The organism is Kosakonia sp. N21, assembly GCF_050587465.1.
In the GTDB taxonomy this organism is placed as follows: domain Bacteria; phylum Pseudomonadota; class Gammaproteobacteria; order Enterobacterales; family Enterobacteriaceae.
Map to the genome: position 1 here is coordinate 172,510 of NZ_JBOBHR010000001.1, position 55,523 is coordinate 228,032.

Annotated in this window: 55 protein-coding genes, 4 tRNA genes and 1 other RNA gene (2 of these 60 only partly in view); 31 read left to right on the top strand and 29 right to left on the bottom strand. The window is 55.5% G+C overall.

Annotated elements, in window-relative coordinates; genetic code table 11:
• The 4 genes from ptsI to cysZ form a co-directional block, all read right to left on the bottom strand.
• Positions 1-916, bottom strand: partial view of a phosphoenolpyruvate-protein phosphotransferase PtsI gene (gene ptsI / locus ACQ3G7_RS00765; RefSeq protein ID WP_061493793.1) — the 5' portion only. Its footprint begins 812 nt before the window's first position; only the first 916 of its 1,728 coding nucleotides appear in the window; it begins with the start codon at positions 914-916; its stop codon lies beyond the left edge, outside the window.
• Positions 917-963: 47 nt separating this feature from the next.
• Positions 964-1,221: a phosphocarrier protein Hpr gene (gene ptsH / locus ACQ3G7_RS00770; RefSeq protein WP_007370907.1), complete on the bottom strand. Its 258-nt coding sequence runs from the start codon at positions 1,219-1,221 to the stop codon at positions 964-966.
• 382 nt (positions 1,222-1,603) lie between these two features.
• Positions 1,604-2,575: a cysteine synthase A gene (cysK, locus tag ACQ3G7_RS00775; RefSeq protein WP_430888496.1), complete on the bottom strand. Its 972-nt coding sequence runs from the start codon at positions 2,573-2,575 to the stop codon at positions 1,604-1,606.
• A gap of 140 nt (positions 2,576-2,715) precedes the next feature.
• On the bottom strand, positions 2,716-3,477 hold the full coding sequence (gene cysZ, locus ACQ3G7_RS00780; RefSeq protein ID WP_430888497.1) for a sulfate transporter CysZ: 762 nt from the start codon (positions 3,475-3,477) through the stop codon (positions 2,716-2,718).
• A gap of 228 nt (positions 3,478-3,705) precedes the next feature.
• Between cysZ and zipA the strand changes: the two genes are divergently transcribed.
• From zipA to ACQ3G7_RS00795, 3 genes are all read left to right on the top strand, one after another.
• Complete coding sequence (zipA, locus tag ACQ3G7_RS00785) at positions 3,706-4,707, top strand: cell division protein ZipA (RefSeq protein WP_430888498.1); 1,002 nt, start codon at positions 3,706-3,708, stop codon at positions 4,705-4,707.
• Positions 4,708-4,777: 70 nt separating this feature from the next.
• Positions 4,778-6,796: an NAD-dependent DNA ligase LigA gene (gene ligA / locus ACQ3G7_RS00790; RefSeq protein ID WP_430888499.1), complete on the top strand. Its 2,019-nt coding sequence runs from the start codon at positions 4,778-4,780 to the stop codon at positions 6,794-6,796.
• A complete protein-coding gene (locus ACQ3G7_RS00795) occupies positions 6,797-7,012 on the top strand; it encodes a DUF3820 family protein (RefSeq protein ID WP_061493798.1) in 216 nt (71 codons plus the stop codon).
• Here the strand turns inward: ACQ3G7_RS00795 and ACQ3G7_RS00800 are convergent.
• A complete protein-coding gene (locus tag ACQ3G7_RS00800; protein WP_263099877.1) occupies positions 7,009-7,998 on the bottom strand; it encodes a bile acid:sodium symporter family protein in 990 nt (329 codons plus the stop codon). The two genes, ACQ3G7_RS00795 and ACQ3G7_RS00800, sit on opposite strands and share 4 nt — an antisense overlap.
• Positions 7,999-8,087: 89 nt before the next feature.
• On the opposite strand from ACQ3G7_RS00800, the gene ACQ3G7_RS00805 reads away from it, so the two are divergent.
• Positions 8,088-9,017 carry a LysR family transcriptional regulator gene (locus tag ACQ3G7_RS00805; RefSeq protein WP_430888500.1) on the top strand — a complete coding sequence of 310 codons (930 nt, stop codon included), beginning with the start codon at positions 8,088-8,090 and terminating at the stop codon, positions 9,015-9,017.
• On the opposite strand, the gene ACQ3G7_RS00810 is transcribed toward ACQ3G7_RS00805, so the two are convergent.
• The 6 genes from ACQ3G7_RS00810 to ACQ3G7_RS00835 all read right to left on the bottom strand — a co-directional run bounded on the left by ACQ3G7_RS00810 (position 9,008) and on the right by ACQ3G7_RS00835 (position 10,414).
• Positions 9,008-9,361, bottom strand: coding sequence for a FlxA-like family protein (locus tag ACQ3G7_RS00810; RefSeq protein WP_263099879.1), 354 nt, complete (start codon positions 9,359-9,361; stop codon positions 9,008-9,010). The two genes, ACQ3G7_RS00805 and ACQ3G7_RS00810, sit on opposite strands and share 10 nt — an antisense overlap.
• A gap of 432 nt (positions 9,362-9,793) precedes the next feature.
• Positions 9,794-9,931: non-coding RNA, RtT sRNA (locus ACQ3G7_RS00815), on the bottom strand.
• Positions 9,932-10,025: 94 nt separating this feature from the next.
• A tRNA-Lys gene (locus tag ACQ3G7_RS00820) sits at positions 10,026-10,101 on the bottom strand.
• Positions 10,102-10,105: 4 nt separating this feature from the next.
• A tRNA-Val gene (locus ACQ3G7_RS00825) sits at positions 10,106-10,181 on the bottom strand.
• 40 nt (positions 10,182-10,221) lie between these two features.
• Positions 10,222-10,297, bottom strand: a tRNA-Val gene (locus tag ACQ3G7_RS00830).
• A 41-nt stretch (positions 10,298-10,338) separates the two neighbouring features.
• Positions 10,339-10,414: transfer RNA gene (locus ACQ3G7_RS00835), tRNA-Val, on the bottom strand.
• A gap of 256 nt (positions 10,415-10,670) precedes the next feature.
• On the opposite strand from ACQ3G7_RS00835, the gene gltX reads away from it, so the two are divergent.
• Complete coding sequence (gene gltX / locus ACQ3G7_RS00840; RefSeq protein WP_430888501.1) at positions 10,671-12,086, top strand: glutamate--tRNA ligase; 1,416 nt, start codon at positions 10,671-10,673, stop codon at positions 12,084-12,086.
• A 51-nt stretch (positions 12,087-12,137) separates the two neighbouring features.
• Here the strand turns inward: gltX and ACQ3G7_RS00845 are convergent, their stop codons facing one another.
• Entirely contained in the window at positions 12,138-14,294 is a 2,157-nt protein-coding gene (locus ACQ3G7_RS00845; RefSeq protein WP_430888502.1) for a TonB-dependent siderophore receptor, read from the bottom strand.
• Between the two features lie 158 nt (positions 14,295-14,452).
• On the opposite strand from ACQ3G7_RS00845, the gene ACQ3G7_RS00850 reads away from it, so the two are divergent.
• Complete coding sequence (locus ACQ3G7_RS00850) at positions 14,453-16,015, top strand: alpha/beta hydrolase-fold protein (protein WP_430888503.1); 1,563 nt, start codon at positions 14,453-14,455, stop codon at positions 16,013-16,015.
• Between the two features lie 68 nt (positions 16,016-16,083).
• On the opposite strand, the gene ACQ3G7_RS00855 is transcribed toward ACQ3G7_RS00850, so the two are convergent.
• From ACQ3G7_RS00855 to pdxR, 6 genes are all read right to left on the bottom strand, one after another.
• Positions 16,084-16,683, bottom strand: coding sequence for a nitroreductase family protein (locus tag ACQ3G7_RS00855; RefSeq protein ID WP_430888504.1), 600 nt, complete (start codon positions 16,681-16,683; stop codon positions 16,084-16,086).
• 132 nt (positions 16,684-16,815) lie between these two features.
• A complete protein-coding gene (locus ACQ3G7_RS00860) occupies positions 16,816-17,025 on the bottom strand; it encodes a YdgH/BhsA/McbA-like domain containing protein (protein WP_088238171.1) in 210 nt (69 codons plus the stop codon).
• 201 nt (positions 17,026-17,226) lie between these two features.
• Complete coding sequence (locus ACQ3G7_RS00865) at positions 17,227-17,469, bottom strand: DUF1158 domain-containing protein (RefSeq protein ID WP_088238170.1); 243 nt, start codon at positions 17,467-17,469, stop codon at positions 17,227-17,229.
• 73 nt (positions 17,470-17,542) lie between these two features.
• The gene (locus tag ACQ3G7_RS00870; RefSeq protein WP_430888505.1) at positions 17,543-19,450 is read right to left on the bottom strand and encodes a methyl-accepting chemotaxis protein; all 1,908 of its coding nucleotides are present in this window, start codon (positions 19,448-19,450) and stop codon (positions 17,543-17,545) included.
• A gap of 222 nt (positions 19,451-19,672) precedes the next feature.
• On the bottom strand, positions 19,673-20,791 hold the full coding sequence (locus ACQ3G7_RS00875; RefSeq protein ID WP_430888506.1) for a YbdK family carboxylate-amine ligase: 1,119 nt from the start codon (positions 20,789-20,791) through the stop codon (positions 19,673-19,675).
• Between the two features lie 276 nt (positions 20,792-21,067).
• Complete coding sequence (gene pdxR / locus ACQ3G7_RS00880) at positions 21,068-22,531, bottom strand: MocR-like pyridoxine biosynthesis transcription factor PdxR (protein ID WP_061493807.1); 1,464 nt, start codon at positions 22,529-22,531, stop codon at positions 21,068-21,070.
• Between the two features lie 232 nt (positions 22,532-22,763).
• On the opposite strand from pdxR, the gene ACQ3G7_RS00885 reads away from it, so the two are divergent.
• The 5 genes from ACQ3G7_RS00885 (at position 22,764) to ACQ3G7_RS00905 (ending at position 27,140) form a co-directional block, all read left to right on the top strand.
• Positions 22,764-23,612 (top strand): transporter substrate-binding domain-containing protein, encoded by an 849-nt coding sequence (locus ACQ3G7_RS00885; protein ID WP_263099887.1) that lies wholly within the window; start codon positions 22,764-22,766, stop codon positions 23,610-23,612.
• Positions 23,613-23,658: 46 nt separating this feature from the next.
• The gene (locus ACQ3G7_RS00890) at positions 23,659-24,300 is read left to right on the top strand and encodes an amino acid ABC transporter permease (RefSeq protein ID WP_061493809.1); all 642 of its coding nucleotides are present in this window, start codon (positions 23,659-23,661) and stop codon (positions 24,298-24,300) included.
• 14 nt (positions 24,301-24,314) lie between these two features.
• Complete coding sequence (locus tag ACQ3G7_RS00895) at positions 24,315-24,980, top strand: amino acid ABC transporter permease (RefSeq protein ID WP_061493810.1); 666 nt, start codon at positions 24,315-24,317, stop codon at positions 24,978-24,980.
• Positions 24,973-25,734, top strand: coding sequence for an amino acid ABC transporter ATP-binding protein (locus tag ACQ3G7_RS00900; protein WP_263099889.1), 762 nt, complete (start codon positions 24,973-24,975; stop codon positions 25,732-25,734). Before ACQ3G7_RS00895 ends, ACQ3G7_RS00900 begins: the two co-directional genes overlap by 8 nt.
• Positions 25,735-25,868: 134 nt before the next feature.
• Complete coding sequence (locus ACQ3G7_RS00905) at positions 25,869-27,140, top strand: Glu/Leu/Phe/Val family dehydrogenase (protein WP_430888507.1); 1,272 nt, start codon at positions 25,869-25,871, stop codon at positions 27,138-27,140.
• A 460-nt stretch (positions 27,141-27,600) separates the two neighbouring features.
• On the opposite strand, the gene ACQ3G7_RS00910 is transcribed toward ACQ3G7_RS00905, so the two are convergent.
• Positions 27,601-28,518: a DMT family transporter gene (locus ACQ3G7_RS00910; protein ID WP_263099904.1), complete on the bottom strand. Its 918-nt coding sequence runs from the start codon at positions 28,516-28,518 to the stop codon at positions 27,601-27,603.
• Positions 28,519-28,794: 276 nt separating this feature from the next.
• Here ACQ3G7_RS00910 and ACQ3G7_RS00915 point away from each other — a divergent pair, with 276 nt between their 5' ends.
• Genes ACQ3G7_RS00915 through ACQ3G7_RS00930 form a run of 4 tightly spaced genes read left to right on the top strand, consistent with a single transcriptional unit; the run spans position 28,795 to position 32,098 of the window.
• The gene (locus tag ACQ3G7_RS00915; RefSeq protein WP_430888508.1) at positions 28,795-29,634 is read left to right on the top strand and encodes a transporter substrate-binding domain-containing protein; all 840 of its coding nucleotides are present in this window, start codon (positions 28,795-28,797) and stop codon (positions 29,632-29,634) included.
• 3 nt (positions 29,635-29,637) lie between these two features.
• Positions 29,638-30,339 carry a 5-oxoprolinase subunit PxpB gene (pxpB, locus tag ACQ3G7_RS00920; RefSeq protein WP_430888509.1) on the top strand — a complete coding sequence of 234 codons (702 nt, stop codon included), beginning with the start codon at positions 29,638-29,640 and terminating at the stop codon, positions 30,337-30,339.
• Entirely contained in the window at positions 30,336-31,319 is a 984-nt protein-coding gene (locus tag ACQ3G7_RS00925) for a 5-oxoprolinase subunit C family protein (protein ID WP_430888510.1), read from the top strand. The genes pxpB and ACQ3G7_RS00925 overlap by 4 nt, the downstream gene beginning before the upstream one ends.
• Before the next feature lie 2 nt (positions 31,320-31,321).
• Complete coding sequence (locus ACQ3G7_RS00930; protein WP_263100852.1) at positions 31,322-32,098, top strand: 5-oxoprolinase subunit PxpA; 777 nt, start codon at positions 31,322-31,324, stop codon at positions 32,096-32,098.
• A 512-nt stretch (positions 32,099-32,610) separates the two neighbouring features.
• On the opposite strand, the gene ACQ3G7_RS00935 is transcribed toward ACQ3G7_RS00930, so the two are convergent.
• Together ACQ3G7_RS00935 and ACQ3G7_RS00940 are read right to left on the bottom strand one after the other, a co-directional pair.
• Complete coding sequence (locus ACQ3G7_RS00935) at positions 32,611-33,057, bottom strand: hypothetical protein (RefSeq protein ID WP_430888511.1); 447 nt, start codon at positions 33,055-33,057, stop codon at positions 32,611-32,613.
• 712 nt (positions 33,058-33,769) lie between these two features.
• Positions 33,770-34,972 (bottom strand): pyridoxal phosphate-dependent aminotransferase, encoded by a 1,203-nt coding sequence (locus ACQ3G7_RS00940; RefSeq protein WP_430888512.1) that lies wholly within the window; start codon positions 34,970-34,972, stop codon positions 33,770-33,772.
• A gap of 367 nt (positions 34,973-35,339) precedes the next feature.
• On the opposite strand from ACQ3G7_RS00940, the gene nac reads away from it, so the two are divergent.
• The 6 genes from nac (at position 35,340) to ACQ3G7_RS00970 (ending at position 39,887) form a co-directional block, all read left to right on the top strand.
• On the top strand, positions 35,340-36,263 hold the full coding sequence (nac, locus tag ACQ3G7_RS00945; RefSeq protein WP_430888513.1) for a nitrogen assimilation transcriptional regulator NAC: 924 nt from the start codon (positions 35,340-35,342) through the stop codon (positions 36,261-36,263).
• Between the two features lie 100 nt (positions 36,264-36,363).
• The gene (locus ACQ3G7_RS00950) at positions 36,364-36,783 is read left to right on the top strand and encodes an acetyl-CoA carboxylase biotin carboxyl carrier protein (RefSeq protein ID WP_430888514.1); all 420 of its coding nucleotides are present in this window, start codon (positions 36,364-36,366) and stop codon (positions 36,781-36,783) included.
• A 134-nt stretch (positions 36,784-36,917) separates the two neighbouring features.
• On the top strand, positions 36,918-37,670 hold the full coding sequence (locus ACQ3G7_RS00955; RefSeq protein WP_430888515.1) for an SDR family oxidoreductase: 753 nt from the start codon (positions 36,918-36,920) through the stop codon (positions 37,668-37,670).
• 11 nt (positions 37,671-37,681) lie between these two features.
• The gene (locus ACQ3G7_RS00960) at positions 37,682-38,377 is read left to right on the top strand and encodes an amino acid ABC transporter permease (RefSeq protein WP_430888516.1); all 696 of its coding nucleotides are present in this window, start codon (positions 37,682-37,684) and stop codon (positions 38,375-38,377) included.
• A 5-nt stretch (positions 38,378-38,382) separates the two neighbouring features.
• Positions 38,383-39,156 carry an amino acid ABC transporter permease gene (locus tag ACQ3G7_RS00965; RefSeq protein WP_430888517.1) on the top strand — a complete coding sequence of 258 codons (774 nt, stop codon included), beginning with the start codon at positions 38,383-38,385 and terminating at the stop codon, positions 39,154-39,156.
• Positions 39,153-39,887 (top strand): amino acid ABC transporter ATP-binding protein, encoded by a 735-nt coding sequence (locus ACQ3G7_RS00970; protein ID WP_317633850.1) that lies wholly within the window; start codon positions 39,153-39,155, stop codon positions 39,885-39,887. The genes ACQ3G7_RS00965 and ACQ3G7_RS00970 overlap by 4 nt, the downstream gene beginning before the upstream one ends.
• 26 nt (positions 39,888-39,913) lie before the next feature.
• Here ACQ3G7_RS00970 and ACQ3G7_RS00975 read toward each other — a convergent pair whose 3' ends face one another.
• From ACQ3G7_RS00975 to ACQ3G7_RS00990, 4 genes are read right to left on the bottom strand one after another with little or no spacing between them, the layout of a single operon-like run.
• On the bottom strand, positions 39,914-40,657 hold the full coding sequence (locus ACQ3G7_RS00975; RefSeq protein WP_430888518.1) for a GGDEF domain-containing protein: 744 nt from the start codon (positions 40,655-40,657) through the stop codon (positions 39,914-39,916).
• Positions 40,651-41,067: a DUF1987 domain-containing protein gene (locus ACQ3G7_RS00980; RefSeq protein WP_263099916.1), complete on the bottom strand. Its 417-nt coding sequence runs from the start codon at positions 41,065-41,067 to the stop codon at positions 40,651-40,653. Before ACQ3G7_RS00980 ends, ACQ3G7_RS00975 begins: the two co-directional genes overlap by 7 nt.
• On the bottom strand, positions 41,060-41,641 hold the full coding sequence (locus ACQ3G7_RS00985) for a SiaB family protein kinase (protein ID WP_430888519.1): 582 nt from the start codon (positions 41,639-41,641) through the stop codon (positions 41,060-41,062). The genes ACQ3G7_RS00980 and ACQ3G7_RS00985 overlap by 8 nt, the downstream gene beginning before the upstream one ends.
• Before the next feature lie 8 nt (positions 41,642-41,649).
• Entirely contained in the window at positions 41,650-42,858 is a 1,209-nt protein-coding gene (locus tag ACQ3G7_RS00990; protein WP_430888520.1) for a SpoIIE family protein phosphatase, read from the bottom strand.
• Between the two features lie 307 nt (positions 42,859-43,165).
• On the opposite strand from ACQ3G7_RS00990, the gene ACQ3G7_RS00995 reads away from it, so the two are divergent.
• Together ACQ3G7_RS00995 and ACQ3G7_RS01000 are read left to right on the top strand one after the other, a co-directional pair.
• Positions 43,166-43,492 carry a type II toxin-antitoxin system RelE/ParE family toxin gene (locus tag ACQ3G7_RS00995; RefSeq protein ID WP_430888521.1) on the top strand — a complete coding sequence of 109 codons (327 nt, stop codon included), beginning with the start codon at positions 43,166-43,168 and terminating at the stop codon, positions 43,490-43,492.
• 34 nt (positions 43,493-43,526) lie between these two features.
• Positions 43,527-43,766, top strand: coding sequence for a helix-turn-helix domain-containing protein (locus ACQ3G7_RS01000; RefSeq protein WP_263100854.1), 240 nt, complete (start codon positions 43,527-43,529; stop codon positions 43,764-43,766).
• A gap of 175 nt (positions 43,767-43,941) precedes the next feature.
• On the opposite strand, the gene ACQ3G7_RS01005 is transcribed toward ACQ3G7_RS01000, so the two are convergent.
• Positions 43,942-44,964, bottom strand: a complete 1,023-nt coding sequence (locus tag ACQ3G7_RS01005) for a malate/lactate/ureidoglycolate dehydrogenase (protein WP_430888522.1) — start codon at positions 44,962-44,964, stop codon at positions 43,942-43,944.
• A gap of 227 nt (positions 44,965-45,191) precedes the next feature.
• On the opposite strand from ACQ3G7_RS01005, the gene ACQ3G7_RS01010 reads away from it, so the two are divergent.
• The 4 genes from ACQ3G7_RS01010 to ACQ3G7_RS01025 all read left to right on the top strand — a co-directional run bounded on the left by ACQ3G7_RS01010 (position 45,192) and on the right by ACQ3G7_RS01025 (position 48,476).
• Positions 45,192-46,199 (top strand): ABC transporter substrate-binding protein, encoded by a 1,008-nt coding sequence (locus tag ACQ3G7_RS01010; RefSeq protein WP_263099921.1) that lies wholly within the window; start codon positions 45,192-45,194, stop codon positions 46,197-46,199.
• Positions 46,200-46,220: 21 nt separating this feature from the next.
• Entirely contained in the window at positions 46,221-47,063 is an 843-nt protein-coding gene (locus tag ACQ3G7_RS01015) for an ABC transporter ATP-binding protein (RefSeq protein ID WP_430888523.1), read from the top strand.
• Complete coding sequence (locus tag ACQ3G7_RS01020; RefSeq protein ID WP_430888524.1) at positions 47,035-47,901, top strand: ABC transporter permease; 867 nt, start codon at positions 47,035-47,037, stop codon at positions 47,899-47,901. Before ACQ3G7_RS01015 ends, ACQ3G7_RS01020 begins: the two co-directional genes overlap by 29 nt.
• Before the next feature lie 188 nt (positions 47,902-48,089).
• A complete protein-coding gene (locus ACQ3G7_RS01025) occupies positions 48,090-48,476 on the top strand; it encodes a hypothetical protein (RefSeq protein ID WP_263099924.1) in 387 nt (128 codons plus the stop codon).
• On the opposite strand, the gene ACQ3G7_RS01030 is transcribed toward ACQ3G7_RS01025, so the two are convergent.
• From ACQ3G7_RS01030 to ACQ3G7_RS01040, 3 genes are all read right to left on the bottom strand, one after another.
• Positions 48,470-49,303, bottom strand: a complete 834-nt coding sequence (locus tag ACQ3G7_RS01030) for an ABC transporter permease (protein WP_430888525.1) — start codon at positions 49,301-49,303, stop codon at positions 48,470-48,472. The genes ACQ3G7_RS01025 and ACQ3G7_RS01030 overlap by 7 nt on opposite strands.
• Before the next feature lie 8 nt (positions 49,304-49,311).
• Positions 49,312-50,148 carry an ATP-binding cassette domain-containing protein gene (locus tag ACQ3G7_RS01035; protein WP_430888526.1) on the bottom strand — a complete coding sequence of 279 codons (837 nt, stop codon included), beginning with the start codon at positions 50,146-50,148 and terminating at the stop codon, positions 49,312-49,314.
• Positions 50,149-50,251: 103 nt separating this feature from the next.
• A complete protein-coding gene (locus tag ACQ3G7_RS01040; protein ID WP_430888527.1) occupies positions 50,252-51,181 on the bottom strand; it encodes a LysR substrate-binding domain-containing protein in 930 nt (309 codons plus the stop codon).
• Positions 51,182-51,286: 105 nt separating this feature from the next.
• Between ACQ3G7_RS01040 and betC the strand changes: the two genes are divergently transcribed.
• The 4 genes from betC to ACQ3G7_RS01060 form a co-directional block, all read left to right on the top strand.
• A complete protein-coding gene (gene betC / locus ACQ3G7_RS01045; protein ID WP_430888528.1) occupies positions 51,287-52,828 on the top strand; it encodes a choline-sulfatase in 1,542 nt (513 codons plus the stop codon).
• A gap of 2 nt (positions 52,829-52,830) precedes the next feature.
• Entirely contained in the window at positions 52,831-53,775 is a 945-nt protein-coding gene (gene choX / locus ACQ3G7_RS01050) for a choline ABC transporter substrate-binding protein (protein WP_430888529.1), read from the top strand.
• Positions 53,776-54,093: 318 nt separating this feature from the next.
• On the top strand, positions 54,094-55,179 hold the full coding sequence (locus ACQ3G7_RS01055; protein WP_430888530.1) for a YncE family protein: 1,086 nt from the start codon (positions 54,094-54,096) through the stop codon (positions 55,177-55,179).
• Positions 55,180-55,229: 50 nt separating this feature from the next.
• Positions 55,230-55,523, top strand: the start of a protein-coding gene (locus ACQ3G7_RS01060) for a TonB-dependent receptor (RefSeq protein ID WP_430888531.1). It continues 1,917 nt past the right edge of the window; only the first 294 of its 2,211 coding nucleotides appear in the window; the start codon lies at positions 55,230-55,232; the stop codon falls past the right edge of the window.

Below are 55,523 nucleotides of genomic sequence, written 5' to 3' on the forward strand. Positions count from 1 at the left end.
CGTCGCGATCCATAAACAGGAATTCGGTACGGTACAGGCCTACACCTTCAGCACCATTGCGCTCTGCGCCCGCGATGTCGCGAACGGTGCCGATGTTGGCGCAGACTTCTACCTGGTGACCATCAAGGGTGATCGCCGGCAGGTCTTTCAGTTTCGCCAGTTCCGCTTTCTCTTCCGCAACCTGAGCCTGCGCAGCACGCAGAGTTTCGATCTCGTCGTCGCTCGGGTTAACGTAAACTTTGTTGTTCACCGCGTCGAGGATCAGGTAGTCGCCGTTTTTCACTTGCGTCGTGACGCTGCCGGTACCCACAATCGCTGGCAGTTCCAGAGAACGGGCCATGATGGACGTGTGAGATGTGCGGCCACCGATATCAGTGATAAAACCGAGCACCTTTTTCAGGTTCAACTGTGCGGTTTCTGACGGGGTCAGATCCGCCGCAACCAGGATAACTTCTTCCTGGATTGCGCTCAGGTCGATAATCGGCATACCCAGAATGTTGCGCAGCAGACGTTTACCGATGTCACGCACGTCAGCCGCGCGCTCTTTCAGGTATTCGTCGTCCAGCTCTTCCAGGGCCGTAGCCTGGCCTTCGATAACTTCATGCGCCGCAGCATCGGCAGTCATGCTCTTATCTTTAATCAGGGCTATGATTTCCTGCTCCAGCTCCTCATCTTCAAGCAGCATAATGTGCCCTTCGAAGATGGCTTCTTTTTCTTCACCGAAAGTTTCACCCGCTTTCGTTTTGATCGCTTCCAGCTGTGCCGATGCTTTGGCACGACCGCTCAGGAAACGCTCAACTTCCTGGTCAACCTTGTCGGCAGAAATTTTCTTCCGGTCGATGACGATCTCGTCTTCTTTCAGCAGCAGTGCTTTGCCGAAAGCGATACCCGGGGATGCTAAAATGCCTGAAATCATAACCCTACCTTTACTTGTGACTGATCTTGAAAAGAACCCGAAAAAACTTACTCGAGTTCAGCCATCAGTTTAACCAGATGTTCAACTGCTTTTTGCTCGTCTTCGCCTTCTGCGGTCAGAGTCACAACAGTACCTTGAGTCAGGCCCAGAGTTTGCAGTTTGAACAGGCTTTTCGCGCTGGCGCTTTTGCCGTTGGAAGTCACAGTGATCTCAGAAGAGAAGCCTTTCGCTTCTTTAACAAACTGAGCAGCAGGGCGGGTGTGCAGACCGTTCGGAGCGGTAATGGTAACTTCTTGCTGGAACATTGTATTTCCCCAACTTATAGGTTTAGTGTTGTGGAACTAAAGTCTAGCCTGGCGGTTAGACTTTAGCCTGTATAGTTAGCGCCGGCGTAACGGAACAAGAGACAGAGGTCGTGCCGATAAAATCCGCTACAGACGCATCCGATCGCTGACGTTTCGTCCGTCATTAAACATTATGCCGCGAAAGCCAGAATTGAACCAAATCATAAAATCGATTCAGCAAGATGAAATCTGACTTCGATTAATTTCGCGCTTCAAAATAAATGTGATGGTTAAATACCAGACCCGGAGGATCCAGGCAATGCCAGGAGGGGTAAAAATTTGATGTACGCCACAAAAAAGCACCTCGATGGGTGCTTTTTTGCGCTAATTTAACAATCTGGCATCACTGTTGCAGTTCTTTCTCAGTGAACAGATCCGCAAACAAAGCGGTGCTCAAATAACGCTCGCCGGAAGACGGAAGGATAACCACAATGTTCTTATTGGTAAAGGCTTCATCTTCCTGAAGCTTCAATGCAGCTGCCACAGCCGCACCGGAAGAAATACCCGCCAGGATACCTTCTTCTTCCATCAGACGACGTGCAGTGCTGATGGCTTCTTCGTTGGTGATTTTGACAACTTTGTCGATCAGTTTCAAATCCAGGTTGCCCGGAATAAAACCTGCGCCGATGCCCTGTATTTTATGCGGGCCTGGTTTCAGTTCTTCACCCGCCAGCGCCTGAGAAATGACCGGCGAATCGGTCGGCTCTACCGCCACGGTGATCAGATCGTTTTTGCCTTTGGTGTTCTTGATATAGCGCGTCACGCCGGTCAGCGTACCGCCGGTACCCACGCCAGAGATAAACACGTCCACCTGACCATCGGTATCTTCCCAGATCTCCGGACCGGTAGTTTTTTCGTGGATTTCCGGGTTCGCCGGGTTGCTGAACTGCTGCAGCAGCAGATACTTAGCCGGATCGCTGGCCACAATCTCTTCTGCTTTTTGAATCGCGCCTTTCATGCCTTTCGCGCCTTCGGTCAACACCAGGTTGGCACCCAGGGCTTTCAGCAGCTTACGGCGTTCGATGCTCATGGTTTCTGGCATCGTCAGCGTCAGTTTGTAACCGCGCGCTGCCGCCACATAGGCCAGAGCAATACCGGTGTTGCCGCTGGTTGGCTCGACCAACTCGACGCCCGGCTTCAGTACACCGCGTTTTTCGGCATCCCAAATCATATTGGCACCGATACGGCATTTCACGCTGAAGCTTGGGTTGCGGGACTCGACCTTCGCCAGGATACGTCCGTTACCGATGCGGTTCAGTCGAACCAGCGGCGTATGACCAATAGTCAACGAGTTGTCTTCAAAAATCTTACTCATAGCCCGTCCTTAACTGTATGAAATTTGGGAACCCCATCAGCATACGCACTTACTGTTGATGCGGAAGTAAGGAATTCGCATATCTATATGCTGCGTCGAAATAATGCTAAGCAGTATGGAATAAGAAACGGAATAATTCCTTAACGCCAGGCTGCATGTTTATCACGGTAGCAATCGACCCACATCGCCGTCGCGCCGCATACCGCCACCGGCATCACCACCAGGTTCAGCACCGGAATCAGCGTAAACAAGCTGGTCAGCGCGCCAAACTGCATATTCATGGACTTACGTGAACGCAGCGCGAGGCGCATCTCTTTGAACGGGACTTTATGGTTGTCGAAGGGATAATCGCAATACTGGATCGCCAGCATCCACGCGCTGAACAGAAACCACAGCACTGGCGCGACGGTTTGCCCGATCCCCGGAATAAAATAGAGGATCAGCAAAAGCGCGGCGCGTGGGAGATACCAGGCCAGTTTCTGCCATTCACGCTTCATAATGCGCGGCACATCTTTCATCACGCCCATGATACCGGCATCGGGTGGCGTGGCGCCGGTCAGCCGCGCTTCCAGTTGCTCAGCCAGCAGGCCGTTAAACGGCGCGGCGATCCAGTTGGCGATAGTTGAAAAGAAATAACCAAACACCAGCAGAACTGAGATAACCACAATTGGCCATAACAGATAGCTCAGCCACTGTAACCAGTCCGGAACGTGGCTCATCAACGACGGGATCCAGCTATCAAGGCGGGTAAACAGCCACCAGAATGCGCCGCCCATCAGGATAATGTTCACCAGCAAAGGCAAAATCACGAAACGACGAATGCCTGGCAGCGTGACCAGTTTCCAGCCCTGGGAAAAGTAAAAGACGCCACTGCGTACCGTACCTGGGGACGATGAAATCATAATCTGCCTGTACTCCTTTTATGACAGCAGGAAAAATTGAAGCTTATAATATTCACCTGACGGGGGAAACCCGTTCAGAAATGTTCGAAAAAACAGCAAAAAGCACAATTTAGCGTATCTTTCTGCGGCGAAAGCCCCCCGCACACTTGCACTTGAGGTAAGGGGCAAATACTCTTAGTGAGTAAAGGTTTGCCGTGGTGGCAAGGTGTTAGAACAACAGAGAATATAATGATGCAGGATTTGCGTCTGATATTAATCATTGTTGGCGCGATCGCCATAATTGCTTTACTGGTTCACGGGTTCTGGACCAGCCGCAAAGAACGTTCTTCAATGTTCCGCGATCGCCCATTAAAACGCATGAAGTCGCGACGTGACGACGAAGAGTTGTATGACGAGGATGTCGAAGACGACGACGAAGGCGTGGGTGAAGTTCGTGTTCATAAAGTGAACACTGCGCCAAAAGCTACAAATGAGCAGGACGCACCGCGTCAGCATCCGCAGCATCAATATCAGCCGCCTTACGCGTCGGCCCAACCGCGCCCGTCTGCACCTGTGCAGCAACCGCCGGAAGAACCCGCGCACCACGCACCGCAGCCTTCTGTTCAGCCGTCGCAACCGGAACGCCGTCCTGTTCAGGCGCCCGTGTTTGAACCCCAACCGGTTCAGCACCAGCACGCTCCGCAGCCTGCTGCTCCGCAATATCAACAACCTGCTGCACCGCAACATCAGCCGCAGCAACAGGTTCACACACCTGCGCCGCAGCCTGAGCCTGAGCCGGTTGTGGAAGCGCCGGTGGAAAAACCGCAGCGCAAAGAAACGGTCATTATTATGAACGTTGCCGCGCATCACGGCAGCACCCTCAACGGCGATGTGCTGTTGAACAGCATCCTGCAGGCGGGCTTTAAATTTGGCGATATGAGCATTTTCCATCGTCATCTTAGCCCGGACGGCAGCGGCCCGGCGCTTTTCAGTCTGGCGAATATGGTCAATCCGGGGACGTTTGACGTCGAGATGATGGGTGAAATGACCACACCGGGTGTGACTATCTTTATGCAGGTGCCTTCTTACGGCGATGAGCTGCAAAACTTTAAACTGATGCTGCAATCCGCACAGCATATCGCCGATGAAGTGGGTGGTGTGGTGCTGGACGATCAGCGTCGGATGATGACGCCGCAAAAACTGCGTGAATATCAGGACCGTATTCGCGAGGTCAAAGACGCCAACGCGTAACGGGTCTGCTCAGATACTTTCCTTCCAGAACCCCCGCCAGTCGGGGGTTTTTTATCATTGATGGTGCGATATGGAATCAATAGAACAACAACTGACAGAACTGCGAACCACTCTTCGCCATCATGAATACCTGTACCATGTTATGGATGCGCCGGAGATCCCGGATGCGGAATACGATCGCCTGATGCGTGAGCTGCGTGAGCTGGAAGCGCAACATCCTGATCTGATCACGCCAGACTCGCCCACACAGCGTGTTGGCGCCGCGCCGTTGACCGCGTTCAGCCAGGTGCGTCACGAAGTCCCGATGTTGTCGCTCGACAACGTTTTTGACGAAGAGAGCTTTCTGGCATTTAACAAGCGCGTGCAGGACCGGTTGAAAAGCACCGACGCGTTGACTTACTGCTGCGAGCTGAAACTCGATGGCCTGGCGGTCAGCATTCTGTACGAAAATGGCGTGCTGGTGCGCGCTGCAACGCGTGGCGATGGTACGACCGGGGAAGATATCACGACGAACGTCCGCACCATCCGCGCGATCCCATTAAAGCTGCATGGCGACAACATTCCTGCACGCCTTGAAGTCCGTGGCGAGGTGTTCCTGCCGCAGACCGGTTTTGAAAAAATCAATGACGATGCGCGTCGCACCGGGGCAAAAGTGTTTGCCAACCCGCGTAACGCGGCGGCAGGGTCGTTGCGCCAGCTCGATCCACGTATTACCGCAAAACGCCCGCTTACCTTCTTCTGCTATGGCGTCGGCATTCTTGAAGGCGGAGAACTGCCGCGCAGCCATCTGGCGCGTCTGCAACAGTTTAAAGCCTGGGGTCTGCCGGTGAGTGAGCGCATACGTCTGTGCGACAGCCCGGACGCGGTGCTGGCTTTCTACCATAAAGTTGAAGACGATCGCCCGACGCTGGGCTTTGATATCGATGGCGTGGTGATCAAGGTCGATTCCCTCGATTTGCAGGAGCAACTTGGCTTTGTTGCCCGTGCGCCGCGTTGGGCGGTGGCTTTTAAATTCCCGGCGCAGGAGCAAATGACCTTTGTGCGCGATGTGGAGTTCCAGGTTGGGCGTACGGGGGCCATTACGCCTGTTGCGCGCCTTGAGCCAGTGCATGTTGCCGGTGTGCTGGTGAGTAACGCCACACTGCACAATGCCGATGAGATTGATCGGCTGGGGTTACGGATTGGCGATAAGGTGGTGATTCGCCGTGCTGGCGATGTTATCCCGCAGGTGGTGAATGTGGTGCTCTCCGAACGCCCGGCAGAGACGCAAGAAGTGGTGTTCCCGGCGCACTGCCCGGTGTGCGGCTCTGATGTGGAGCGTGTGGAAGGCGAAGCGGTTGCCCGCTGTACGGGCGGGCTCATTTGCGGTGCGCAACGGAAAGAAGCCCTGAAGCATTTTGTCTCCCGCCGCGCAATGGACGTGGACGGCATGGGCGATAAGATAATCGACCAGTTGGTGGAAAAAGAGTATGTGCTCACTCCCGCTGACTTATTCCGCCTGACGGCCGGAAAATTGACCGGTCTCGATCGCATGGGGCCAAAATCGGCGCAAAACGTGGTCAACGCGCTGGAAAAAGCCAAAGAGACGACGTTTGCCCGTTTCCTCTATGCGCTGGGAATTCGTGAAGTCGGCGAAGCCACGGCAGCCGGTCTGGCGGCCTATTTCGGTACGCTGGAGGCGCTTATGGCCGCCTCCGTCGATGAACTGCAAAAAGTCCCGGATGTGGGCGTGGTGGTGGCGAAGCACGTCGATAACTTCTTCAACGAAGAGAGCAACCGTGAGGTTATCCGCCAGCTTGTCGGCGAGGTGGGGATCCACTGGCCTGCACCTGTGGTGGTCAATGCCGAAGAGATCGACAGCCCGTTCGCCGGGAAAACGGTTGTGCTGACCGGCAGTCTGAGCCAGCTCTCCCGCGATGATGCCAAAGCACGTTTAACGGCCCTTGGCGCGAAAGTGGCGGGGAGCGTGTCGAAGAAAACCGATCTGGTGATTGCGGGCGAAGCGGCGGGTTCAAAATTAGCAAAGGCGCAGGAGCTGAGCATCCCGGTGATTGACGAGGCGGAGATGATCCGGCTACTGGGAGAGTAAATGGAAAAAGAGCAGCTCGTTGAGATCGCCAATACCGTGATGCCTTTCGGAAAATACCAGGGGCGACGGTTAATTGATCTGCCGGAAGAGTACCTGCTGTGGTTCGCCCGCAAAGAGGCGTTTCCCGCCGGGCGACTGGGTGAGTTACTGCAGATTACGTTGCTGATTAAAACGGAAGGGCTGAGCCATCTGGTTCAGCCCCTGAAACGCCGCTAAGCTTTCGCCGCTTCCTGCGCCTGGTTTTTCTCCGCCTGACGTTTGTAGCGGCGCGCCAGCACGGCGCAGACCATCAACTGGATCTGGTGGAAAATCATCAACGGCAGCACCATCATGCCAATGGCCGATGTCGGGAACAGGATGTTGGCCATCGGGATACCATTGGCAAGGCTTTTCTTCGAGCCGCAGAAGACAATGGTAATCTCATCCGCTTTGTTAAAGCCGCATTTGCGCGCGACCACTACATTCACCACGATCACGATAGCCAGTAATACCAGGCTCGCTACCACGATAAACAGCAGTGAACCGACGCCGACTTTATGCCAGATGCCGTTAACCACCGCTTCACTGAATGCGGAGTACACCACCAGCAAAATCGACGTCTGGTCGGTTTTGGAAATCCACTTTTTATGTTTTGCCACCCATGCGCCGGTCCACGGGCGGGAGAGGTGCCCCAACACAAAAGGCAGCAGCAGTTGCAGCATGATTTTTCCAACCTGTTCGAGACTGCCTTCCGCGCCGTGCAGGTTCATCAGCAGGCCGACCAGCAGCGGCGAGAGGAAAATCCCAAGCAGGCTAGATGCCGATGCAGAACAGACGGCAGCCGCAACGTTGCCGCCCGCCAGTGACGTAAAGGCGATCGCCGACTGTACGGTGGCGGGCAAAATGCACAGGTAGAGGAACCCGGTATACAGCTCCTGGCTGACATTGACCGGTGACCACCAGACAAACAGCACACCGAGCACCGGGAAGAGAACAAAGGTGCTGCACATAACCCACAGGTGTAAGCGCCAGTGGCTGCCGCCAGCGATGATGGCCTCGCGGGAGAGTTTTGCACCGTGCATAAAAAACAGCAGCGCAATGGCGGCGGTCGTCAGCCATTCAAAAAAGGGCACAAAGCTGCCGCGGGCGGGGAAAAACGAGGCCAGCAGAACCGTACAGACCAGCGTGAGGGTGAAAGGATCAAGAACACGAAACAGTTTCATAGGCACTCCTGAAAAACGGTGTTGCTATTGTGCTTTTTCTGCTTTGAGAAATAAAATTGATTTATTGCATCCATTCATGAATTTAACAGATGAATTATTCACTCCGTCAGTTGCGCGTCTTCGTCACCGTTGCCCAGGCCAGAAGTTTTAGCCGGGCAGGGGACATCATTGGACTCAGTCAGTCCGCCGTCAGTCACAGCGTTAAAGAGCTGGAGCGTCAGACCGGAGTTCGCTTGCTGGATCGCACTACCCGTGAAGTGGTGTTAACGGAAGCCGGGCAACAACTGGCGATCCGTCTCGAACGGTTGTTAGATGAGCTTAGCAGCACGCTGCGCGAGGCCGGGCGGGTAGGGCAGCAATTAACCGGTACGGTACGTGTTGCCGCCAGCCAGACCATTTCTGCCCATCTGATCCCGCAATGCATAGCCAGCAGTAATCATCGCTATCCGGAAATCGATTTTGTGCTGCACGATCGACCACAACAGTGGGTACTGGAGAGTATTCGCCAGGGCGAGGTGGATTTTGGCATCGTTATCGATCCGGGGCCGGTCAGCGATCTGCAATGTGAAGAGATCCTTGAGGAGCCATTTTTTCTGCTGTGCCGTCACGATCATCCATGGGCGCAACGTGCTGCTGTGCCGTGGTCAGCGTTAGAGGGAGCGCGGCTGGTGGTGCAGGATTATGCATCGGGGAGCCGTCCGCTGATTGATTCCGCACTGCTTCACTTTGGGATACAGGCAATGATTGTGCAGGAGATTGGTCACCCGGCGACGCTTTTCCCAATGGTGGAAGCGGGGATTGGTATCAGTGTGCTGCCTGCGTTGGCGCTGCCATTGCCACAGGGGAGCCAACTGGTGGTAAAACGTCTCGTGCCGGATGTGCAACGGAAAATTATGCTGGTTCGCCGTAAAAACCGTTCGTTGTCGGGGGCTGCGCAGGCGTTATGGGAAGTGGTAAAAGAACAGGCCCGGTGTTTAAACCAGGCCCGTGAGGACGATCCGTTATTTACTCAGACGTAGATATCAATCTGATGATCGTCGGAAGGGTTGTTGACGCCTTCCACTTTTGCTTGCGGTTGTTGCTGAACTTGTTTCTGCTCAGCCTCTTCCGCTTGCTTGCGCTGCAACTGCGCCAGTTGTGCCTGCAGTTGCTGGATTTGAGCCTGAATCAGCTCTTGTTGTTTCTTTTTCTCTTCGGCGCTACCGCTGCCGTTGGACACATCTTTCAGCTGCTGAGTCAGCTTGGTGATCTGCTGAGTGATGCGGCTGATCTGCGCAGCGGTATCGCTGCTGGCAGACGATGAACTACCGGTGCTGCTGCTACTGCCTTGTACTGACGGAGTTGTTGCTGAGATAGTTGTCATTGAGCTCCCCTTCTTTGCCATAAAACATCATTATCGGCGTAATCAAATAGTTCTTGAGTCGCGGTCACGGAAAGGCCGCAATGTGAGCATCATATCCGGACATTAAGGATAAATTATGGATAAAGGTTACCGTGTTTACCTGTTGAAAAACATATGGTTTTATTGTTTTTATCATTGCTGATAAGGTGTTTTAAAGCGCTGCTTTAAGTAAAATGTGAAAATTTATATCTGGCTAAAATCGCCATTTTACGCTGCAAAAATGCTGGTAATTATTTAGAAAATGGAACGTTAATCGCAGGAAAGTAAGACGTCAGTTGATCTTACAGCAGGGCCAGGTGGTGGCGTTGCAATGAGCAGGCCTGCACCACGATGCTTCGGGAAGTTGGCAAATGCCGGAAAGCAAAAAAGCGCCTTTAGGGCGCTTTTTTACATTGGTGGGTCGTGCAGGGTGACTCGGCTTCGCCTCGCCCTTCGGGCCGTCGCCGCAGGCGGCTCCGTTGTCTCACTTCGTTCGACCCGAACCTGCTGCAGGTATACTCGTCTCATCCTGAGACTCGCCCTGCGGGCCAACGCCTGGCGTTGTTCAAAATTGTTCCCGACAATTTTGTCGAATCTTTCAGCATCGCAGAAAGCAAAAAAGCGCCTTTAGGGCGCTTTTTTACATTGGTGGGTCGTGCAGGATTCGAACCTGCGACCAATTGATTAAAAGTCAACTGCTCTACCAACTGAGCTAACGACCCGAAGTGGTGGGTGATGACGGGATCGAACCGCCGACCCCCTCCTTGTAAGGGAGGTGCTCTCCCAGCTGAGCTAATCACCCACTTCGGTACTTCACTGATAAGAATTCGCTGGTGAGAAAGTGGTGGGTGATGACGGGATCGAACCGCCGACCCCCTCCTTGTAAGGGAGGTGCTCTCCCAGCTGAGCTAATCACCCACTTCTCATTCTTATCTACACTGCGGGAACCACAAAAATCGTGGTGGGTGATGACGGGATCGAACCGCCGACCCCCTCCTTGTAAGGGAGGTGCTCTCCCAGCTGAGCTAATCACCCCCGCTGTGTGGAGTCGCATTATAGGGAGAGTTGAAAATGAGTCAACGCATTTTCAAAAGAAATTGTTCGTTCGTCGTAAAATTAGACAAACCGCTGCGTAATCCGTCGCGAGAGCATGATTTCTAAACAAAATAGCCCGATACACTGCCGATCGCGGCAACAACATTGAGGAATCAGCCCACAGTGATAGAATATTGCCCACTTTCATTTTAGGTAGTGCCGACGGTCGGCATCTTTATCAACGTAAGGCCAATTCATGAAAATCAAAACTCGCTTCGCGCCAAGCCCCACCGGCTATCTGCACGTTGGCGGCGCGCGTACAGCTCTCTATTCCTGGCTATTTGCTCGTCATCACGGCGGTGAGTTTGTACTGCGTATCGAAGACACCGATCTTGAACGCTCCACCCCGGAAGCAATTGAAGCCATTATGGATGGCATGAACTGGCTGAACCTGGAGTGGGACGAAGGCCCGTACTTCCAGACCAAACGTTTTGATCGCTATAACGCCGTGATTGACGAGATGCTTGAAGCCGGCACTGCATATAAATGCTACTGCTCCAAAGAGCGCCTCGAGCAGCTGCGCGAAACGCAGATGGCAAACAATGAAAAACCGCGTTACGACGGCCGCTGCCGCCACGACCACACTCATCACGCGGATGATGAGCCTTGCGTGGTGCGTTTTGCTAACCCGCAAGATGGCTCGGTGATCTTTGATGATCAAATCCGTGGCCCGATCGAGTTCAGCAACCTGGAACTCGACGATCTGATCATCCGCCGTACCGATGGCTCTCCAACCTACAACTTCTGCGTTGTGGTGGATGACTGGGACATGGAGATCACTCACGTGATCCGTGGCGAAGACCATATCAACAACACGCCGCGCCAGATCAACATCCTGAAAGCGCTGAACGCACCGGTTCCGGTCTATGCGCACGTGTCGATGATCAACGGCGACGACGGTAAAAAACTCTCCAAACGCCATGGCGCCGTCAGCGTGATGCAGTACCGTGACGACGGCTATCTGCCGGAAGCATTGCTGAACTACCTGGTGCGCCTGGGCTGGTCCAGCGGCGATCAGGAAATCTTCACCCGTGAAGAGATGATCAAACTGTTCTCGCTGGGCGCTGTCAGCAAATCGGCGAGTGCGTTTAACACCGACAAATTGCTGTGGCTGAACCATCACTACATCAATACGTTGGATCCGGAATATGTCGCGACCCATCTGCAATGGCATATTGAGCAGGAAAACATCGACACGCATACCGGTCCGCAACTGTTTGAGCTGGTGAAATTGCTGGGTGAACGTTGCAAAACTCTGAAAGAGATGGCGGCAAGCTGCCGTTACTTCTATGAAGAGTTTGACGCGTTCGATGCTGATGCGGCGAAAAAACACCTGCGTCCGGTTGCCCGTCAGCCGCTGGAAGTGGTGCGTGACAAACTCGCGACCATTACCGAATGGACCGCAGAAAATGTGCACCACGCCATTCAGGCCACGGCCGACGAACTGGAAGTGGGCATGGGCAAAGTGGGTATGCCGCTGCGTGTTGCGGTGACCGGCGCGGGCCAGTCTCCGGCGCTGGACGTGACCGTTCATGCGATTGGTCAGTCCCGCAGCGTGGCGCGTATCAACAACGCGCTGGCGTTTATTGCTGAGCGCGAAAACCAGCAGTAATAAATAGCGCCGTATGAACAAAAGCCGCCCTCCCTGAAGGCGGCTTTTTTATTACCAGCTGTAGCTGACGGTTGCCGTCATCGTCCGGCCAATGCCATAGAAACAGGCACTGCTGCCGCTACAGGCTGCCACATACTTGGTGTTGGCAATGTTGTTGACGTTAAATTGCACGTTCGCCCCTTTCATGCTGCTGCTCAGTTCACCGAGATCGTAACCGAGCATTGCGTCATACAGATCCACCGCCGGGACTTTAAACGTATTCTGCGCATCACCATAGCTGGTACCGATGTAACGGACTCCCACGCCTGCGGTCAGGTTTTTCAGCGGGCCACCCGGCAGGGTGTAGCTGGTGAACGCCGACGCCATATGCGTTGGAATACGCGCTGGCGTTTTGCCTTTGGTGCTGGCGACGGTAGTTTCGGCGTTTTCCGCATCGGTGTAGGTATAAGAGGCGATCAGGTTCAGGCTATTAAACAACGTGGCGTGCAATTCGGCTTCCAGCCCTTTCGAACGGATCTCGCCCGCGTTTTCATACCAGCCTTCACTGCTGTTGTAGGTCGGTACATTGTCCTGGCGCAGATCGTATACCGCCAGCGACATCAGCGTGTTTTCCAGCGGCTGATATTTCACACCCACTTCCGTCTGCTTGCCGGTGGTCGGTTTAAACGGCGCCACGCCCGGCGCGCGGTTCGTTTGCAGGTTTGGTTCAAACGAGGTGCTGTAGCTGATATACGGCGACAGACCAACATCGAACGCGTACAGCAGACCGGTGCGCCAGGTGAACTTGCTGTCGTTTTGCTGCGTGCTGGCATCGGAGGTGGTGAAATCAGTCGTGCGAATTTCCGACCAGTCATAACGACCGGAAAGCAGCAGCTCCCAGTTATTCCAGCTCAGCTGATCCTGCAGATAAAGCCCCATCTGGTCGAGGTTTTGCTGCTCGTTAGTACGAGTACTGAAGGTGCTTTCATCGACATTCACGCCGTACACCGGGTGGGTCCAGTCAAAATCATATTGTGATCCGGTCCCGCGTTGCAGTAACTGGTGATCCCGGCTTGATTTGTAATCCAGCCCGCCCAACAGCGTATGGTTAACTTCTGCGGTGGCAAACTGCGCTTCAACCTGGTTATCAAGGCCGAACTCATCGGTCTGGCGCGTTTCATGCTGGGCATTACGCGTTAATACCGTGCTGTTTGCCGCATTGTTGGCATACACCAGGTAGCGATATTTCTGTTTGATCGTGGCGTAGCGGGCGTTCTGGCGCAGCGTGATCGTATCGTTAAGCTGGTGCTCAAACTCATACCCGATCATCGTCTGCTCGCGCCAGGATTGATCGTAATTGGGATCGCTGACGTTCATATCGCGCGGCAGATAACGCCCGTTGGCGCTGACCACCGTGCCGTAATAGGGCAGGAAATTGCGATAACCGGCGTCCGGATCTTTCTGGTAGCTGGTCAGCAGGGTAAAACGGGTCTGATCGTTAGGATACCAGGTGATCGATGGCGCAATCGCCATGCGCGTCTCTTTGTAATCATCCACCTGATTATTCTGCGTGCGAGCAATACCGTTCACGCGATACAACACGCGCCCGTCATCGCTGAGTTTACCGCCAAAATCAAACGCGCCTTCCGCCAGATTATTGTTGCCGGTGCGGAACTGCACGCTATGAATCGCCTCACTGGTCGGGCGCTTGCTGGTCATGCTGATAAGCCCGCCTGGGTTGACCTGGCCAAACAGCACCGATGCCGGGCCGCGCACCAGTTCGACCCGCTCCAGCAGCCACGGATCGAGCGTACCGGTTTGAGAGGAGGCGGTTGCGCCATAACTCAGGCCATCAAGGAATTTCGGCACATAGCTGAAACCGCGCACAAACACTTCATCATTCCGGTTGGAGGAGCCGCGGTACTCGGTGAACACGCCCGCGCTGTAACGCAGTGCCTGCGATACCGAGCTGACATCCAGCGCTTTCATTTGATCGCGGGTGATCACCGACACCGATTGCGGTGTTTTGACTAAATCCGCCGCCGTTTTGGTGGCCGCCAGCGTTTTGGTCGCCACCATGCCTTTCACCGGTGCAGTGGGATCTTCCGCTGCACCTGGTGTGACCAGCAGCGTTTCTTCGCCCGCGTTTTTTGCCAGCGCCGGAGAGCTGGCGGCGCCAACTGTCAGGCTCAGCAGCCAGAGTTGCATGATTTTGTTATTTTTAAACATGAGTTAAAACGTCCCGTTTTAGAAACAGCCATTCAAATAACCCCCTTATTTCTTAAGCAAATAAGGCGGCCAGACACCATTAACGGCATGGATGATATTGCAAATAATTACCATTTGCATTAGCGTTGTGTGGAATTTCATAAACGGAAACATTGCCGATGAAAATGGCGTTGAGTGGTTTACTGATTGGGCTAAGCGCACTGCCGGCAATGGCTGCACACTGTGAAGCGCCCTCAGTCCAGGGCGAGCAACACGGGAAATTTGATGCCAGCGGGGAGGTCTGTTTTCAGCTTCCGCTGCTGGGGGAAAATTATGTTGCCGCCACGCTGTCTGGTGTGACCGACGCTCATCTGCTGGACAGGCAAAACCACCGTTTACGTGCGTTACTGGAAGGCGGACCGAGCGATGGCGAGCAGTCATTGCTGTTTTCGTTACCGATACAACAGCCTTCATCACTGGTGCTGCATGGTCAGGAAGGCACGCGCTGGCGCTTCTCGTGGCGAATGAAAGAGACCACGCCGCTTCCGCGCCCGCAGACGCTTGCGCCAGTCAGCCCGCGTTTGCAGCAACTGGCCAGCGAGCTCGCTGCTGGCGGTACAACAGAGGCCTTCTGGCAGGAGCGAAAACAAGCAGGGACGCCATTAGTTGAACCGGTTGACGCCAGCCACAAGCGGGTCACGTTTTTATGGCGTGGCGCCCGCGCAAATGTCTTTATTCTCGGATCGCCGGCAGGCGATCACGATCCCCTGTTTCGTCTTGCACATTCGGATGTCTGGTTCCGCAGTTATGTCGTCCCGGCGGATACCCGCATGCAGTATCAGCTCGCGCCGGATGTACCGCAGGTCGACGGCAGCGCACGGGATCAACGTCGGGCGATCCTCGTTAGCGCGCAGGCTGACCCGCTTAATCCACACACCCTGAACACCGGGCAGACCGATCGCTGGAACCGCGCGTCACTGCTTGATTTAGCGCCTGCGCGCTACTTCTCCAGCGAAGCCATGGCGCAACCAGTGCGCCACGGTGTTCTGTCGCGTCAGTCATTTTACAGTGAACGCCTGGGCAACCGCCGTGAGATCGTGATTTACCGGCCGCGCGCGTCGCAGCCCGCGCGCTGGACGGTGATCCTCTTCGATGGACAAACCTGGCAAGGGGAGTACCGCACCGCCAATGTGTTGGATGGTCTGATTGCCCGCCACGCGCTGCCGCCGGTCAATATTGTCTTTATCAATAGCCTCGACCACGCGCGGCGCGCCAAAGAACTGCCGCCGAATACGGATTTTGCCGACGTTATGGCCTGGGAACTGATGCCATGGCTACGTCGGCAGGGGATCCCGCTAACGCGTAATAAAACCGTGCTGGCCGGAGCAAGCTATGGTGGCCTGGCCGCGTCGTGGGTGGCGTTACGTTATCCGCGCCTGTTCGGTAATGTGCTGAGCCTTTCCGGTTCGTACTGGTGGGCGCCAGAGGGGGAAACGCCGGGCTGGTTGACGCGTCAGTACCAACACGCGCCGCGCTATCCGGTGCGATTCTGGGTACAGGCGGGGCGGTTTGAGTCACAAGGGGCCGACGGCGGCATCTACGCGAACAGTCGTGAGTTTGCGCAGGTGCTGCGCGAAAAAGGTTACACCGCGAGTTTTCACCCCTGGTCAAGTGGTCATGATTACGCGGCGTGGGTCGAAGCGCTGGTGGCAGGTATGCGGGATTTTACCGGGCTGAAGTAACGGGCCGCCAGGCAAACAAAACGCCCGGCAGCGCTAACGCGTGCCGGGCTTGTACAGGTTGCGAAGGCTTAACGCGCAACCACAAAACGTTTGTCGTCGTCCATAAAGGCTTTTTCGCCTGCCGGTGCGACAATCGAACCGAAGTTCATATGGCCGCGCAGCTTCCAGTTTTCCGGGATGTTCCAGCTACGCTGTACATCGGCATCCACCAGCGGATTGTAGTGTTGTAAGTTCGCGCCAATCCCTTTTTCGGTCAGCGCCAGCCAGACGGCATACTGGGCAATACCGGTGCTGTGTTCAGACCAGACCGGGAAGTTATCGGCATAGGCGGCAAACTGCTCCTGCAACCCTTTCACCACGTTCTGATCTTCGAAAAACAGCACCGAACCGGCCGCGGCGGCAAAGCCGTCGATTTTTTCCGAGGTGGCGTGGAAGTTCTCTGCCGGCACGATCTTTCTCAGCTGTTCGCGCGTCAGTTCCCAGAACTGTACGTGTTCTTTACCCAGCAGGATCAGCGCGCGCGAACTTTGCGAGTTAAATGCAGACGGTGCCTGGCGAATCGCTTCTTTGACGGTTTCAATCACAACATCTTCTGCCACCGGCAAGTTTTTACCGAGGGCGTAAATGGTTCTGCGTTGTTTCGCCAACGCGATAAAGTTGTCTGACATGACGGCTCCTGAAGTTGACTGTTCAACCGCGGCCGGGGTGGCCTGCGGAAACAAAGCGCTAAAAATTTTCTGCAACGGGTTCATGTTCGCCTGATCCTGGTTGTGATATCGCCCCTTTACGGGGCGATGTTTTTATTTGCTCAGTACTGCGGTCATATACACGCCGTTGTCGCTACGGGCGCTGGTGATTTTGTAAGAGGCATTTGCCTGTTCTGCCTGAGCGGCAATTTTTGCTTCAGCCGCGCTGAGGGTGGAAGCGCTGGCGCTGATGCTTTGTGCAAAAGAACCGAAAGAGAGGGTAGAAAGTGCAGCAACAGCAACGAAAGTTTTGATGAATTTCATGGTCGTAATCCTGTTCAGTTTTGTTTGAGAAGGGCTGTGTTGCCCTGATGTGATAAATCATAAGCCTGCAAATCGCTGATAAAAAGCGGAACAATTTGCGGATAACATTCAAAAAAATAGAACAAGAGTGGCGAGAGAGATGCAATTAATAAGCGGGGGAGTTAACCCTGCCACTAACCGGAGAGGGCAGGGTAAATGTTCTCAGACAGCGAGCCAGCGCCGCCAGATAAAGCGCAACACAAAGAACTCAACGCAACCGAGTAGCAAAAACCACAGGCAGTAGATCAGGGTATAAAGCTGATTTAAATCCAGCAGGTGGAAGCGCTGCACCAGGCTTTGCGCCAGTTGCAGCCCCGGTGTGGGCGCGGGAAGCAGCAACACAGAGATAAACGCCATCAGCAGGATGCCGGCAAGGGTAACCAGAGATTCTAAGGGGTGTTTCATAAGCGTCTGTCGGTGGTGAAAAGCCGCATTGTCGGGGAAAGCTGGCCTGAGCGCAACGTTCCCCGACGGGCAATCAGGCCACCACGAAGCGGTCAACCAGCGTCGCCATGGTTTCGGACTGATGATCCAGCATCTGGCTGGCGCTGGCAGCACTAGCCACCAGACCGGCGTTTTGCTGCGTGACCTGCTCCAGCTGGTTCAGCGCCTGATGTACCTGCGAAACGCCCAGCGACTGCTCGCTAGCCGCGCGGGCAATATCGCTGATAAATGCCAGCATCTGGCCGGTATTGGCCTTTGCCGCTTGCAATGCGCGATCGGAGGACTGCACCAGCGTTACCCCTTGCTGGATCTGCTCCATATTTTTCGTGACCAGTTCGCGGATCTGGTGCGCGTCGTTGGCGCAACGCTGGGACAGATTGCGCACTTCGCTTGCCACCACCGCAAAGCCTTTACCCATCTCTCCGGCACGCGCGGCTTCGACTGCGGCGTTCAACGCCAACAGGTTGGTCTGGAAGGAGATTTCGTCAATCGAGCTGACAATGCTGGAGATCTGTTCGCTGGAGGCGCGGATGGCGCTCATGCTCAGGTTCGCTTCGCCCGCCACGCGGCTCGCTTCCTGCACCTGTTTCTCCATCTCTTCGGTCAGTTTTTTCGCTTCGTTGGCGTTATCCGCTGTCTGGTTCACTGCCGTGGCGATTTGCTCCATGCTGGCTGCGGTTTCCACCAGCGACGCGGCCTGCTCATCCGTGCGGGATGCTAAATCCTGATTGCCGCCAGCAATCTCAGAACTGGCGCCGCGCAGCACATTCGCCCCGTGCTTAATTTCACTCACAATATGTTGAATGTTCTCTATCGCCTGGTTGTAAGCGCGGTTAAGCAGAGAGAGCTCATCGGTGCCGGGAACCTCCAGCCGCTGGGTCAGATCACCGTTCATCCCTTCAATGGTGGAGAGCGACGTATGTAACTGGCGGTGAATGCTGCTGGCGACCAGCAAGGCGAAAAACAGCGCCACAACCAGTGCCGCAACGCTGATAACAGCAAAGATCGTCACGTCGCGCCAGGCTTTATCCGCCAGCGTTTGCGCCGTGTGCAGCAATGTATTGGCAGAGGCGTCTTCAATGGATTTCAGTACTGTGATGCGCTCTGTCTGGGCTTTGAACCAGTCGGCAGGCGCAATGCCAAAGCCGCCCTCTGTCGCACGATCAATCGCATGCTGGCGAAGTTCCAGCGCATGTGTTGCCTGCGGCGTTTGCAGTTGCGCCGCCAGCTTCGCGTTGACGTCCGCCGTACTGAAAACACGCGTTGCCGCCAGCCATGCCTGCTGTTTACCCACCACTTCATTAAGCAGGCGGAACTGCCCGTCGTTAAAACGATCGGCAGAGAAAATGTTCGACATCAGCGCACGTTCAACGCCAGTCTGTTCTTTGGCGTTGAGCAGGCTGTAGTAAGCCGCCAGTTGATTGACGATATCGCCATTGTCGGTGAGCTGGCTAATGCCTCCCACCACATTGAGTAAATCGTTGATGATCGTGCTGTACCACACCAGCGACTCGCTGCCGCTTACGCTCTGGCTTCGCACCTGCTGGCGGAACGCCTCCAGTCCTTGCTGGTGTTGCCGGAATTGGTCCAGTGCGCGTCGGATATCGCTATTGGCATCTTGTACCTGCGACTGTTTAAGCGCCTCCGCAAACTGGCTAATCGCCTGTGCCGACAAGGGATATTGTGCTGATAATTCAGTGGAAAATTGCTGGCCTTTACTGCCTAAATAACCGGCGCTCATGCCACGCTCTTTTTGCAACTCCTGAATCACATTACCGGCGTTTTTTGCAAGCTCCGTCAAAGAGATAATGGTGCGCATTTGCTGACCCGTTTCCACGCGGGACAGGATGCCGCTGGTTGCCAGCCAGATCAACGCAAACAATAGCGGCAGCAGCGCCAGTAATAATTTTGCTTTCATCGAAAAACGGTAAATCCAACTCATAAATATGCCTCATGTTTGCGGTTGCTCATATTTGTTATCGGAATAGAGGCTGACGCCTTTATTTTAACGTAAGGCTTGTTGATATTTATCAATTCTTCTGATGTGTTCTTACTCCTTTGTGGGTATTATTTGTGGCGAAAGAAAAGCTTATTAAAAATAAGCTTTTTTTATCTTTCTGATTAATCACAGGGAATAATCTGGCGGTGAAAAATTAACGCGTTATTATCCCGCCGCCCAGATTTCCGTATGTTTTTGCACTAAACCCATTAACGATCCCCCGCCTGCGACAAACTCACGCATCTGCTGCGCTTCGCTCTTGCAGCGCTTTACCACATTAGCCAGTTCATCCAGTGCGCTACCGGCATTGAGCTTATCGGCCCAGGGTGCAAGCTTATCCAGCAACGGCGTCAGTGAGTCAGCAATGGTGCACTGTTCGCCGGTATGTACATCGGTCAGGATGCCGTCCAGACCAAAGCGGCAGGCCTGAAAACGGTTGAATTTATACAATAAGTAATCCCGCTCCTGATGTTTAAACGGGCGCTCGGCCAGCAGCCAGTGCGCCAGCGCCTGAATAAACCCGGCGACATTGATAGCATGAGAGAGCGTGAGCGGGGTATCCATCACCCGCACTTCGACTGTGCCAAAGTGCGGGCTGGGGCGGATGTCCCAATGCAGGTCTTTAATGCTCTCAATCATTGACGTGTAGCTTAAGCGTCGAAACAGCCCTGCAAACTCTTGCCAGTTGCTGACCCACGGTGCATGGCCGTTATCCGGGAAGGCGGAAAAGATATTCAGCCGTGATGACGCAAAGCGGGTATCCGTGCCCTGCATATACGGCGAGGCAGCGCCAAGCGCAATAAAGTGCGGCACGAAGCGGGAAAGGCCATGCAATAAATAGATGGCGTCATCGCCGCTCGGGCAACCAATATGCACATGCTGACCAAAGACCGTGGCCTGCTGTACCAGATAACCGAACATCTCCAGCGTGTGGTGATAACGCTCGTCGTTGCACACTTCCTGGCGCTGCCATTTCTGGAAGGGGTGCGTCCCGCCGCCGCAAATGTGCAGATGGTGCTCCGCCGCTGCCTGTAAAATCACCGACTGCATGGCGGTGAATTGATGTGCCGCCTGGTTGATATCCCGGCATACGCCAGTGGCGATTTCCAGCATGCTTTCGGTGATATCGTGCTTCACTTCGCCGGCGGTGATCTGGTCTTTTACCGCTGCGATAAGCCGGGAAGAGTCCTGGCTTAAATCGTAGCCCGGCGGGTTAACCACCTGTAATTCCAGTTCAATACCCAGCGTAAATGCGTCAGAAACATGAAAATCGGGTAATGGCATAACACTCCCTTACGCAATGTGTTTTCTTTATTATGGAAGTGAATATCCATTCCTTCCTCCTGCCATTGCCGATGATTTTTTTACCTGTTCTGGCCAGAGCAGATTGCGAATTCTTTTTGTATCCCCACGAAAAGCTGTAATAAAAAACACGCTGCTAAAATATATCGGCGGGAAATAAGTCTCCGGCCAATATAACGGTGTCACATCGGTACGAAAGATAAGCAACATTAATAAAGAGGGCGATGAAACGTCTGCCCGGTGGTTAGCCGGGATCCCTCAGCAAAATTGCTCCAGTTGCCCGCGAAGGACTTCCACGCCAGGGGCGATGGCATCCGGGTTGATGGCATGAAATCCCATACGGAAGAAGTTATCCGGTGGCGCATCTTGCAGAAAATGACGCGCGCCAGGTTCAATCAATACACCAGCATGGGCCGCGCGCCAGGTTAACTGCTGGGTGCTGATCTGCTCCGGCGTGCGGAGCCAGAAGGCGTTGGCATGTTCACTGCCGGGCATCATCTCGCAGGCGGGCAGGAAGGTACGCAACGCATTATGCAGGCAGTCCCAGCGCCGGGCGGAGTCTTCATGGTAGCGTCGCAGATGGGTTTCGTAATGGCCCTGCGCCAGAAAATGGGCCATCTGATATTGAATATTGGTTGGCGGGTGGCGATAGACCAACCGGCGCAGCGCGCGCGCCTCATCAATGATTTCCGGGGCGGCAACCATATACCCCAGCCGCAAACCCGGCGACAGCGCTTTTGACAGGCTGCTGACATAAATCACCCGCCCGCTGCGATCGCTGGCTTTTAACGCGGGCAGCGGGTTTTGCATAAAGTTACTCTCTGAGTCGTAATCATCCTCAATCACCACCGCATCGTGGCGGGTGGCGTAATCGAGCAATTCAGTGCGACGCGCTTTACTCATGGTCACGCCGGTCGGCACCTGGTGCCCAGGCGTAACGTAGTAGTAGTCGCACGGTGTTTCATTGAGCACCAGTCCTTCGCTGTCTACCGGGTGCGGCACGATCTGCGTATCGCTTAATAAGAAGGTGTTAATCGCTTCGCGAAAGCTGGGGTTCTCCACCGCAACGCGGGTGGTGCGCGACATTAACAGGCGCGTCAGCAGATAGAGCGCATTTTGCGAGCCCAGCGTAATCAGGATCTCATCCGGTGCAGCGACAATGCCGCGTTTGGGCAGCACGCGGGTGCGGATCTGCTCAATCAACATCGGCACATCCTGGTCAATATGATCAATCACCCATGCCGGGTCGCGCACACCGCCGTGCAGCCAGTTTGCCGCTGCACGCCAGGTAGCGAGCGGGAACTGCTGGGTATAGGGCTGACCGTAGATAAACGGGTAACGGTAGTGCATCCAGCCAGCGGGTTTGAGGATCGATTCCTGCTGACTGGGGGTAATTTTCAGGCGGCTGCCCCAATGTGGTGCACTGCTTTCGCATTCAGGTGCAGGCTGTGCAGTATTTTGCCCACAGCTGTAGTAATCCGGGTGCAGGTAGTACCCGCTGCGGGGGCGGCTGACGAGGTAACCTTCGTTCACCAGGCTTTCGAACACCAGTGCGGTGGTATTACGCGATACATTGAGCTGGCTGGCGAGCTGGCGGCACGAAGGCAGCGGGGTATCCGCCGGGAAAATACCGCTCAGAATCGCATTAATCAGCGATTCGCGAACCTGCTCTTGCAACCCTCGTTGGCCGTCAAAATTTACGTTCAGTAGATGACGAATCATGCTGTGCTCCTCCGGATATATCGCTATACAGGGTTGAGCAAATTCCATACCAGCTTCGGTGCATCTGACACAACCATTCACAAAAACTGGCTCTATTCAGAAAAGCGCAAGCCTCCCTATTGTAAAAACGCAGTCACAAAAACCGGACGGCTCACTGTTTCGGCATATATCTTGCAACGCTTCCAGCACACCCGGGATATACCGGTCTGGCACATTTAATAAGGGTGGAAAGATGAAAAAAGTATTCGGCAAATATTGTCTTGCAGCCATGATGACCCTGGCATTTTCTTTACACGCAGTGGCAGCAGATTTACCCGAAATCGAAAAGTCCGGCACCATGAAAGTCGCGACTGAAGATGATTATGCTCCGTTTAACTTTATGAATAACGGCCAGACGGATGGTTTTAACAAGGACATGCTTGAAGAGTTACGTAAATACGCGAAATTCAATATCAACCAAAGTATTTTACCGTGGACTGGCTTACTCGCCGCGGTTTCTACTGGCCAGTATGATATGGCATTAACCGGTGCGGTAATTACCGATGAACGCCTCAATGTGTTTAATTTCACACCACCGTGGGCCTCTGCTCAGCATTATTTCGTGAAACGCGCCGACGATAAAACATTAAATACCATTGCCGACCTGAGCGGTAAAAAAGTGGGCGTACAGGCGGGCAGTGCTTTGCTGGCGCGTTTACCGGAACTGAAAGCGATGCTGGAAAAAGTCGGCGGCAAATTGGGGCCGGTGGTGGAGTATCAATCCTACCCGGAAGCCTACGCCGATCTGGCGAATAAACGCGTCGACTACGTGATCAACGTGGTTATCTCGGTTAACGACCTGGTGAAAGCCAAGCCGAAGGTCTTTGCCAAAGGACTGGCGGTATCCGGCCCTGGTTATATGGCATGGCCTATCCCGAAAAACTCCCCGGAATTGCTGAAGTTTATGACCGGGTTTATGAACCATATGACCGAAACCGGCAAGTTGACCGAGTTGCAGAAAAAATGGTTCGGCGAGACCTATGAACTGCCGAAAGAGCCGATCACCAGCGCCGATCAGTTCCACAAGTTAGCCGGTCTGTAAGTGTCATGCGGCGGGCGACCGCCGCTCGTTTTAAACAGGAGGGAACATGGACTTAATTTCATGGCAACTGTTGATTGAAGGCGCATGGACGACCCTCTGGATCTCTGGCGTGGCGATTGCGTTTGGGGTGGTTATCGGTCTGGTTATTGCGTTTATCCGCATGATGAAGATCCCGTTCGTTGACCAGTTGCTGGTGGTTTACATCAGTCTGGCGCGCGCCACGCCGCTGGTTACGCTGGTGCTGTTTCTGTTTTTATCCCTGCCGACGCTCGGCATCAATCTGGATAAAACGCTGGCGGCGATTGTCGCCCTGACGCTGAACACCTCGGCGTTTAACGCCGAAATCTGGCGTAACGCCTTCCGCAATTTCCCCCGCGAGCAGCGAGAAGCGGCGGAGTCGGTGGGCATGCGGCGCTGGACCTACTTCCGGCAAATTATGCTGCCGCAGATGTGGATAGAGAGCCTGCCTGCGCTGGTGAATGAGATGTCATTCCTGATCAAAGGCAGCCCGGCGATTGCCGTTATCGGCGTGGTGGATCTGACGCGTGTCACCAACCGTATCTCATCGGTGACGTACGAACCATTGTCGCCGATCCTCGCTGCCGGTCTGTTGTACGTCATTATTATCGGCCTGCTGCTGAAGTTGCAGGGGATGGCGGAACGTAAAGCGAAGCGCCTGGCGCGATAAGAGACGGAGGAGTTATGAATCAGTGGGGAATTATCTGGGCAGCGCGGGAAAGCTTTTTTAATGGCCTGCTATCAACACTTGAACTGTTTATTATTGCCGCCGTTGTGGGATTATTGATTGGCGTATTATTGTGTTACGTCATGGAATATCAAAACCGCTTTATTAATCGCCTGATTATCGCTTTTGTCAGCCTGATGCGCGCCGTGCCTTTTTTGATTCTGGCCTATTTGCTTTATTACGGTTTGCCGCAACTGGGGATCAGCATGGAGGCCTGGACGGCGGGTCTGTTGTCACTGGTGATTTATCATGGTGCTTATTTCTTCGAAATATTGCGTAGCCAGCGGCGGATCTTCTCCGCAGGCTATATTGAGGCGGCCGTATCACAGGGGTTCTCGCGTTATAAAATATTCCGCCGCATTGTATTGCCGAATATTTTTTCCTCTGCGCTGCCGCTGATGGGAAACCAGCTGATTATTTGCCTGAAAGACACTGCATTTCTGTGCATTATTACCGTGCAGGAGATTACCGCCGCCGCGAATAGTGTGCAGTCGACTTACTTTATTCCGTTTAACGCCTTTATTGTCGCCATTGCGCTGTACTGGGGGATCAGCATTTTGCTGGAGTTGCTGATTAAGCGGTTAAGCCATTACGGAGCGAAAAGAGGAATGACCCATGCCTGAAGCAAGCGCGGTTAGCATTAAAAACCTGTCCAAACAGTTTGATAACGTCGAAGTGCTGCGCGATATCAACCTGACGGTAGAAAAGGGCACGGTAGTCAGCATCCTCGGGTCGTCCGGTTCCGGTAAATCAACGCTGTTGCGCTGCATGAACTGGCTGGAACAACCGGATCGCGGGGAAGTGCGCATTAGCGGCCTGCGCATCGGGGTGGATGAAAAAACCGGCAAAGCGATGTCGCACAAAGATCTCTCTCACATTCGCGAACGGGTGGGGATGGTGTTCCAGAGCTTTAACCTGTGGCCGCATTTAACGGTGTTGCAAAACGTCACCGAAGCGCTGGTGCACGTCAAGGGAATGAAGCGCGAGATGGCGAACGAAATTGCTCACCGGCAACTGGAAAAGGTCGGCATGAGCCATAAAGAAGCGGTCTATCCGATAACGCTTTCCGGCGGGCAGAAGCAGCGCGTGGCGATTGCCCGCTCGCTGGCCATGTCGCCGGAGGTGATCCTGTTTGATGAACCCACTTCAGCGCTGGACCCGGAACTGGTGAATGAAGTGCTGGGCGTGATGAAGGATCTGGCCGCGGAAGGCTACACCATGGTGGTGGTCACCCATGAAATGGATTTTGCCCGCCAGGTGTCGGATGAAGTGGTGTTTCTGGAGAAAGGCCTGCTGATTGAAAAAGCCCCGCCGGAGAAGTTTTTTACCGATCCCGACTCAGACCGCGTACGCAAGTTTTTGCAGTCCAGTCGCTGAATATCGCCCTCCCCATCGGGAGGGCTCTCCCGATAGTCTTTCCCTATGACGCTATAGCAATCTCGTAACGGCCCGGCCGTGGCGCGTGCAGTACCCTGAATGCAGTATTCATTCTGAAGAGGTGGAGGTGTGTGGTGTCTGAGTTGTCTTATGTGTCGGGTGAGCGTCACTCGGCATGGTCAACGTATCTGGCGCAGGTTGAGCGCGTGTTGCCGCTGCTTGGCGAACTGAGCCACTGGGCGGATACGCTGCGTCATCCCCGCAGGGCGTTAATTGTGGATATTCCGCTGGAAATGGATGACGGCAGCGTGCGTCATTTTGAAGGTTACCGGGTACAGCACAACTTATCGCGCGGGCCGGGCAAAGGCGGGGTGCGTTTTCACCCGGACGTGACGCTGGAAGAGGTGATGGCGCTGTCGGCGTGGATGACCATTAAATGCGCGGCGCTGAATTTACCGTTTGGCGGCGCAAAAGGGGGCGTGCGTGTCGATCCTGCGGCGTTGTCGCGCAAAGAGCTGGAGCGGCTGACCCGGCGTTACACCAGCGAGATTGGCGTGTTTATTGGCCCGCAGCAGGATATCCCGGCGCCGGATGTCGGCACCAATGCGCAAATTATGGCGTGGATGATGGATACCTGGTCCATGAACGTAGGCGCGCCGTCGACGGGCGTGGTGACGGGCAAGCCGGTGCACCTTGGCGGCTCGCTCGGCAGGGTAAAAGCCACCGGGCGCGGCGTGTATGTGACGGGCTGTCGCACCGCGCAGGCGTTGGGGATCGACGTGGCGCAAAGTCGCGTGGCGGTGCAGGGGTTTGGTAATGTCGGCAGCGTCAGCGCCGAATTGTTCCATCAGCATGGCGCGCGCGTAGTGGCGGTACAGGATCAGTTCTCGACGCTTTATCATCCCGATGGGATTGATATTCCGGCGTTGCTCAACTGGCAACAGCAGCACGGGCGGATCAGCGGTTTTCCCGGCGCAGATAATGTGGCCGATGAGGTTTTCTGGTCGCTGGAGTATGAGATCTTAATCCCTGCGGCGCTGGAAGGGCAGATTACCGCCGAACGCGCGACCGGGCTGAGTTGCAAGCTGGTGCTGGAAGGGGCAAATGGTCCAACGTTGCCGGAAGCGGATGATGTGTTGCAGCAGCGCGGCATTGTGGTGGTGCCGGATGTGATTGCCAATGCGGGTGGCGTAACGGTGAGTTACTTCGAGTGGGTGCAGGACTTTTCCAGCTTCTTCTGGAGTGAAGAGGAAATTAACAACCGGCTGGACACCATTATGCAAAGTGCGCTGGATACGGTGTGGAATAAGTCGCAGGCGCTGGGTGTGACGCTGCGCACCGCTGCCTATGCGCTGGCCTGCGAGCGTATTTTGCTGGCACGTAAAGACAGAGGGTTGTATCCGTAGGCTGGATAAGCGTTAGCATCATCCGGCATGGAAGTGTGTTCGGACATAGAGGAATGATTCCGTTCATTAATCGTACAGCAGATACTTCAGTCCCTGGTGCCTTGAACGGGAGAAGGGGGGCTACCGCGCCCCCCTTCTCAATCCCCGCGGCCCCGCAGGGAAATCGGTGCTTCGCACTGCGCTCACCTCCCGCACCTCTTCCTGCGGCCGGCTCCACTCGACTTACTCGTCCCATCCCTGGGACTCGCCCCTTCGGGGCCAACGCAAGCGTTGTTCAAAATTGCTCCCGGCAATTTTGTCCCTGTCGAGAGTCGCCTCTGGTCGCCATCCCTGGCGCCCAGTCCTGGTCTTCGGTGCTCCGGTTCGCCGATTTCAGCGGGGACTCAACCCCATCGCTGCAATGTTGGTATTTGGGGGAGAAATGATGTGGCTGTGGGAAAAGCCAGAAGCGAGTATGGACTCAGGATGACCGCATCATTTGCCCTTTGCGCTGACGCTGGTCGCACCAAATGGTGAAAATCCCCGCCAGCGCCACAATCGATGCCCCCACCAGCGTGGCATGTCCTGGCAAACTGTCCAGAAACAGATAGCCAATCACCATCGACCACACCAGCGTGGTGTAATCAAACGGCGCGAGCAATGACGCATCGGCATACCGCAGGCTGAGCGTCACCAGAATCTGCGCCACGCCGCCAAAAAAGCCGCAGCCTATCAGCAACCACCACTCGCGTCCTTGCGGCATTGTCCAGCCAAATGCCAGCGTCGCCAGGCCAATGCAGGTGGTCATCAGTGAGAAATAAAAGACAATCGCCCCCGGTGATTCCACACCGTTTAAAAAGCGGATCTGCACATTGGAGGTGGCGGAGCACATTGCCGCCAGCAGCGCAAAAACCGAGCCCAGCGCCGCGCCATCGAGGGCAAACCCTGACGATAAAAACGCGCTGCCAGCCGATAAATTCGCTGAAAGCATCAGCAAAATACCGCTAAAACCCACCACCACGGCCAGCCAGCGGGAAAAACGCACCGTCTCTTTTAATAACATGGCGGCCATCACCAGCGTAAATAACGGCGCGGCATAACTGATGGCTGTCGCGTCGGCCAGTGAGATATAGACCAGCGCCAGGTAGTTAAAATACATCCCACCGGTACCGGAAAACCCGCGCACCAGGTGACCGGCAATATTTTTGGTTTTAATACTTTGCCGCACGCTGCCCTGGATTTTTAGCCAGACCAGTAAGGGAAACAGGGCGACAAACGAGCGGAAGAAGATCACTTCCCCGGTAGGGATGTTGCCCTGCAGCCCTTTCACGCAGGCCAGCATCAGCGTAGCGCACAGCGCCGACATGATTTTCAGCAACACCCCAAATTTGGCATTCATTATTGTACCTTTCGACATCCGCGCAGAAGTCATCACCTTAGAACGCGAAAAAGCCGCGCCGATAAGATAATTTCCCTCTGCCTGAATAACCTTTTCTTATTCGTAAAACGCCTGCCGCGTGCGGCGCAGAGTCATATAAATTGCGTATCCCGCGACAGGGTTTCCCTCTTATACCGCTCAGTATTAAGTCGATATATTGCCAAAACAGGCCTCGCCGGATGCCCGGCGATGCGAATAAGCGTGTGGTCAACGAATTCACTTTTTGGGGAAAACATCATGACAGTTAAAAAAAGCGCACTGGCACTGCTGGCTTTACCTCTCTATTTTGCCTGTTCGGCGGCGAATGCCGATTTACTTGCCGATATGACCACCCGGGGCGAGTTGAAATGCGCGGTCTATTCCGATGTGCCGCCGTTTTCCTCGCCGGATGCCAAAACCCGCCAGCTGGCAGGGATGGATGTTGACCTGTGCCAGGCGCTGGCGCAGCAGATGGGGCTGAAACTGACGCTGGTGCCCACCTCCGTCGAGGCGCGTATTGCGGTGATTGCCACCGGCCGCGCCGATGTGTTGATTGCCAACCTGGCGTACACCAAAACCCGCGGTAACCAGATCCAGTTCAGCGACCCGTACTACGTGGCAAAAGAGATGCTGCTGGTGAAAAAAGAGAACGCGGATAAAACCCTCGCCGACTTTAAAGGCAAGCGCATCAGCGCCACCAAAGGCACTACCTCGGAACAATCGATTGTGCTGAAAGGCGGGAAACCCGTGACCTTCCAGGACGCTGCGTCGGCATTCCTTGCCCTGGAGCAGAACAAAGCGGTCGGCTTTGTTACCAACACCATGACCGGCATCAAAATGATTTCGCAGGCGAAAAAAGACGGTATTGAACTGGCGATGATTAAAGAGCCGATGGCGCTGGAGCCGATCGGTGTGGGCATGAAGCGCGATGAACCGGCATTGCTGGCAAAAGTGAACGGCAGCCTGAAAGCGATGGATGATAACGGCACTATCGACAAAATCTGGGACACCTGGATTGGGCCAAATACCGAATACAAAATGGTGCGTGAAGAGCGCGTACAGCCACTGTCTAACCTGAAATTTGAACCGCTGGAATAAGTTATGGCCTGGATAGCGCAAGAGGCGTCGCTTATCGCCCTGGCGGATAACGCCGGGGAGATCACGCTCTCTACCATGGGAAGTCGCGCCTGGCTTCTGGAAGCGCCGGGGGAATTCAGCCTAGCGGCGCAGCGCCGCATCTGGTCGCTGGCGCAGCGGCTCGCCACCTGGGATGACGTGGAGTCGTTGATCCCCGGTGTCACTAACCTGCTGGTGTTGTTGCGCCAGACACCGGAGGATGCGGACGCGATCGTACAACGTTTGCGCGCGTGCTGGCAGCAGGCGCGGGAAATCCACCCGCAGGGCAAACGCATTGATATTCCGGTGCATTATGGCGGGGAGCTGGCCTGCGATCTGGAGGCGGTTTGCCGCCATACCGGCCTGGCGGCCAGTGACGTTATTCGCCGCCACTATCAAGGAAATTACACGGTGGTGGCGCTGGGTAGCGCGCCGGGCTTTGGTTACTTACACGGGCTGGATCCGGCGCTTGCCACGCCGCGTAAAAAAGTACCGTCACTGAATATGCTCAAAGGCACGGTCACTATCGGTGGGCCGCAGACCGGTGTGTCGGTGCTCACCGGGCCCAATGGCTGGAACGCCATCGGCTTTGCCGAGATCGAGGTCTTCGACCCACTGGCATCGCCTCCGGCGTTGATGGCTCCGGGCGACACCATACGCTTTTTACCCGAAAGGATCGAACTGTGATTGAGATTGAGCGCACTGGCGCGCTGAACACGGTGCAGGATCTCGGGCGCACCGCCTTTCGCCACCTGGGGGTGTCGGTCAGCGGCGTAATGGATCCGCTGGCGTTGCGTGCCGGGAATCTGCTGCTGGGTAACGACGAGAACGCCGCCGCCATTGAAGCGCAGGTCTTTCCGTTGCGCGTACGTTTTTTACAGGACACGGCGATTGCCGTGACCGGGGCGGATTGCCGGGCGTTGCTGGACGGCGTTGAACTGCCGCCGTGGTGGGGCTGCCGGGTCAAAAAAGGCCAATGGCTGGAGTTGCGTTATCCCCGGTCCGGTACGCGGGGCTATCTCTGCATTGCCGGGGGGATTGATGTGCCCAGGGTGCTTGGTTCGCGCAGTACCGCGCTGCGCGGTGGTTTTGGCGGTTTTCACGGGCGCACGCTTGCCGCGGGCGACCGGCTGCCGCTGGGAATGGCGGGTAACGTGACGCTGCCGGATGAGGGCGTGGGGATTGTGCCGCCCTCCGTTGCATTGCAGGACGTTTTTCCGCCTGCGGAGCATGGCGTGACGCCGGTACGGGCCATCCCGTCGGGGGAATATGCGTTGTTCGCCGCCGATCATCAACGCTTCTGGCAGCAGCCGTGGGCGATTTCACTGCAAAGCAACCGCACGGGCTACCGGCTGTCTGGCGCGCCGATTTTCCCGTCGCAGACAATTGAAATGCGCTCCTATGGCCTGATCCCCGGCATTGTGCAGGTACCGCCGGCCGGGGAGCCCATCATCCAGTTAAGCGATGCCAACACCGCAGGCGGTTACCCGAAAATCGCCTGCGTGATTGAAGAGGATCTCTGGCGGCTCGGGCAGTTACAGGCCGGGCAGTCGATTCAGTTAATCAAAAGCGATGCGAAACAGGCGATTGCTGCCCGCCGGGCGATTGACGGCTGGTTGCAACGGCTGCGCGATGTCGCCGCTTCATTAAATAGCGTGGGCGCATAATGATGAAAATCGATGTAAATTCCGATATGGGTGAAGGGTTTGGCGTCTACACACTGTGTGATGACGCGGCGCTGATGCAGCGGGTGTCATCTGCCAACATTGCCTGTGGCTTTCACGCGGGCGACCCGATGATTATGACGCAGATGGTGCGGCTGGCAAAAGCCAGTGGCGTCGGTATTGGCGCGCATCCGGGTCTGCCGGACCGACTGGGGTTTGGCCGTAAAGAGATGGCGTTTACCGCCGATGAGCTGTGCCAGCAGGTGGTGTATCAGATTGGTGCGCTACAGGCGATTGCCAAAGGGGAGGGCGTCGCGGTTTCCCATGTCAGTTTTCATGCGGCGATGGGCAATATGATTAACCGCGATGAGGCGCTGGCGTTGCAGGTGATGCAGGCGATTTACCGACTCGATCCTGCGCTGATTATTTTTTCACAGCCGGAGACGATTATTGAACGGGCGGCGAAACGCGCCGGGTTGCAAAGTCTGACGCTGTTTCTTGCCGATCGTGCCTACGATGCGGAAGGGCGTCTGGTGCCGCGCGGTAAGCCGGGGGCGGTGATCAAAGAGGAAGGCGCAGTGCGCGGGCGTGTGCGGCAGTTTTTGCAGGACGGGACGGTGACCACGATTGAGCGGTTGGTGATCCCGGTGCGGGCGCATTCGATTCTGGTGCATAGCGATACGCCGGGTTCGGTGGAGCTGGCGGGGATTGTGCGTAGTGAGATTATTGCCTGTGGTGGGACGATTGCGCCGGCGGCGGAGGTGGTGAGGGATTGGGGTTAGTTGGTGGTGGAATAGTGGAATTGTTCTGTCGGATGACTCCTGTGGAAATGTTCTGTCGGATGGCTCTTGTGGAATTGTTCTGTCGGATGGCTCTTGTGGAATTGTTCTGTCGGATGGCTCTTGTGGAATTGTTCCGTTCACTAAAGGTACGGCAGACACTTCACTGGGTTATGCGGTGAACGGGAGAAGGGGGGCTACCGCGCCCCCCTTCTCAATCCCCGCGGCCCCGCAACGAAATCGGTGCTTCGCACTGCGCTCACCTCCCGCACCTCTTCCTGCGGCCGGCTCCACTCGGCTTACTCGTCCCATCCCTGGGACTCGCCCCTTCGGGGCCAACGCAAGCGTTGTTCAAAATTGCTCCCGGCAATTTTGTCCCTGTCGAGAGTCGCCTCTGGTCGCCATCCCTGGCGCCCAGTCCTGGTCTTCGGTGCTCCGGTTCGCCGATTTCAGCGGGGACTCAACCCCACCGCTTTAACGATCCTGGGTCATAAAAAAGTCAGAGTGGCGGTAAGTTAAAGAGTGATGATTGTGTCACCCTGTTTTAACCAGCGAGGCGCTTTTAGCGTGTCAGCAAAGAAATCGACCAGCATGTACAGCAAATCCCGCAAAACACGTTCAGATTGTGGTGCGAGAGTGCCACTCATCAGCAGTTGCGTTAACACCTGACAATAGCGACATAACTGGTCGGTTTCGGGTTCGAATATGGGAAAGTGAGCAGGAAAGTGATCAACGGTCAGGCTGGCTTTTAGCGCCTCAGGAACGGGTTCAAGCAGTGTAGGTTGTAACAGGGCAAGACAGGCAGAAAGCCTGCCGCAAAGCGCCATTTTCTGTAACGGATCGTCGCATTCCGCCAGCACCTCAGCAAAACGCTCGCAGTTATCCGCCAGCTCTGTGAAATCTGTAGTGTGGTTAAACGGTGAGGTAAATAACGCCTGGTTCAGGATTGATGTTGTAGCCATAGACATAGCCTCAAGTGAGTCATGATGCTAACTGCCACCAGAGGTTCCAATCTCATTTGGTGGCAGAACCGAACAGGGTTGGAACTACCGGACTCACTGACCGGCGCGTCTTACGACGCCCCCATTCGGCCCGCCATTGAGGTGTGGCCAAATGCACAACATAAAAAGTATATCGCCAGTGAGTGAACAGGGTTCCAATCCCGACGCCTGATTTTGCAGGCGCGGAGAAAACATAGGACTAACACTTACAGGCGGCAAGGGATTATAGCTAACCTGATGAAGGAAAAGCCATTCCGGGAATCAGCTTCGCAAAAATCATGTAATACAGACTGAGATTGCAGGCGCGATACTTACAGCAATACCCATTTTTCAATTATCAAAAGCGACTGAAGCGGTGGGGTTGAGTCCCCGCTGAAATCGGCGAACCGGAGCACCGAAGACCAGGACTGGGCGCCAGGGATGGCGACCAGAGGCGACTCTCGGCAGGGATGCCGAGTGGAGCCGGCCGCAGGAAGAGGTGTGGGAGGTGAGCGCAGTGCGAAGCACCGATTTCGCTGCGGGGCCGCGGGGATTGAGAAGGGGGGCGCGGTAGCTCCCCTTCTCCCGTTCACCGCATAACCCTGTGAAGTGTCTGCTGTACCTTTAGTGAACGGAACAATTCCACAAGAGCCATCCACCATCCCACCATCCCACAACCATCAAACATCCCCGATCACCGACATCCCTCACAAAACGCCGCCAGCCGCTCACACCCCGTCTGCAACCGCTCCATACTGGTCGCATACGACAACCGAATATACGGACTCATACCATAAGCCGCGCCCGGCACACTCACCACATGCTGCTCCTCAATCAGCGCCATCACAAAATCAGCATCCGTATTAATTATCCGCCCCCCGGCGCTGGTTTTGCCGATAAACGCCGCAATATTCACAAACAGATAAAACGCCCCCTGCGGCTTATGGCAGCGCAGCCCCGCAATCGCCGCCAGCTTCTCCAGCACAAAATCGCGCCGCTTACGGTAAATCGCCGCCCGCTCTTGCAGCAGATCCTGCGGGCCATCCAGCACTGCAATCGCCGCCGCTTGCGCCACGGTGGCAATCCCGCCTGCGTTCTGCGTATTGACGTTGCTCATCGCTTTAATCAGCGGGGCAGGCCCGCCGCAAAAACCGAGACGCCAGCCGGTCATCGAGTAGGCCTTCGATACGCCATTCACCGTCAGCACGCGGTCATACAGTTTCGGTTCAACCTGCGCGAGGGTAAGAAACGTGCAGCCGTCGTAAATCAGGTGCTCGTAAATATCGTCGGTCAGGATCCAGAGGTGCGGATGTTTGAGCATCACATCTGCAATAGCTTGCAACTCGTCGCGGCTGGCCACTGAGCCGGTCGGGTTGCTGGGGTAGTTCAGCAGCAACCATTTGGTCTTGTCGGTGATCGCGGCGTCAATATCCTGCGGCAGCGGTTTAAAACCGTTCTCTTCGTAGCAGGGAATCGCAACCGGAATACCACCCGCAAAACGCACAATATCGGCATAGCTGATCCACGACGGCGTCGGGATCACCACCTCGTCACCGGGGTTAATGGTCGCCATCATCGCGTTAAAGATGATTTGCCTTGCGCCACCGGCGGTAATGATTTGGCTGACATCATAATCAAGGCTGTTGTCGCGTTTAAATTTGCGGGCAATCGCCGCACGCAGCGCGGGGGTGCCATCCGTGGGCGGGTAGCGGGTATCGCCCGCCAGCGCAGCCTGGTGTGCTGCTTCAATGGCGTGAGCTGGCGTGGGGAAATCCGGTTCGCCCGTTGAAAGTCCCACCACGTCAATGCCTTGTGCGGCGAGGTCGCGCGCTTTTTGCGTCATGGCGACAGAGGCGGAAATGGCAATGTTGTTAAGTCGATCGGCAATATCAGGCATAGCACAGGTGTTCCATCAGGTTCGGCTGGACGCCGCGCATGCACACGGCGGATGCATGTCATCACGAGGATGACCCCCTGAGCATAGGGAACAGCCAAAGCGGGCGGCTAATACTGCTTTGTTGTGGCGACATAACACAAAATGATGACTGGCGCGGCGGGAAAACACCGCAACGATGCACCAGACGCTCGCGTTGCACCGTGACGGTGCGTAAAAACCCCGGTGCAATGCGGTTTTGCAACGCGCGCATTTTTTCATCGGGCGCGCAAGCCATAAGCTGCCTGTGTGACCGCTTTGCGCAACAACGAACCAGAACTGGCACAGCCATTGCTTTAGTGATGATAAAGCCCTCACTGGAGAGACCGCCATGAATCTGCGTCGCCTGAAATATTTCATTAAAATCGTCGATGTGGGCAGCCTGACCCAGGCTGCGGATATTCTGCATATTGCTCAGCCTGCATTAAGCCAGCAGCTTGCCACCCTCGAAGGGGAGGTGAACCAGCAGTTGCTCATCCGCACCAAACGCGGCGTAACGCCCACCACGGCGGGCAACATTCTCTACACGCATGCGCAGGCTATTTTGCGCCAGTGCGCACAGGCGCAAAGCGCCATTGATCGCGCGGGCATGGAGCTGTGCGGCAATGTCTCCGTGGGCCTGGCGCCAGGGACGGCGGCGCAGCAACTGGCGATCCCCTTAATGAAAGAGGTTCGTCGCCAGCATCCGGGCATTACCCTCTATTTTAATGAAAACTTCGGCACCACTCTCAGCGAGCTGATCATGAACGGGCGCATGGACATGGCGGTGATTTACGACAACCGCAATATCCACGGTCTGCGTTTTATTCCACTGATGAAAGAGCATCTCTGTTTTGTCTGCCCGCATGCCGTGGACAAACCGGTGAAAGAGATCGCGCTGGCGGAGGTGGCCCGTTATGACCTGTTCCTGCCACGCATTTACAACATCATGCGCAAAGTGGTGGACGATGCGTTTGTGAAGCAGGGCATTGATTACCGTGTGAGCAGCGAGATCGAATCGCAAACCACGCTCAATGCCGCGCTTGCTGCCGGGTTAGGCTGCACCATTATGCCGGAGTCTGCCGCCCGCGCGATGCTGAAAGCCGCCGACGCCTGGATGGCAAAAATTGTAGAGCCGGATGTGTATGCTTCGCTGTCATTTTGCATGTCGGATCATCTGCCGCTTTCTGAACCTGCCGAAGCGGTGAAGACCATTTTGTTGTCGCTGATGGCGAACCGTACGCCCGACAACCGTCCGTTAACCCTGGTGAGCTAATAAGCCCCGCTTATTGCCGCAAAGCGAAACCCTCTTACAGGCCCGGCGGCGCGGCAGGATAGAGTAAATCCCGACGATTGCTGCCAATAACGGGCCGGATATGGATGAAAACAAAATAACGCTGCGCCAACTACGCGCGCTGGCGCGGGCTTTGCGCGCTACCACAATTAACCGCCTTGAGCTGACAGGCGAAAACTGGTCGCTACGCATGACCAGCGCACCACCGCCGCCAACCTTAATGGCCCCCGTCGCTACCGTTGAATCGCCCGTGCTTCGAACCCCGCTTTGCGCACCTGCGCCAGGGCGTGTGTTGCTGCGTCATCCTCTGTTGGCGGACGATTTTGCCGGGAGTGGCGCGCACGTTATCCGCCACCAGTTACTGGCGCTGCTCCAGGTTGGCGCGCTGTATCTGCCGCTGCGCAGCCCGGCGGCGGGGACCGTGTCATTTGCGCTGTCGCATAACGACACGGTGGAGTTTGACGAGGAAATTCTGTGTATTCATGAAGATAGCCAGGCTTAAGCAGGATTATAAGTCACCCTTATTGCCTCAAACCATTTATGTCTTATACCGCCGCGGCATAACTGAATAGAGTCAAAAATACGCAATAAAACGACGGTGCGTTAACCCGCCGCCGTCCTGACAGGAGAGGCAACATGCCATTTTCAGATTATAACGTCGCCCTGGTTACCGGCGCGTCCGCCGGAATGGGCGAAGCGATTGTTGAACGTTTGTGCAAGGAAGGCATTACGGTACACGCGGTTGCCCGCCGCCGGGAACAACTGGCGGCGCTGGCGGACCGAACCGGCTGCATTCCTCACGCGCTGGATGTGGCGGATCTCGATGCGCTCACCCGCCTGTGCAGCGATTTGCAGGTCGACATACTGGTTAACAATGCCGGGGTTTCCCGACCGGGTTCCATTCTCAGCGCCGATGAAGAAGCCATTGATACGCAGGTGGATGTTAACCTGCGTGCGGTGCTGCACCTGTGCCGCCTGCTGGTACCAGGGATGGTGGCGCGCGACTGCGGCCATATCATCAATATCACCTCGATAGCCGCCATTTATAACTTCAACGGCAACTCGATTTACCACGCCACCAAAGCGGGCGTGCATGCCTTATCTCGCCAGTTACGTGTCGACTGTTACGGCAAACGCGTGCGTGTGACCGAAATCTGCCCTGGCCGCGTGGCGACGGACATTTTCGGCAATGTCTCTGGCGACCATGAAGATGCGCGCAAACGCTTTATTGACGGTTTTGAACTGCCGCAGGCCAGCGACATTGCGGACTGCGTGGCCTTTGCCCTTGCCGCACCGGTAGCGGTGAACATTGGCAACATTGAAATCATGCCGACGTTGCAGGTGCCTGGCGGCTTGTCCACCATGCGCCCTGGCGAACACACGCTCTGAAGGAGACCCTCATGGCGCTCGATTTTTCCGCTGTGCTGACCGGCCAACATGGCGACATGATCGTCCGGGGGGCGACGGTTACGCTGGAACTGGCGTTGGGCGCCTGGCTACTGGCCATGTTCATCGCGCTGTTGTTGGTGATTATCCGCCTGAGTGCAAACCGCTACGCCACGCGGCTGGTGGCGGTTTATGTTTCGTATCACCGCAATGTGCCGACGCTTATCCAGTTAATGATGTGGTATTTCGCCATTCCCACGCTGCTGCCGGAGTCGGTGCAGATGTGGGTCAACGACCTCAATGCCGAGTTTCTGTTTTCGATGTTTGCCCTTGGCCTGTGCCAGGCGGCTTACTTTTCCGAGGATATCCGCAGCGGGCTGCGGGCCATTCCGGATGGGCAGAACGAGGCGGCCCGCGCGCTGGGCATGGGCTATATGCGGGCGATGGGTTCCGTCATTTTGCCGCAGGGGATCCGCAATGCATTGCCGTCGTTGATTAACCACAGCGTACTGCTGTTTAAAAACACCAGCCTGGCGATGGTGATCGGCGTAACGGAACTCACTTACGTGACGCGCGATCTCGAAAACCAGACCTTCCGTACCTTTGAAGCCTATGCGATCGGCACAGTGGGGTATCTGGCGTTTTCGCTGTTGTTGATGGGGCTGGGCGCGCTGCTGGCGCGTCGTTTTCAACGTGCCTACGCGAGGTAAGCGCCGTGTTTGATTTTTTCACCATATTACATGACCACGGCATGCTGTTCCTGATGGGGCAGTACCCGAATGGTCCACTGGGCGGCGTGCTGTGTACGCTGGTTATCTCGCTACTGGCCGTTGTCCTTTCGTTCCCGCTTGGCGTACTGGTGGGGCTGGCACGGTTATCGCCGTGGCGCTGGTTAAGCTGGCCTGCTGCCTGCTGGGTTTACACCCTGCGCGGCATCCCGCTGATGATGGTGGTGTTCTGGACCTATTTCTGCGTGCCGTTGCTGATTGGTCAGAACATCAGCGGCTTCTCCACCATGCTCTGTACGCTGGTGATTTACGAGAGCGCCTATATTGCCGAGATCGTACGTGGCGGCATCCAGGCGTTGCCGCACGGGCAGTATGAAGCGTCACGTGCGCTGGGGATGAGCCATCTGAAGACCCTGCGGTTGGTGATTTTGCCGCAGGCGCTGTTTAATTCGCTGCCAAGCCTCGTGAGCCAACTGGTGTCGATCATTAAAGACAGCACGCTGGGCTATGTCATCAATGTGCCGGAGCTGACATACGCCGCCAATCAGGTGAGCAATCAGCTACTGACCAAACCGTTCCAGGTCTTCGCCATTGTTGCGCTGAGCTACTACATCATCTGTTTCAGTCTGACCTGGCTGGCAAACCGGCTTGAGAGGTGGGTGGAGGAAAAGCGCCTGAGCGCTAAAGCACAACCCGGCAGGCGTGAGACTGACGCGGAGTTACTCTTTGCCGACAGCAATCTGAATAAGGACACACCATGATCCCGATGATTTTATTTAATCAGGTTAACAAGTGGTACGGCGAGTACCAGGCGTTGACCGACCTGAGTGCGGAAGTGAAGGCGGGCGAAGTGGTGGTGGTTTGCGGGCCATCCGGCTCGGGAAAATCGACGCTGATTCGCACGGTTAACCGCCTGGAACCAATAGAAAAAGGGCAGATCCTGTTTGATGGTATCGACATCCACGGCAGCAGCACGCGCCTTAATCAGTTGCGTACGCGCATCGGGTTTGTGTTCCAGAACTTCAACCTGTTCCCACACGTTTCGGTGCTGGACAATATCATGATGTCGCCGGTCAAAGTGCTGGGTGTGAAACGGTCGGAAGCACGTAAACATGCCGGGGAATTGCTGGAAAGGGTCGGGCTGTCGCACAAAGCGAATGCTTACCCGGCGCAGCTTTCTGGCGGGCAACAGCAGCGGGTGGCGATTGCCCGTGCGCTGGCGATGAAACCGCCAGTGATGTTGTTTGATGAACCGACTTCAGCGCTGGACCCGGAAATGGTCGGTGAAGTGTTGAGCGTGATGCGCTCGCTGGCGCAGGAGGGGATGACCATGATGTGTGTTACTCACGAGATGCACTTCGCCCGTGATGTGGCGGACACCATCTGGTTTATGGATCAGGGGCGGATTCTGGAAAAATCCACGCCGGAAGCGTTCTTTCAGGCACCAAAACACCCACGCGCACAGCGCTTTTTAAGCGATTTAATCAACTGATGCCTGCATAACCGCTGCACGGGCGGTTAGCAGGCTTTCGCTGGCTGGCGGAAAAAATCCTCATGCAGCGCCACCTGATTGCGCCCGCGTTTTTTGGCCGCGTACAGCGCTGTGTCCGCTGCGCTGTACAGCGTTTCGAAATCGCTCTCTTTCGCGCCGAGACTGACGCCAAAACTGGCCGTGACCCACTGCTGGGGCAACACTTCCAGCGGTGAGGCATTGAGCGAGGCATGAATATAGCTGGCGATAATCATCGCCTCTTCAATGCGCGCTTCAGGCAGCACAATGGTGAACTCCTCACCACCCACGCGACCAATCGCTGCGCTTTGCGGCACGGCGCGGCGCACGCGCGACACCAGCGAGCAGATCACCCGGTCGCCCATCGGGTGACCGTACTCGTCGTTAATGCGTTTGAAATGGTCAATATCCAGCAGGATCAGCGCAACGCTGCCGGTGGTCAGCCCCTGATTGATCTGGTTGATGATCGCGCTGCGGTTGAACACCGCCGTCAGCGGATCGTGCGTCGCTTCATACTCCAGACGCGCCGCCAGTTGCTGGAGCTGCTCGTTCATACGATTAAGCTCACGCTCCGCGCGGTCGCTGCGTGAAATCAGACGATACGATTCGCGGATCAGACGCTGATAGTGTTTGGCGACCCCCCACAGCTTCTCACGGCACGCATCGGCGGTGAGCTGACGATCGGCGGCGGCCAGCCGGGCATCTTCGAGAACGGAATACTCCTCCCGGAACAGCTCATTGATATCTAGCATGCGTTGATGTCCGGAATAAGAAACACCGCCAGCGAAGGGAAGTCGATACGCAACTCCTGACCAAACTCTTCGGAGATATCGTCTTCGGCGTCGTAGTACCAGTGCAGTTCGCAGGGGACGTCCTGCCTGGCGTGATCGTTCAGGCTTTCAAACAGGGTGAACAGCAGCTTGGTGCTGGAACTGTTGAAATAGCTTAACGCAACGTGCAACTGCACCGGCGTTGGCGTTTGCGGCCGGGTTTGCAGCCAGCTTTCCGTTGCGTCCAGTAGCGGGCGGAAGAACGCGGCGGCGTTTTCCGGGTAGGCTTCACCTTTGAGCAGCAGTCGCTGCGCGGCAAAATCGAACTTCACCTCCGGCGTGGCGGCGGTGGCGGTCAGCTCAATCGGGGGCGTCAGTGTCGTATCAGTCATGGCAAAAGGTTGCCTTTAAGTGAAAGGCGGAGAGGTTGCCTGCCGCCAGTGGATGAATGCGATATTCCAGCGGTGCGCTGGTATCCCGCGCCATGGTCAGCAAACCGATGTTCGCGCCTTTGCTGGTCGTCGGCGCTTCTGCGCGCAGTCCTTGCTTCCAGGCATCGCGAATTTCCGCCTGCGTCATCGTACGCAGGACTTCGAGGTTGGTTTGCAACAGGGAAGAGGCTTCCGGCCCCACGAGGTTTGCGGTTTCGAGGTAATAGTGGGCGGTGTCCATATGGAAGCAGACAGAGCCAAAACGCAGCTCATCCTGACCGGTGCATAAAAAGCGCTCGTCGGAGGAGTAGCGCACAATGTTCTGCCCCATTTCGATAAACACCGAGAACAGTTTACGGCGCGTGACGGTGGAAGATTCGTGCTTATCGAGCCATGTGCGAATGACGTCGCCCAGCGAAACGATATGCTGCTGAGAAAAATAACCCGTATAAAACAGCTCAACGGCGTTTTGCCGTTGCAGGGTAAAAAGGGGTAACAGGACGGCTTCTTTGCCCTGCAGGTCGTTTATTTGCATGCTTTTATCTACCAGCGAAAACCAAACCATGTCATGTCGTCACGGGACGCCTGTTGCCCCTGCCAGCTTTTCAACGCCTTTAGCAGGGCGTCGGAAAGTCCGGACATCGGCAACGCGCGGTGTTGCGCCAACAATGACTGAATACGTTTCTTACCAAACATGATGTCGCGCGGGCCGCCGGGCTGGTCGGTCGCACCATCGGACACCAGCAAAAAAGTATCGCCACGTTGCAGGGGTGCCGAATAACGCTGCCACTGATAGTCCACGGGCGTATCGGTATAGCCGATGCCTTTGCGGCAACTCTCCAGCGCGACAACGTGATCGGCCTCTGCGCTGAGCATAAAGGCGTGCATACGGGCGCTGGCCCAGCTGACCTGTGCGTGATGGGTGTCGACATACAGAGCAATAGCGTCGCAACCGTCGTTCGACTGGCTGCGATCGGCGGAAGGGTGCACCTGGCTTAGCGTCTGTTTAATGTGTTGATTGATATGGCTAAGCAGTTGCTCTGGTGCCTCCGCCGGGGCCAGAGTGAGCGCTTTTTCCAGCGCCGAAGAGAAAATGAACGTCATAAATGCGCCGGGAACACCGTGGCCGGTACAGTCCGCCAGCACCATCAGCCAGCCATTTTCACTGCGCTGAAAGGCATAAATGTCTCCGCCGACGCAGTCGCGCGGATGCCAGTACAAACACCAGTCTTCCAGCGTTTGTTCAATAGTATTGCGCGAACGGCTCAGCATCGATTCCTGGATAATGCGCGCGTACTCAAGGCTTTGCATAATTTGCAAATGCTGTTTGGCCTGCAAATCCGAGACGGTGCGAATCAGGTCGATGCCCAGACCAATCCCGATGTACTGCCCCTGCTGGGTGAGAATAAAACCTTCCGTCACCGCTTTATCACCGGTTTCGATGACCCGTTCCGACAGGTACTCCAGACCGGCATCGGCATCGACGATCAGTGGGCTTTTATCCATAAAGGCGATGCAGCTTTTCTGATCGTAAAGTTCACGGAAAAAGGGGCGGCTCATCTGCGACAAAAAAATGTGGCGGTTAATCATGCCAATAGGACGATGGTTCTCCAGCACCGGCAGGCCAATCAACGCATTGTGTTCGTTAAACAGCGACATCACCTGCGCATTGTTATTGTCTGGCGTTACGTGCGGTACGGCGAGGCGCAAAATACCGGCGTTAAGCTGTCGGGATGAAAGCGGGATATCCATGTTCGGGCAGAACCTGATAATGAGAATATTCTTAGGTTAGGTCGGGTTTGTGACGGTTTGATTTCAGGTCAGTAAGCCGATGAATAACGGGAGATTATGGCTCTTTAAGCCAAATCTCAGCCAGATGCTCGGCCATTAAGGTGTGGGCAGAAAGATGCGTGAACGATCGCAGGTAATGAACGCCACACAGCTTTCGGATTGTGTTTTTCTGAACTGGCAAGCAGATTTATTGCTGGCGTTGTAGACGGAAATTGCCTTTTGAGGCAATTTCCTGTCAGTGTTACTATCGAGTCATGGAGGATCTCACGTGTTCAACGTGATTTTGCACGAGGACGTGCCTGCTGAGATTGCTTGCTTGTCGCCTGTGTTCAGAGCAAAACTTATTCGCTTGATTGATAAGTTACAAGCGAATGCGACGACCCTACGGGAACCAGATAGTCGGCATCTGTGTAATGGATTATTTGAGATTAGAACCATGGGAATTGATATAGCGAGAGGCCTGTATGCTTATCAGAAGGGAAAAAGAATCTATCTGCTAAGGGTCTTCATTAAGAAAACGCAGAAAACCCCTTCCGGTGAGATTGCGCTTGCGTTCGCAAGATTAGAGGAGATGTTAGCCTGTGAAAAAATCTAAAGGTGTCGCATGGGAAACGGTGCGGGCAGAGTTGATGTCTGATCCCGATGTTCAGGCGGCGTATGAGGCGGAGGAGCGGAAAATGCGTTTACAGGCGATGCTTGCGGAGTGGCGTCGCCATGCCGGGCTTACTCGGGCGCAGGTGGCTGAGCGTATGGGGGTGACGCCGCCGACTGTCTCGCGTATGGAAGCCAATGTGATTAAAGCGAGCCTTGAGACGTTGGCCCGGTACGCCAGAGCCTGTGGCATTAAACATCCTCAAATTACGCTTTAAACGCAGCCAGGCCGAATATAAGTAAAAAAAAGCCCGCACTTGTCAGGCGGGCAAAAAATACTGGAAGCAATGTGAGCAATGTCGTACCGAATACCTGAGTGTTTGACTCAACTATTCGGTAATGAGAAAGATAATCTTTATCATCTTAACAATCAACCCCGCATTGAGTGCGGGATCATGCACTTAATGTCTCCAGTGCCATAAACTCACCCCAGCTCACCTCATCAATGTGAATGCCTTCCTGCTGACGACGGGCATAAGCGCGCCGTTCCGGCTCTCCCGGGATCTGCACATCGCGGCCTTGCTGGTCGTTGCGCACCCAGTCCACCTGCGCCAGAAGTTCCTGCTGATAGTGCTCGCCTGCGCCCAAACGCTGCGGGTCAAACAGAATCGACAACATGTTGTTGATAATACCCGCGCGGGGAGGAATTTGATGGCTTTCCGTTTCGCCGCCGGTCAGCGCGGCACCGAGCAGGCTGCAAATCAGCGACAGCCCCGCACCTTTATGACCGCCAAAGGGCAGCAGTGCGCCACGGGGTTCGGTCATTAATACACCGGGATCGGTGGTCGGCTGGCCGTTGGCGTCTACCGCGCAGCCTTCAGGAATTGGCCGGCCTTCATTCCAGGCCACACGGGCTTTATTTCCGGCGATAGCGCTGGTGGCGAAATCCAGCACCACCGGCGGGCGGTTCTGTAACGGGATACCGACGCAAAAGGGATTGGTGCCAAGCCGGGGGCGCAGCCCCTCAAACGGCAACACCGCCGATGGGGCGGCGACGTTGGCAAAATGGATCGATACCAGCCCGGCGTCGGCGACCTGTTCCGCCCACGCGCCAATACGTCCAAGATGGTGTGAATTCGCCAGACCGACAATCGCCACGCCAAATTGCCGGACGCGCTCGATACCGGCCGTCATCGCCTGTTCGCCCAGCAACTGACCAAACCCGTGTTCGCCCTCAAAGGAGAGGATTGGCCCGGCGTCACGCACGGTTTTCAGTTCAGCATTGGCGTTAAGATCGCCTGCCAGAATCGCGCGGATATAGCGGGGCAGCAACGTCACACCATGGGAATCGTGGCCTTTTAACGAGGCTTCCACCAGGTTATCCGCAACTTTTTTCGCGATCTCCGGTGCGGTATTCACCCGCACCAGATGCTGTTGCAGCAATACGCGCAAATGTTGATGTGAAAATAGAGGCATAATCCCTGTACTCATAGAGGATAATAAAGAGGTGTTTTCGACTATAACGACGATATATTTGTTACATAACCATTAAAAATAACTATCCTTTGCCATTTATTGAATAATACCGCGAGGCAAAAACTATTTTTAATTTTCAACTAAGCATTGCTGATTAAATCATTTCCTTTTGCTTTCCCGCCAGCCAATCATTTTCTGCTGATAACAACGATATTCTGGGGACAGGCATGAACACATTAAACAGGACGCTTGCCGGGGCGCTGGCAATTTTTACATTAAGCGGCGTGAGCCATTCGGTATTTGCCGAAGGGAAAATCAGCATTGCGCAGCAGTTTGGCATTGGCTATTTAATTCTCGATGTGGTGCGCGACCAGCAACTGATCGAAAAAGAGGGGAAAAAAGCGGGGCTGGATATCACCGTCGACTGGCGCACCATATCCGGTGCCACCGGCATGAATGAAGCCCTGCTTTCCGGTGCGTTAGATGTTGCGTCAGCTGGCGTACCGCCGCTGCTGACGCTGTGGGACCGCACCAAAGGGAAGCAAAATGTCAAAGCCATTGCTTCGCTGGGATCGATGCCCAACTATTTATTGAGTAATAATCCGGCGGTAAAAAGCATTAAAGATTTGAGCGATAAAGATCGAATTGCCGTACCGGCTGCTGGCGTCGGTTTTCAGTCACGGACATTACAGATTGAAACCGCTAAATTATATGGTGACGCCGATTTTAAACGTTTTGATAAAATTAGCGTCAGCCTTCCGCACCCGGATGCCAGCGCGGCATTAATTGCCGGAGGGTCGGAAATTACCACCCATTTCTCCAGCCCGCCGTTTCAGTATCAGGCGCTGGAACATGATAATGTGCATAAAATTCTCAGCTCCTATGATGTCTTAGGCGGGCAGGCAACATTTAATGTGCTTTATACCACTGAGAAATTCCACGATGAGAATCCAAAAACCTATCAGGCATTTTATCGCGCGCTGAACGAAGCGGCGAAAATCATTAATGCCGACAAAAATGCAGCAGCGGAAACCTATATTCGCGTCGAAAAATCCCGCCTGCCATTACCGCTGGTGCAGAAAATTGTTAACGATCCCGAGATAAGCTTCACCGTCTCCCCGGAACGTACCGGCGTGTATGCCGAAAAGCTCCATGAACTGGGGGTACTGAAAAACAGAGCCAGCTCGTGGAAAGACTATTTCTTCAACGAGGCGTGGGAAAACCCAGGCAGTTAAGCGGCAACGCAGGAGACACCGATGACAATGCATCCGAGTGACGGCCCCTTGTTGCAGGTCAGCAACGTGAATATTGAATACCGAACGCGTGAGCGCCAGGTGCGCGCCACCCATGATGTCAGTTTTGATGTCTGGCCGGGCGATCGCTTTATCCTGCTTGGGCCGTCCGGTTGCGGGAAGTCGAGCCTGCTGAAGGCCGCTGGCGGTTTCCTCACGCCGCGCAGTGGGCAACTCTCGCTGGCGGGTTCGGTCATTACCTCCCCTGGCCCGGAACGGATGATGGTGTTTCAGGAGTTCGATCAGTTGCCGCCGTGGAAGACGGTACTGGAAAATGTGATGTTTCCGCTGCTGGCAAGTCGCAAGGCCAGCCGTGCGGAAGCCAAAGAAACCGCGTTGCATTTTCTGCATAAAGTGGGGCTGGCGGAGTTTGCTGATGTGATGCCGCATATGCTCTCCGGTGGCATGAAACAGCGTGTCGCCATTGCCCGCGCGCTGGCGATGAAACCGCGCATGCTATTGATGGATGAGCCTTTCGCGGCGCTGGATGCGCTCACCCGTCGCACCATGCAGGAAGAGTTGCTGGCGCTGTGGGAAGAGGCGCGTTTTACGCTGCTGTTTGTCACCCACTCAATTGAAGAGGCGCTGGTGGTCGGAAGCCGCATCCTGGTGCTTTCCCCGCACCCTGGCAGAGTCAGAGCGGAGATCAATTGCCATCAGTTTGGCCTGAATGATTTCGGCAGCGAGGCGTTCCAGCACGCCGCGCGCCATATCCACGATCTGTTGTTCCCGGCATCCGGGGCCAGCCCATCTCCTTTATCTGGTGAGGAACCCGCGTATGTCGCAGCCACCGTACATCCGTCCTGAATTTGAACGCGAACTACCGCCGCTGCGTAATGTGCCGGTCGAGACGCCGTTACCACTGGGTCAGCGCGTGTGGAATCAGGCGTGGTTACGTAAATCCCTGATCGTGTTGCTGGTGCTGGCGTTGTGGGAGGTGGCGGCGCGGGTGCAGCAAAATGACCTGATGCTGCCCGGTGTGCTGCAAACCTGGCATGCCTTTAGTGACGATATGCGCAATGGTGAGCTGCCCGCCAAAATCATCAATTCGTTGAGCACCTTATTGAAAGGTTATTTGATTGGCAGCCTGCTGGCGCTGTTTGCCAGCGCGCTGGCGGTCACCACCCGGTTTGGCCGGGATTTGCTCAGTACGCTGACAGCGATGCTCAACCCGCTGCCAGCCATTGCTCTGCTGCCGCTGGCGCTGTTGTGGTTCGGGTTAGGTAATGTGAGCCTGATTTTTGTGCTGGTGCATTCGGTGATGTGGCCGATTGCGCTGAATACCTGGTCCGGGTTTTGCGGCGTGCCGGAAACGTTGCGCATGGCCGGGCGCAATTATGGACTCAGCGGGCCGCGTTATGTGGTCACTATTCTTATCCCTGCGTCGTTGCCTGCCATTCTCTCCGGGCTGAAAATTGGCTGGGCATTTGCCTGGCGTACGCTGATTGCAGCAGAACTGGTGTTTGGCGCATCCAGCGGGGAAGGCGGTCTGGGCTGGTATATTTTCCAGAATCGCAATGAGCTGTTTACCGACCGCGTGTTCGCCGGGCTGGTCACGGTGATTGCCATCGGTTTACTGGTGGAGGGCGTGGTGTTTGCCAGCCTGGAAAAAGTGACCATCAAACGCTGGGGAATGCAGCGCTAGTGCCCGCCTCATACCCGCATCTGTTGCTGATTGCCCGGCGGCGTTAGGCTGTCCGGGCCAGCAACAGAGAGACAGACTGTCTAACGCGTTAGCCGCCATCCGGCAAAAAACAGACTTTTGCGCTGATGCTTTTGCCCACTTTAGTCAGTACTATCCTGAGTGCGGTGAAAACTGACAACGAGCGCATAATGACGATTTTCTGGTGTGTGGTTCCGATATTACTGCTGTTTTTTGGCAAGGCGTGGAGCTCATCGAAGATCCGCGAATATTACAGCCGTTCCCAACGGGCGCTGCAGGCTACCGTCGCCAGGGAAATGGATGAGCAGCAACCTTCCTGGATCACGGACGTTTCCCGTCGCGCTGAATTTACCGCCGGGCTGTGCGAGCTCAGCCTGAAAAAAGGGGTACCGGACTGGTTTCTGGAAAGCATTGCCGGTAATGAAGAGGGGATGCACTTTCTGACCCGCCATGCAGCGCTGATGGAGAGCTTTGGCGCGCCGTTTCGCGATCAGATACAGGCCGCCGCCGAACTGGTCGACGGTGCCTGGCAACGTTCGCAATCCCGGGGCTATTGACCGGCAGGCCGCCGGGCGAAACTGGCGGATAAACGATCCAACAGAATCGCCATCAACACCACCACCAACCCACTTTGTAGCCCCAGCCCCATCTCCAGTTGCTGAATACTGCTGAGAATGTCGTTACCCAGCCCTCCCGCACCGACCATGGAGGCGATAATCACCATCGACATGGCCATCATAATGGTCTGGTTCACCCCCGCCATAATGGCGGGCTGCGCCGCCGGAAGCTGCACCTTCCACAGCAATTGCCACGGTGTACAACCAAACGCGATACCGGCTTCGATACGCGCCGGATTTACCTGACGGATCCCCAAATCCGTTAAGCGCACCACCGGCGGCATGGAAAACAGAATGGTGGCGAAGATCCCCGGTGGCCGCCCGAGGCCAAACAGGATCGTCGCCGGGATCAGATACACAAATGCGGGCATGGTCTGCATAAAATCGAGCAACGTTCGCACCACGCTACCCACGGTGGCGCGTCGCGCGCTCCAGATCCCGAGCGGGATGCCCAACAACAGGCTGAAGAAGGTTGAGGAGAGGGTAAGCGCCAGCGTGATGGCGGCATGTTCGCTGTAACCGCTGTAAATAATGTACAGCGTGGCGAGCAGGGCAAACAGCGCGAACCCCTTGCCGATGCGCCAGCCGCCAATCACCACCGCCAGCACCACTAATCCCCAGGGCGACAGGCTGTTAATCAGTTGCTCAAGGCTGCCGGCAAACAGATCGATACCGGCGGCAATGCCGTCAAACAACCCCCCTGCATTTGCCAGCAAGGCGTGAATAGCATTGTCGATCTGCCGACTGAAATCTAATGGATAAGCCATGGTATTCCTTAACGCGCTGTCCAGATATCGGCGTAGTTTTCCGCCATTTGCCAGCGGGAGACATCCACGCCGGAGAAGAAGCGGCGCACATACGGTGTGGCAGGCGCGTTGATCAACATTTCCGGTTTGCCCACCTGCACCAGCTTGCCCTTTTCCATAATCGCGATGCGCGAACCCAGACGCAGCGCCTCTTCCATGTCATGGGTCACAAACACGATGGTGCGCTGCGATTCGGCCTGCAACATCAGCAGCAGCGACTGCATCTCGCGGCGGATAATGGGATCCAGCGCGGAAAAGGCCTCATCCATCAGCAAGACCGAAGGGTTCACCACCAACGCACGCGCCAGCCCCACGCGTTGTTGCATACCGCCGGAAAGCTGGTGCGGGTAGTGGTTCGCCACGTTGCCGAGCCCGACTTTTTCCAGCATCGCCTGCGCCCGGCTTTCCCGTGCTTCGCGGGGCACACCGGCCACTTCCAGACCGAAGGCAACGTTATCCAGCACCGTGCGTTCGTCGAACAAAGCGAAAGACTGGAACACCATCCCCATGTGCTCGCGACGCAGGGCAATTAACGCCTTCTCTGACAAACTGGCGAGTGTGCGACCTTGAAAGATCACGTCGCCGGAACTGGCCGGAATAAGATGGTTTAACGTGCGCAGCAGCGTGGATTTTCCGGAACCGGATAATCCCACAATAACAAAGATTTCACCGGCAAATATATGCAGATTAATATCCTGCAATGCGGTTACGGTGGCGCGTTTTTCCCAGCGGGAAAAAATACTTTTTCCACCTGAGGAATAATACTGTTTAGTGATTGAGCGTAGCTCAAATAGCGGCTGTGGCATAATGTTTACTTTATTTCAGGAGTGCTAATACACACTAGCGTAAAAGAATCAGGTGGAAAATTGATTTTAACTTTTCCAATATGCTTTTTACGCATTAGCTTATTTATATTACGCTAATGGTCGTTGCCTGCTCATGAAATCCCCATGCCTCATCTAATAACCACGCTTTTATTTTTTCCTGCTGAACCGATGCCGGTTTATTGCTGGCGAAAATAAGATAATAACCGCTCTCGGTACGCACCTGCGGGCCGCACTGGACCAGTTGCCGGTTCCGGATAAAGGGCGTAATCAGCGGTTGCCAGCCCAGCGCGATGCCCTGGCCTTCGAGGGCCGCCTGGATCACCAGCGAATAGGCGTTAAAGGTGCGCGACGCGCTGTGGCTCTGGCCATAAATCTGCTGCTGGTGAAACCAGTCTTCCCAGGTCATCCAGCGTTGTGGATGGGTCTCCGGCAGTTTTAACAACGGGTGCGACAGCAAGGCTTCCGCCCGGTTGTGCTGGCCCAGCGCCTGCTTAATCTCCGGGTTACACACCGGAAAAACAACCTCCGGGAACAGGCGCTGCGTCTGGGTTGCTGGCCAGTTTCCCTGACCAAAATAGATGGCCAGGTCCGCATTGCTGTCGCGAAAGTTGTAGTCATTCGGCGAGGTGGTGACCTGCACTTCCACGCCGGGGATCAGCGCCTGCAGGCGCTCCATTCGCGGCAGCAACCAGTAGCTGGCAAAACCCATATCGGTGTCGATACGCAGCACATTGCGCTTGCGGCGGGTGCGCTCCAGTTGCTCGCTGATATCATTCAAACTGCTGCGGACAATCAGGTACAGACTGTGGCCTGCTTCGGTTAACTGTACGCCGCGGTGGCGCCGCTCAAATAATGGCGCATTGAGCCGGCTTTCCAGCGTCTGAATACGCTGACTGACCGCCGGTTGGGAAAGTCCAAGCTCATTTCCGGCAGCGGTAAAATTGCCTAAGCGCGCCGCCGCTTCAAATACCACTAATGCCTGTAAAGGCGGAAGTTGTAATTTGTCTGCCATAAATCCACCTTATTTCATGATAAATAAATAACCCCTTCACAGGGCTAAATATGCGTGAGATAAACGTATCACGTTTTTCGTGAATATCTTATTGTTGGACGTCGCATGCTTATAAATAAACCGAATATCGTTATTCTGATGGCCGATCAGTTAACCGCCAGTGCCTTAAAAACGTATGGTAATAAGGTCAGTCTGACACCGAATATCGATAAATTAGCGGATGAAGGCGTAGTGTTTGAATCTGCCTATTGCAATAGCCCGCTTTGCGCACCGTCGCGCGCGGCACTGATGACCGGTCAATTTATTTCCCGCAACGCCGTCTATGATAATGCCGCCGAATTTCATGCCGATTCGCCCACGCTGTGTCACTACCTGCGTGAGCAGGGCTATCGCACCTGGCTTTCCGGCAAGATGCACTTCTGCGGTCCGGATCAACTGCATGGTTTTGATGAGCGCCTGACCACCGATATCTACCCGGCGGATTTTGGCTGGACGCCGGACTGGCAGCGTCCGGAGCGCCGCCTTGATTGGTACCACAACATGAGTTCGGTGCTGGAAGCCGGGGAGTGCGTGCGCACCAATCAGCTCGATTTTGATGATGAAGCGCTGTTTCTCGCGCGCCAGCGGCTGTATGACGCGGTCCGTCGCCCTGAGGAGCAGCCCTTTATGTTGCTGCTGTCGCTGACCCATCCGCACGATCCGTTTGCCATTCCCCGTCGCTACCTTGAGCGCGTTAACGATGCCGATGTCGATCTGCCGCAGACGCGCCGGGAAGATGTCGAAGACGATGCACATTCCGCGCGCTTGCGAGCCATGTATCAACTGGAAGAGGGGCTGCTCAGCGATGAGCATATCCGCCGTGCGCGGCACGCGTACTACGGGGCGCTGGCCTATGTGGATGATTGCTTTGGCGAGATGATAGCGACGTTGCAGGAGACTGGCCTGGCGGAAAACACCGTGGTGCTGGTGGTGGCCGATCATGGCGAAATGCTGGGCGAGCGCGATCTCTGGTACAAGATGACCTTCTTTGAAAACGCCGTACATATCCCTTTTATTGTGCATAACCCGGCGCGCTTTGCCCCCCGGCGTATTACGCAGAGCGTTTCGCTGGTGGACTTACTGCCGACGCTTATCGAACTGGCGAGTGGCGAAGAGGGCAATGCGCGGGCGATTGCCCCGCTGGACGGTCACAGCCTGGTGCCGCATTTGCGGGGGGAAACGGGGCCGGACGGCGTTTACAGCGAGTACCTTGCTGAAGGCGCGCTGGGGCCGATGCTGATGATCCGCCGCGGGCCGTGGAAATATGTCTATTCCTTTAGCGACGCGCCGCAGCTTTTCCATCTGCATAACGATCCCCATGAGCGCGTCAATCTGGCGGCAGAGAAGGCTTACCAGCAGGTTGCTGCGGCGTTTGCCGCCGAAGCCGATGCTCATTGGGATGTCGCCGGGTTGCGTGAACAGGTGCTGGCGAGCCAGCAGCGGCGGCTCTTTTTAACGCGTATTGCCGGGCAGCATGCTATTCCGGAATGGGACTTTCAGCCGCATCAGGCCGCATCGCAACGCTACATTCGCAATCATCAAACGCTGGATGAACAGGAAGCTTTTGCCCGTTATCCGCGTCCTTTAAAACAACCGGCAGGAAAATAACAATGAACAACACCGTGAGCAAACTCGTACTGCTGGCTTTGGCTGGCGGATTTTCACTGAGCAGCATCGCCGCAGATGACGCCCGCTGCGCGACCATCACCCAGTCCGATCCCGGCTGGACCGATATCGCCGCCACCAACGCGCTTTCCGGCGTGGTGCTGAACGCGCTGGGTTACCAGCAAAAAGTCCAGAACCTCTCTGTGGCGCTGGCCTTTCAGGGGCTGAAAACCGGCCAGGTGGATGTGTTCCTCGGCAACTGGATGCCAGCGCAGGAGCCGGTTATCAGCAAATTTACGGCCGATGGCGCGATTAAGGTGGTGGGGGCGAACCTGCCGGCGGCACGTTTTACACTGGCGGTACCGGATTATGTTGCTGCGGCGGGAGTGAAGGATTTCGCTGACCTGCAAAAGTACGCAGCGAAATTTAACCACACGATCTACGGCATCGCCCCTGGCGCACCCGCCAACCAGAACCTGAAGAAAATGATCGAGAAACAGGATTTTGGCCTGCAAGGCTGGCAACTGGTGGAGTCCAGCGAGAGCGGCATGCTGGCGCAGGTAACGCGTGCGGTCGAGCGTAAAGCGTGGATCGTATTTTTGGGCTGGGAGCCGCATGCGATGAACACGCATTTCAAACTGGCCTATCTTAGCGGCGGTGATGCGTACTTTGGCGCGAATTACGGCAGTGCAACGGTGAATACCGTCACACGCAACGATTTTGCCCGTGATTGCCCGAACGCCTGGCGTTTCTTCAGTCAGCTGAAATTTGATGTTGATGTAGAGAATGCGGTGATTGGCCGCGTGCTGGACAAGCAGGAAACGGCACAGGCCGCCGCGAAAGCGGAGCTGGCTAAGCGTCCTGAGCTGTTGAAATCCTGGCTCGAAGGCGTGACCACCCGCGACGGGCAGCCGGGACAACCTGCTGTTGAAAAAGCGCTGGGTCTGTAATTCCTCGTTATTCAGCGCCGGAGAGACGTTTGCCCGGCGCTTTCGCTTCGTGCTCACTCCCCCGCGACACCCGAAAAAGACAATAGTTCTTGCCTGACATAAAAGAATGCGTATAGTTCTCATTCTCTTTAGTGTTTGTGGACGCAGCAAGGAATTTTCCCGCAAAAACAGTAGGCGTAACCGCTTACAGGGACACTGAGAAGCAGTGGCGAGCTGCGCCGGGCTAAAACCTGCCTTCATCAAAAACGATCACGCTTCTTTATGTGTGACGCCGCGACTCGCCTGCCTTAACGACATTAACGGTAAAGGATCCTCCCGATGAAGATGAAAACGTCTGCGCTGGCACTGCTGGCGGCCATGGCGCTTGCCGGTTGCAGCGCGCATAACACCACGTCTGCCCAACCTGGCGTCGATGCGCCAAAACCCCCTGTTGCCGCGTCCGCGGTCAACGTGCAAAAACGCGATTTGGCGAGTGGTCTGTACGAAATGGCGCTCAGCCCGCAAGGCGACGCGCTGTATGTTTCCAGCGCGGAAGGGTTTAAAGATGTGCAGGGCGGTGTGGTCTACAAACTGGATCCGGCCACGCTGAAACCCCTCGGCGCGACCCATACCGATCTGAAAAACTTTGGTATGGTTATCTCTCCGGACGGCAAAACTGTCTATGTCACCAATTCGCTGGACGGCGGTGTGAGCGCCATTGATACCAGCAATGGCAAGGTGCTGTCCCGTACGCTGTTCCCGGAACGTAACGAAAAAGGTTTGCCGTACGGCGCGCGTGAAATTTTGCTGCATAACGGCAGTTTGTATATTGGCGCTGTCGCCGATCCGGCGCTGGTGTGGGTCGTTGACGCGAAAACCCTGAAGGTCAAAGCGCGTATTAAAAACGCGGGTAAATGGGTGACCGGTCTGCACTTCTCTGAGCAAACGCAGCGTCTGTATGTGGCGAACGGCGGTGGCGAAATCCTCGTGGTGAACCCGCGCAACAACCGTATCGAGCAGCGCTGGAAACCGCTCGGTGAGAAACCGGCTCTGCTGCTGAATATTGCCGAAGATAGCGAAACGGGTCGTCTGTTTGTGACCGACAATTCCAAAGCGAAAACTACGCTGGTGCTGGATATCCACAGCGGTAAGGTGCTGAAACAGATTGATGGTGATGCGCTGGCGGTGAAATTCAACCCGAAACGCCATGAGATTTACATCAGCCAGCGCGAGTCCGGCAAAGTGCTGAGCCTTGACGCGACCAGCTACGCGGTAAAACAGAGCTGGGATCTGCCGCCGCACCCGAACAGCCTGCTGCTCTCTGCCGACGGGCAGACGCTGTATGTCACCGTCAAACAGGCATTCAATAAAGATCACTCTACTAACGGGCCGGACAGCGTTGCCCGTATCTCCCTGAATCAGTAATTAACCCGGCCCGGCAACGGGCCGTTTTTCACACGTTTCGCGATGAGTCGATGATGAATAACAGCAACAAGACATACTCCCCTTTGCGCAAGACATTGCTTGCGCTGGCCATTGGCACTGCCGCGCACACCGTGCAGGCGGCAACCACTGAGGCCAACACCTCCCAAACGAAAGAAGACACCATTGTTGTTCAGTCGGCGAACAGCGATTTTAAACCTGGCGGTAGCGAACTGGTTCCGGCCTATCTGGACGGCCAGGTTGCACACGGCGGGCGTCTTGGCGTGCTGGGTGAACAAAAGGCGATGGATGTGCCGTTTAACGTCATTGGCTATACCTCGAAGCTG

What these genes read in the sequence shown, in the direction of transcription:
- ptsH (WP_007370907.1), bottom strand. Translation starts at nt 1,221, where the DNA reads ATGTTCCAGCAAGAAGTTACCATTACCGCTCCGAACGGTCTGCACACC.
- cysK (WP_430888496.1), bottom strand. Translation starts at nt 2,575, where the DNA reads ATGAGTAAGATTTTTGAAGACAACTCGTTGACTATTGGTCATACGCCG.
- cysZ (WP_430888497.1), bottom strand. Translation starts at nt 3,477, where the DNA reads ATGATTTCATCGTCCCCAGGTACGGTACGCAGTGGCGTCTTTTACTTT.
- zipA (WP_430888498.1), top strand. Translation starts at nt 3,706, where the DNA reads ATGATGCAGGATTTGCGTCTGATATTAATCATTGTTGGCGCGATCGCC.
- ligA (WP_430888499.1), top strand. Translation starts at nt 4,778, where the DNA reads ATGGAATCAATAGAACAACAACTGACAGAACTGCGAACCACTCTTCGC.
- ACQ3G7_RS00795 (WP_061493798.1), top strand. Translation starts at nt 6,797, where the DNA reads ATGGAAAAAGAGCAGCTCGTTGAGATCGCCAATACCGTGATGCCTTTC.
- ACQ3G7_RS00800 (WP_263099877.1), bottom strand. Translation starts at nt 7,998, where the DNA reads ATGAAACTGTTTCGTGTTCTTGATCCTTTCACCCTCACGCTGGTCTGT.
- ACQ3G7_RS00805 (WP_430888500.1), top strand. Translation starts at nt 8,088, where the DNA reads ATGAATTATTCACTCCGTCAGTTGCGCGTCTTCGTCACCGTTGCCCAG.
- ACQ3G7_RS00810 (WP_263099879.1), bottom strand. Translation starts at nt 9,361, where the DNA reads ATGACAACTATCTCAGCAACAACTCCGTCAGTACAAGGCAGTAGCAGC.
- gltX (WP_430888501.1), top strand. Translation starts at nt 10,671, where the DNA reads ATGAAAATCAAAACTCGCTTCGCGCCAAGCCCCACCGGCTATCTGCAC.
- ACQ3G7_RS00845 (WP_430888502.1), bottom strand. Translation starts at nt 14,294, where the DNA reads ATGTTTAAAAATAACAAAATCATGCAACTCTGGCTGCTGAGCCTGACA.
- ACQ3G7_RS00850 (WP_430888503.1), top strand. Translation starts at nt 14,453, where the DNA reads ATGAAAATGGCGTTGAGTGGTTTACTGATTGGGCTAAGCGCACTGCCG.
- ACQ3G7_RS00855 (WP_430888504.1), bottom strand. Translation starts at nt 16,683, where the DNA reads ATGTCAGACAACTTTATCGCGTTGGCGAAACAACGCAGAACCATTTAC.
- ACQ3G7_RS00860 (WP_088238171.1), bottom strand. Translation starts at nt 17,025, where the DNA reads ATGAAATTCATCAAAACTTTCGTTGCTGTTGCTGCACTTTCTACCCTC.
- ACQ3G7_RS00865 (WP_088238170.1), bottom strand. Translation starts at nt 17,469, where the DNA reads ATGAAACACCCCTTAGAATCTCTGGTTACCCTTGCCGGCATCCTGCTG.
- ACQ3G7_RS00870 (WP_430888505.1), bottom strand. Translation starts at nt 19,450, where the DNA reads ATGAGTTGGATTTACCGTTTTTCGATGAAAGCAAAATTATTACTGGCG.
- ACQ3G7_RS00875 (WP_430888506.1), bottom strand. Translation starts at nt 20,791, where the DNA reads ATGCCATTACCCGATTTTCATGTTTCTGACGCATTTACGCTGGGTATT.
- pdxR (WP_061493807.1), bottom strand. Translation starts at nt 22,531, where the DNA reads ATGATTCGTCATCTACTGAACGTAAATTTTGACGGCCAACGAGGGTTG.
- ACQ3G7_RS00885 (WP_263099887.1), top strand. Translation starts at nt 22,764, where the DNA reads ATGAAAAAAGTATTCGGCAAATATTGTCTTGCAGCCATGATGACCCTG.
- ACQ3G7_RS00890 (WP_061493809.1), top strand. Translation starts at nt 23,659, where the DNA reads ATGGACTTAATTTCATGGCAACTGTTGATTGAAGGCGCATGGACGACC.
- ACQ3G7_RS00895 (WP_061493810.1), top strand. Translation starts at nt 24,315, where the DNA reads ATGAATCAGTGGGGAATTATCTGGGCAGCGCGGGAAAGCTTTTTTAAT.
- ACQ3G7_RS00900 (WP_263099889.1), top strand. Translation starts at nt 24,973, where the DNA reads ATGCCTGAAGCAAGCGCGGTTAGCATTAAAAACCTGTCCAAACAGTTT.
- ACQ3G7_RS00910 (WP_263099904.1), bottom strand. Translation starts at nt 28,518, where the DNA reads ATGAATGCCAAATTTGGGGTGTTGCTGAAAATCATGTCGGCGCTGTGC.
- ACQ3G7_RS00915 (WP_430888508.1), top strand. Translation starts at nt 28,795, where the DNA reads ATGACAGTTAAAAAAAGCGCACTGGCACTGCTGGCTTTACCTCTCTAT.
- pxpB (WP_430888509.1), top strand. Translation starts at nt 29,638, where the DNA reads ATGGCCTGGATAGCGCAAGAGGCGTCGCTTATCGCCCTGGCGGATAAC.
- ACQ3G7_RS00930 (WP_263100852.1), top strand. Translation starts at nt 31,322, where the DNA reads ATGAAAATCGATGTAAATTCCGATATGGGTGAAGGGTTTGGCGTCTAC.
- ACQ3G7_RS00935 (WP_430888511.1), bottom strand. Translation starts at nt 33,057, where the DNA reads ATGGCTACAACATCAATCCTGAACCAGGCGTTATTTACCTCACCGTTT.
- ACQ3G7_RS00940 (WP_430888512.1), bottom strand. Translation starts at nt 34,972, where the DNA reads ATGCCTGATATTGCCGATCGACTTAACAACATTGCCATTTCCGCCTCT.
- nac (WP_430888513.1), top strand. Translation starts at nt 35,340, where the DNA reads ATGAATCTGCGTCGCCTGAAATATTTCATTAAAATCGTCGATGTGGGC.
- ACQ3G7_RS00950 (WP_430888514.1), top strand. Translation starts at nt 36,364, where the DNA reads ATGGATGAAAACAAAATAACGCTGCGCCAACTACGCGCGCTGGCGCGG.
- ACQ3G7_RS00955 (WP_430888515.1), top strand. Translation starts at nt 36,918, where the DNA reads ATGCCATTTTCAGATTATAACGTCGCCCTGGTTACCGGCGCGTCCGCC.
- ACQ3G7_RS00960 (WP_430888516.1), top strand. Translation starts at nt 37,682, where the DNA reads ATGGCGCTCGATTTTTCCGCTGTGCTGACCGGCCAACATGGCGACATG.
- ACQ3G7_RS00970 (WP_317633850.1), top strand. Translation starts at nt 39,153, where the DNA reads ATGATCCCGATGATTTTATTTAATCAGGTTAACAAGTGGTACGGCGAG.
- ACQ3G7_RS00975 (WP_430888518.1), bottom strand. Translation starts at nt 40,657, where the DNA reads ATGCTAGATATCAATGAGCTGTTCCGGGAGGAGTATTCCGTTCTCGAA.
- ACQ3G7_RS00980 (WP_263099916.1), bottom strand. Translation starts at nt 41,067, where the DNA reads ATGACTGATACGACACTGACGCCCCCGATTGAGCTGACCGCCACCGCC.
- ACQ3G7_RS00985 (WP_430888519.1), bottom strand. Translation starts at nt 41,641, where the DNA reads ATGCAAATAAACGACCTGCAGGGCAAAGAAGCCGTCCTGTTACCCCTT.
- ACQ3G7_RS00990 (WP_430888520.1), bottom strand. Translation starts at nt 42,858, where the DNA reads ATGGATATCCCGCTTTCATCCCGACAGCTTAACGCCGGTATTTTGCGC.
- ACQ3G7_RS01000 (WP_263100854.1), top strand. Translation starts at nt 43,527, where the DNA reads ATGTCTGATCCCGATGTTCAGGCGGCGTATGAGGCGGAGGAGCGGAAA.
- ACQ3G7_RS01005 (WP_430888522.1), bottom strand. Translation starts at nt 44,964, where the DNA reads ATGCCTCTATTTTCACATCAACATTTGCGCGTATTGCTGCAACAGCAT.
- ACQ3G7_RS01010 (WP_263099921.1), top strand. Translation starts at nt 45,192, where the DNA reads ATGAACACATTAAACAGGACGCTTGCCGGGGCGCTGGCAATTTTTACA.
- ACQ3G7_RS01015 (WP_430888523.1), top strand. Translation starts at nt 46,221, where the DNA reads ATGACAATGCATCCGAGTGACGGCCCCTTGTTGCAGGTCAGCAACGTG.
- ACQ3G7_RS01020 (WP_430888524.1), top strand. Translation starts at nt 47,035, where the DNA reads ATGTCGCAGCCACCGTACATCCGTCCTGAATTTGAACGCGAACTACCG.
- ACQ3G7_RS01025 (WP_263099924.1), top strand. Translation starts at nt 48,090, where the DNA reads ATGACGATTTTCTGGTGTGTGGTTCCGATATTACTGCTGTTTTTTGGC.
- ACQ3G7_RS01030 (WP_430888525.1), bottom strand. Translation starts at nt 49,303, where the DNA reads ATGGCTTATCCATTAGATTTCAGTCGGCAGATCGACAATGCTATTCAC.
- ACQ3G7_RS01035 (WP_430888526.1), bottom strand. Translation starts at nt 50,148, where the DNA reads ATGCCACAGCCGCTATTTGAGCTACGCTCAATCACTAAACAGTATTAT.
- ACQ3G7_RS01040 (WP_430888527.1), bottom strand. Translation starts at nt 51,181, where the DNA reads ATGGCAGACAAATTACAACTTCCGCCTTTACAGGCATTAGTGGTATTT.
- betC (WP_430888528.1), top strand. Translation starts at nt 51,287, where the DNA reads ATGCTTATAAATAAACCGAATATCGTTATTCTGATGGCCGATCAGTTA.
- choX (WP_430888529.1), top strand. Translation starts at nt 52,831, where the DNA reads ATGAACAACACCGTGAGCAAACTCGTACTGCTGGCTTTGGCTGGCGGA.
- ACQ3G7_RS01055 (WP_430888530.1), top strand. Translation starts at nt 54,094, where the DNA reads ATGAAGATGAAAACGTCTGCGCTGGCACTGCTGGCGGCCATGGCGCTT.